Annotated in this window: 51 protein-coding genes and 1 other RNA gene; 28 read left to right on the top strand and 24 right to left on the bottom strand. The window is 47.7% G+C overall.

Annotation, left to right across the window (positions count from 1 at the left end):
* Nucleotides 1-272: 272 nt before the first annotated feature.
* From deoC to deoD, 4 genes are all read left to right on the top strand, one after another.
* Nucleotides 273-1046, top strand: a complete 774-nt coding sequence (gene deoC / locus C9I98_RS13855; RefSeq protein ID WP_036831297.1) for a deoxyribose-phosphate aldolase — start codon at nucleotides 273-275, stop codon at nucleotides 1044-1046.
* Nucleotides 1047-1258: 212 nt separating this feature from the next.
* Nucleotides 1259-2590, top strand: coding sequence for a thymidine phosphorylase (deoA, locus tag C9I98_RS13850; protein ID WP_036831293.1), 1332 nt, complete (start codon nucleotides 1259-1261; stop codon nucleotides 2588-2590).
* Nucleotides 2591-2600: 10 nt separating this feature from the next.
* Nucleotides 2601-3821, top strand: a complete 1221-nt coding sequence (locus C9I98_RS13845) for a phosphopentomutase (protein ID WP_036831290.1) — start codon at nucleotides 2601-2603, stop codon at nucleotides 3819-3821.
* A 168-nt stretch (nucleotides 3822-3989) separates the two neighbouring features.
* The gene (deoD, locus tag C9I98_RS13840; protein WP_036831281.1) at nucleotides 3990-4715 is read left to right on the top strand and encodes a purine-nucleoside phosphorylase; all 726 of its coding nucleotides are present in this window, start codon (nucleotides 3990-3992) and stop codon (nucleotides 4713-4715) included.
* A gap of 156 nt (nucleotides 4716-4871) precedes the next feature.
* Here deoD and C9I98_RS13835 read toward each other — a convergent pair whose 3' ends face one another.
* Entirely contained in the window at nucleotides 4872-5483 is a 612-nt protein-coding gene (locus tag C9I98_RS13835; RefSeq protein WP_245907162.1) for a YtjB family periplasmic protein, read from the bottom strand.
* A gap of 88 nt (nucleotides 5484-5571) precedes the next feature.
* Here C9I98_RS13835 and serB point away from each other — a divergent pair, with 88 nt between their 5' ends.
* Nucleotides 5572-6537 carry a phosphoserine phosphatase gene (gene serB / locus C9I98_RS13830; protein WP_107272103.1) on the top strand — a complete coding sequence of 322 codons (966 nt, stop codon included), beginning with the start codon at nucleotides 5572-5574 and terminating at the stop codon, nucleotides 6535-6537.
* Between the two features lie 91 nt (nucleotides 6538-6628).
* Here serB and C9I98_RS13825 read toward each other — a convergent pair whose 3' ends face one another.
* Entirely contained in the window at nucleotides 6629-8983 is a 2355-nt protein-coding gene (locus tag C9I98_RS13825) for a PilZ domain-containing protein (protein ID WP_036820920.1), read from the bottom strand.
* Between the two features lie 146 nt (nucleotides 8984-9129).
* Here C9I98_RS13825 and radA point away from each other — a divergent pair, with 146 nt between their 5' ends.
* The gene (gene radA / locus C9I98_RS13820) at nucleotides 9130-10518 is read left to right on the top strand and encodes a DNA repair protein RadA (RefSeq protein WP_036820917.1); all 1389 of its coding nucleotides are present in this window, start codon (nucleotides 9130-9132) and stop codon (nucleotides 10516-10518) included.
* Nucleotides 10519-10650: 132 nt separating this feature from the next.
* Here radA and ettA read toward each other — a convergent pair whose 3' ends face one another.
* Complete coding sequence (gene ettA / locus C9I98_RS13815) at nucleotides 10651-12318, bottom strand: energy-dependent translational throttle protein EttA (protein WP_036820914.1); 1668 nt, start codon at nucleotides 12316-12318, stop codon at nucleotides 10651-10653.
* A gap of 302 nt (nucleotides 12319-12620) precedes the next feature.
* Here ettA and sltY point away from each other — a divergent pair, with 302 nt between their 5' ends.
* The gene (gene sltY / locus C9I98_RS13810; protein WP_036820912.1) at nucleotides 12621-14555 is read left to right on the top strand and encodes a murein transglycosylase; all 1935 of its coding nucleotides are present in this window, start codon (nucleotides 12621-12623) and stop codon (nucleotides 14553-14555) included.
* An 84-nt stretch (nucleotides 14556-14639) separates the two neighbouring features.
* A complete protein-coding gene (trpR, locus tag C9I98_RS13805) occupies nucleotides 14640-14957 on the top strand; it encodes a trp operon repressor (RefSeq protein ID WP_036820909.1) in 318 nt (105 codons plus the stop codon).
* A gap of 362 nt (nucleotides 14958-15319) precedes the next feature.
* Here trpR and yjjX read toward each other — a convergent pair whose 3' ends face one another.
* From yjjX to C9I98_RS13780, 6 genes are all read right to left on the bottom strand, one after another.
* Entirely contained in the window at nucleotides 15320-15853 is a 534-nt protein-coding gene (yjjX, locus tag C9I98_RS13800) for an inosine/xanthosine triphosphatase (protein ID WP_107272102.1), read from the bottom strand.
* Between the two features lie 118 nt (nucleotides 15854-15971).
* Nucleotides 15972-16610 (bottom strand): helix-turn-helix domain-containing protein, encoded by a 639-nt coding sequence (locus C9I98_RS13795; RefSeq protein ID WP_036827632.1) that lies wholly within the window; start codon nucleotides 16608-16610, stop codon nucleotides 15972-15974.
* A 528-nt stretch (nucleotides 16611-17138) separates the two neighbouring features.
* Nucleotides 17139-18245, bottom strand: a complete 1107-nt coding sequence (locus C9I98_RS13790; protein WP_036822212.1) for a M20/M25/M40 family metallo-hydrolase — start codon at nucleotides 18243-18245, stop codon at nucleotides 17139-17141.
* A gap of 345 nt (nucleotides 18246-18590) precedes the next feature.
* A complete protein-coding gene (locus C9I98_RS26855) occupies nucleotides 18591-19835 on the bottom strand; it encodes a DUF2075 domain-containing protein (RefSeq protein ID WP_275451432.1) in 1245 nt (414 codons plus the stop codon).
* Nucleotides 19836-19847: 12 nt separating this feature from the next.
* Nucleotides 19848-20549, bottom strand: coding sequence for a hypothetical protein (locus C9I98_RS26850; protein WP_245907160.1), 702 nt, complete (start codon nucleotides 20547-20549; stop codon nucleotides 19848-19850).
* Nucleotides 20542-20793, bottom strand: a complete 252-nt coding sequence (locus C9I98_RS13780) for a helix-turn-helix domain-containing protein (protein WP_245907159.1) — start codon at nucleotides 20791-20793, stop codon at nucleotides 20542-20544. The genes C9I98_RS26850 and C9I98_RS13780 overlap by 8 nt, the downstream gene beginning before the upstream one ends.
* Nucleotides 20794-21173: 380 nt before the next feature.
* Between C9I98_RS13780 and C9I98_RS13775 the strand changes: the two genes are divergently transcribed.
* The 3 genes from C9I98_RS13775 to C9I98_RS13765 all read left to right on the top strand — a co-directional run bounded on the left by C9I98_RS13775 (nucleotide 21174) and on the right by C9I98_RS13765 (nucleotide 24285).
* Nucleotides 21174-22337 (top strand): threonine/serine exporter family protein, encoded by a 1164-nt coding sequence (locus tag C9I98_RS13775; protein ID WP_036822209.1) that lies wholly within the window; start codon nucleotides 21174-21176, stop codon nucleotides 22335-22337.
* 356 nt (nucleotides 22338-22693) lie between these two features.
* Nucleotides 22694-23023 (top strand): helix-turn-helix domain-containing protein, encoded by a 330-nt coding sequence (locus C9I98_RS13770; RefSeq protein WP_036822206.1) that lies wholly within the window; start codon nucleotides 22694-22696, stop codon nucleotides 23021-23023.
* The gene (locus C9I98_RS13765) at nucleotides 23020-24285 is read left to right on the top strand and encodes a type II toxin-antitoxin system HipA family toxin (RefSeq protein ID WP_036822203.1); all 1266 of its coding nucleotides are present in this window, start codon (nucleotides 23020-23022) and stop codon (nucleotides 24283-24285) included. Before C9I98_RS13770 ends, C9I98_RS13765 begins: the two co-directional genes overlap by 4 nt.
* A 359-nt stretch (nucleotides 24286-24644) precedes the next feature.
* Here the strand turns inward: C9I98_RS13765 and C9I98_RS13760 are convergent, their stop codons facing one another.
* Entirely contained in the window at nucleotides 24645-24887 is a 243-nt protein-coding gene (locus C9I98_RS13760) for a hypothetical protein (protein ID WP_036818211.1), read from the bottom strand.
* 181 nt (nucleotides 24888-25068) lie between these two features.
* On the opposite strand from C9I98_RS13760, the gene C9I98_RS26540 reads away from it, so the two are divergent.
* Both C9I98_RS26540 and C9I98_RS13755 read left to right on the top strand, forming a co-directional pair.
* Complete coding sequence (locus tag C9I98_RS26540) at nucleotides 25069-25236, top strand: hypothetical protein (RefSeq protein ID WP_158262687.1); 168 nt, start codon at nucleotides 25069-25071, stop codon at nucleotides 25234-25236.
* A gap of 734 nt (nucleotides 25237-25970) precedes the next feature.
* Nucleotides 25971-26471 (top strand): very short patch repair endonuclease, encoded by a 501-nt coding sequence (locus C9I98_RS13755; RefSeq protein WP_081878859.1) that lies wholly within the window; start codon nucleotides 25971-25973, stop codon nucleotides 26469-26471.
* Nucleotides 26472-26784: 313 nt separating this feature from the next.
* On the opposite strand, the gene C9I98_RS13750 is transcribed toward C9I98_RS13755, so the two are convergent.
* Nucleotides 26785-27156, bottom strand: coding sequence for a hypothetical protein (locus tag C9I98_RS13750; RefSeq protein WP_036818213.1), 372 nt, complete (start codon nucleotides 27154-27156; stop codon nucleotides 26785-26787).
* Nucleotides 27157-27349: 193 nt separating this feature from the next.
* On the opposite strand from C9I98_RS13750, the gene C9I98_RS13745 reads away from it, so the two are divergent.
* The 5 genes from C9I98_RS13745 to C9I98_RS13725 all read left to right on the top strand — a co-directional run bounded on the left by C9I98_RS13745 (nucleotide 27350) and on the right by C9I98_RS13725 (nucleotide 34800).
* The gene (locus C9I98_RS13745) at nucleotides 27350-28522 is read left to right on the top strand and encodes a DNA cytosine methyltransferase (protein WP_036818215.1); all 1173 of its coding nucleotides are present in this window, start codon (nucleotides 27350-27352) and stop codon (nucleotides 28520-28522) included.
* A complete protein-coding gene (locus C9I98_RS13740; RefSeq protein WP_107272101.1) occupies nucleotides 28519-31038 on the top strand; it encodes an ATP-binding protein in 2520 nt (839 codons plus the stop codon). Before C9I98_RS13745 ends, C9I98_RS13740 begins: the two co-directional genes overlap by 4 nt.
* A complete protein-coding gene (locus tag C9I98_RS13735) occupies nucleotides 31039-32784 on the top strand; it encodes a DEAD/DEAH box helicase family protein (protein ID WP_036823161.1) in 1746 nt (581 codons plus the stop codon).
* 8 nt (nucleotides 32785-32792) lie between these two features.
* Nucleotides 32793-33527, top strand: a complete 735-nt coding sequence (locus tag C9I98_RS13730) for a hypothetical protein (RefSeq protein ID WP_036823159.1) — start codon at nucleotides 32793-32795, stop codon at nucleotides 33525-33527.
* 142 nt (nucleotides 33528-33669) lie between these two features.
* Nucleotides 33670-34800, top strand: coding sequence for a DNA cytosine methyltransferase (locus C9I98_RS13725; RefSeq protein WP_107272100.1), 1131 nt, complete (start codon nucleotides 33670-33672; stop codon nucleotides 34798-34800).
* Nucleotides 34801-34860: 60 nt separating this feature from the next.
* Here the strand turns inward: C9I98_RS13725 and C9I98_RS13720 are convergent, their stop codons facing one another.
* Together C9I98_RS13720 and C9I98_RS13715 are read right to left on the bottom strand one after the other, a co-directional pair.
* A complete protein-coding gene (locus tag C9I98_RS13720) occupies nucleotides 34861-37155 on the bottom strand; it encodes a DUF2357 domain-containing protein (protein WP_107272099.1) in 2295 nt (764 codons plus the stop codon).
* A gap of 26 nt (nucleotides 37156-37181) precedes the next feature.
* Nucleotides 37182-38897: an McrB family protein gene (locus C9I98_RS13715; RefSeq protein WP_245907158.1), complete on the bottom strand. Its 1716-nt coding sequence runs from the start codon at nucleotides 38895-38897 to the stop codon at nucleotides 37182-37184.
* Between the two features lie 272 nt (nucleotides 38898-39169).
* On the opposite strand from C9I98_RS13715, the gene C9I98_RS27130 reads away from it, so the two are divergent.
* Entirely contained in the window at nucleotides 39170-39595 is a 426-nt protein-coding gene (locus C9I98_RS27130; protein ID WP_425440728.1) for a helix-turn-helix domain-containing protein, read from the top strand.
* Here C9I98_RS27130 and C9I98_RS13705 read toward each other — a convergent pair.
* From C9I98_RS13705 to smpB, 7 genes are all read right to left on the bottom strand, one after another.
* Entirely contained in the window at nucleotides 39579-39845 is a 267-nt protein-coding gene (locus tag C9I98_RS13705) for a hypothetical protein (RefSeq protein ID WP_211318326.1), read from the bottom strand. The two genes, C9I98_RS27130 and C9I98_RS13705, sit on opposite strands and share 17 nt — an antisense overlap.
* Before the next feature lie 319 nt (nucleotides 39846-40164).
* Nucleotides 40165-41187, bottom strand: coding sequence for an integrase domain-containing protein (locus tag C9I98_RS13700; protein WP_051902444.1), 1023 nt, complete (start codon nucleotides 41185-41187; stop codon nucleotides 40165-40167).
* 240 nt (nucleotides 41188-41427) lie between these two features.
* Nucleotides 41428-41697, bottom strand: coding sequence for a helix-turn-helix transcriptional regulator (locus C9I98_RS13695; protein ID WP_107272098.1), 270 nt, complete (start codon nucleotides 41695-41697; stop codon nucleotides 41428-41430).
* Between the two features lie 15 nt (nucleotides 41698-41712).
* Nucleotides 41713-42966, bottom strand: a complete 1254-nt coding sequence (locus C9I98_RS13690; protein ID WP_036819420.1) for a tyrosine-type recombinase/integrase — start codon at nucleotides 42964-42966, stop codon at nucleotides 41713-41715.
* Between the two features lie 114 nt (nucleotides 42967-43080).
* Nucleotides 43081-44325 carry a tyrosine-type recombinase/integrase gene (locus C9I98_RS13685; protein WP_036819419.1) on the bottom strand — a complete coding sequence of 415 codons (1245 nt, stop codon included), beginning with the start codon at nucleotides 44323-44325 and terminating at the stop codon, nucleotides 43081-43083.
* A 163-nt stretch (nucleotides 44326-44488) separates the two neighbouring features.
* Nucleotides 44489-44858: a transfer-messenger RNA gene (gene ssrA / locus C9I98_RS13680) on the bottom strand.
* Nucleotides 44859-44965: 107 nt separating this feature from the next.
* Entirely contained in the window at nucleotides 44966-45445 is a 480-nt protein-coding gene (gene smpB, locus C9I98_RS13675) for an SsrA-binding protein SmpB (RefSeq protein ID WP_036819413.1), read from the bottom strand.
* A gap of 211 nt (nucleotides 45446-45656) precedes the next feature.
* On the opposite strand from smpB, the gene C9I98_RS13670 reads away from it, so the two are divergent.
* Both C9I98_RS13670 and C9I98_RS13665 read left to right on the top strand, forming a co-directional pair.
* Nucleotides 45657-46091 (top strand): SRPBCC family protein, encoded by a 435-nt coding sequence (locus C9I98_RS13670; protein ID WP_036819411.1) that lies wholly within the window; start codon nucleotides 45657-45659, stop codon nucleotides 46089-46091.
* Nucleotides 46081-46404, top strand: coding sequence for an RnfH family protein (locus tag C9I98_RS13665; RefSeq protein ID WP_036819409.1), 324 nt, complete (start codon nucleotides 46081-46083; stop codon nucleotides 46402-46404). Before C9I98_RS13670 ends, C9I98_RS13665 begins: the two co-directional genes overlap by 11 nt.
* Before the next feature lie 42 nt (nucleotides 46405-46446).
* Here the strand turns inward: C9I98_RS13665 and bamE are convergent, their stop codons facing one another.
* The 3 genes from bamE to nadK form a co-directional block, all read right to left on the bottom strand.
* Entirely contained in the window at nucleotides 46447-46803 is a 357-nt protein-coding gene (gene bamE / locus C9I98_RS13660) for an outer membrane protein assembly factor BamE (RefSeq protein WP_036819407.1), read from the bottom strand.
* Nucleotides 46804-46942: 139 nt separating this feature from the next.
* Nucleotides 46943-48610 (bottom strand): DNA repair protein RecN, encoded by a 1668-nt coding sequence (recN, locus tag C9I98_RS13655; RefSeq protein ID WP_036819405.1) that lies wholly within the window; start codon nucleotides 48608-48610, stop codon nucleotides 46943-46945.
* A gap of 177 nt (nucleotides 48611-48787) precedes the next feature.
* The gene (gene nadK / locus C9I98_RS13650; protein ID WP_036831246.1) at nucleotides 48788-49669 is read right to left on the bottom strand and encodes an NAD(+) kinase; all 882 of its coding nucleotides are present in this window, start codon (nucleotides 49667-49669) and stop codon (nucleotides 48788-48790) included.
* 186 nt (nucleotides 49670-49855) lie between these two features.
* On the opposite strand from nadK, the gene grpE reads away from it, so the two are divergent.
* The 3 genes from grpE to dnaJ all read left to right on the top strand — a co-directional run bounded on the left by grpE (nucleotide 49856) and on the right by dnaJ (nucleotide 53844).
* Nucleotides 49856-50479: a nucleotide exchange factor GrpE gene (grpE, locus tag C9I98_RS13645; RefSeq protein ID WP_036831249.1), complete on the top strand. Its 624-nt coding sequence runs from the start codon at nucleotides 49856-49858 to the stop codon at nucleotides 50477-50479.
* 208 nt (nucleotides 50480-50687) lie between these two features.
* Entirely contained in the window at nucleotides 50688-52610 is a 1923-nt protein-coding gene (gene dnaK, locus C9I98_RS13640) for a molecular chaperone DnaK (protein WP_036831252.1), read from the top strand.
* A gap of 88 nt (nucleotides 52611-52698) precedes the next feature.
* The gene (gene dnaJ, locus C9I98_RS13635; protein ID WP_036831254.1) at nucleotides 52699-53844 is read left to right on the top strand and encodes a molecular chaperone DnaJ; all 1146 of its coding nucleotides are present in this window, start codon (nucleotides 52699-52701) and stop codon (nucleotides 53842-53844) included.
* Nucleotides 53845-53947: 103 nt separating this feature from the next.
* On the opposite strand, the gene C9I98_RS13630 is transcribed toward dnaJ, so the two are convergent.
* Complete coding sequence (locus C9I98_RS13630; protein ID WP_036831260.1) at nucleotides 53948-54337, bottom strand: type IV pilin protein; 390 nt, start codon at nucleotides 54335-54337, stop codon at nucleotides 53948-53950.
* Nucleotides 54338-54467: 130 nt separating this feature from the next.
* Between C9I98_RS13630 and C9I98_RS13625 the strand changes: the two genes are divergently transcribed.
* The 4 genes from C9I98_RS13625 to C9I98_RS13610 are packed head-to-tail and all read left to right on the top strand — an operon-like array spanning nucleotide 54468 to nucleotide 57279.
* A complete protein-coding gene (locus C9I98_RS13625) occupies nucleotides 54468-55013 on the top strand; it encodes a GspH/FimT family pseudopilin (protein WP_036831262.1) in 546 nt (181 codons plus the stop codon).
* Entirely contained in the window at nucleotides 54994-55596 is a 603-nt protein-coding gene (locus C9I98_RS13620) for a PilW family protein (protein WP_051902664.1), read from the top strand. Before C9I98_RS13625 ends, C9I98_RS13620 begins: the two co-directional genes overlap by 20 nt.
* A complete protein-coding gene (locus tag C9I98_RS13615; RefSeq protein WP_036831264.1) occupies nucleotides 55596-56876 on the top strand; it encodes a hypothetical protein in 1281 nt (426 codons plus the stop codon). The genes C9I98_RS13620 and C9I98_RS13615 overlap by 1 nt, the downstream gene beginning before the upstream one ends.
* Nucleotides 56866-57279 carry a type IV pilus modification PilV family protein gene (locus C9I98_RS13610; RefSeq protein WP_036831267.1) on the top strand — a complete coding sequence of 138 codons (414 nt, stop codon included), beginning with the start codon at nucleotides 56866-56868 and terminating at the stop codon, nucleotides 57277-57279. Before C9I98_RS13615 ends, C9I98_RS13610 begins: the two co-directional genes overlap by 11 nt.
* Nucleotides 57280-57671: the final 392 nt, after the last annotated feature.

The raw sequence follows: 57671 nt of genomic DNA, 5'->3' as shown, positions 1-57671 counted from the left end.
CCATCATGGTGTTACCTATCGCTAGGCAGGTTGGAAAAGCATAACGGCTGGGAAAGTTATGATGGCTTTCCCAAGCGGTGAAAAGGAAATCAATCAGGTTAATGATCTCGCATTGTTTACCTGAGTCTTCAAGGAATCAAGTCCGTTATACCCATTGGGTATTACAACTGTTCGCGTAGGCGGGCCGTTTGGCGGTGGCGCACAAGATTGCCGTCAAGCGTATGGAACAGTTCTATAAAGCTTGGTAGAAACTAACTGGACTGGAGATAGTCATGAGCGATTTAAAAGCTGCTGCACTTCGTGCACTTCAACTAATGGATCTTACAACTCTTAACGAAGACGACACTGATGCAAAAGTGATCGAGCTATGTAAGAACGCAAAAACAGCTGTAGGTAACACAGCAGCAGTATGTATCTACCCACGTTTTATCCCTGTTGCTAAGAAGCAACTGCGTGAGCAGGGTACACCAGAAGTTCGCATTGCAACCGTTACTAACTTCCCGCACGGTAACGACGACATCGAAATCGCAGTCGCTGAAACAAAAGCAGCGGTTGCCTACGGTGCAGACGAAGTAGACGTAGTATTCCCATACCGCGCACTAATGGCTGGCAACGAAGAAGTTGGCTTCGAGCTAGTTAAGCAGTGTAAAGAAGCGTGTGGCGATATCCTGCTTAAAGTGATCATTGAAACAGGTGAGCTAAAAACTGAAGCGCTAATTAAGAAAGCCTCTGAGCTATCAATCAAAGCGGGTGCTGACTTCATCAAGACCTCAACGGGTAAAGTGCCAGTTAACGCTACACCTGAGTACGCTGAGATCATGCTGAACGTGATCAAAGACATGGACGTAGCTAAGACTGTTGGCTTCAAGCCAGCTGGCGGCGTTCGTACTGCTGAAGACGCGCAGCAATACCTAGATATGGCTGACCGCATCCTAGGTGCTGAGTGGGCTGACAACATGCACTACCGCTTCGGTGCTTCAAGCCTACTGGCTAACCTTCTTCACACGCTTGGCGAAGGCGAAAAAGCAGCTGAAGGCGGCTACTAATTCTTTCCATTAAGGTGGCCTTTTGGCCGCCTTATTTTTAATTACCTGTGACTCTTTACTGTTTGGTTCTTGCCTGACTGCAATACGCAGCTTACCGGGCGGTTGCCCCGCACCCGAGAATCAGATTTTGCGCGACAAAACAGCTTGCGACAACGTCGCTCACCGCTAAGTAAACAGTCATGACCCTACACTAGAATTTACTGGGGAATACCATGTATTTACCACAAGAAATCATCCGTAAAAAACGTGACAACATTGAGCTAACTGCTGACGAAATTAACTTCTTCATTCAGGGCATCGCCAAAGACACCGTTTCTGAAGGCCAGATCGCCGCATTTGCGATGGCGATCTACTTCAACGACATGACCATGGACGAGCGTGTGGCACTGACTTGTGCAATGCGTGACTCGGGTATGGTTATCGATTGGAGCCACATGAACTTCGACGGCCCGATTGTCGACAAGCACTCAACTGGCGGTGTGGGTGACGTGACATCACTGATGCTTGGCCCAATGGTGGCGGCATGTGGCGGTTATGTCCCTATGATTTCTGGTCGTGGCCTTGGCCACACCGGTGGTACGCTGGATAAGTTGGAGTCTATCCCGGGCTACAACATTACCCCAAGCAACGACGTATTCGGTCAAGTGACCAAAGACGCAGGTGTGGCAATCATCGGCCAGACTGGCGATCTTGCACCGGCTGACAAGCGTGTTTACGCGACTCGCGACGTGACCGCGACGGTTGATAACATCTCGCTAATTACCGCGTCAATCCTATCGAAGAAACTGGCTGCTGGCCTTGGCTCGCTAGTGATGGACGTGAAGGTAGGCTCGGGCGCATTCATGCCGACTTACGAGGCATCGGAAGAGCTGGCGAAATCTATCGTGGCGGTGGCAAACGGTGCTGGCACCAAGACCACGGCATTACTGACCGACATGAACCAAGTGTTGGCGTCAACTGCGGGTAATGCACTCGAAGTTCGCGAAGCCGTGCAATTCCTAACCGGTGAATACCGCAATCCTCGCTTATTCGAAGTGACCATGGCATTGTGTGCAGAAATGTTGGTAAACAGTGGTTTAGCAACAGATATCGAGCAAGCACGCGATAAGCTGCAGGCGGCACTGGACAACGGCAAGGCGGCTGAGTGTTTCGGTAAGATGGTGGCAGGCCTAGGTGGCCCAGCTGACTTCATGACCAACTACGACAACTACCTAGAAAAGGCCGAATTGGTGAAACCTGTTTACGCTGAAGCAACGGGTTACGCATCGGCAATGGATACCCGCGCACTGGGTATGGCTGTTGTGGGCATGGGCGGTGGTCGCCGTGTGGCATCTGACACCATCGACTACGCTGTCGGCCTGAGCGATATGATCCGCCTAGGCGAAGAAGCCAATGCGGACAAGCCGCTGGCTGTGATCCACGCGCGCAACGAAGCGCAGTGGGAAGAAGCCGCGAAGGCAGTACGTGCTGCAATTACAGTTTCAAACGAAAAGCCAGAGCCGACGCCTGAAGTTTACCGTCGTGTTCGCCCTGAAGATGTTTAATGGAGTTACAATGAAACGTTCTATTATTCTAGTTCTTGATTCATTTGGTATTGGCGCGACAGCCGATGCTGACAAGTTCGGTGATGTAGGTTCAAACACCCTTGGCCATATCGCCAAAGCTTGTGCCCGTGGTGAAGCGGATAACGGCGAGCGTAGCGGTAAGCTACACCTTCCAAACCTCAACAAGCTGGGTTTGGGCAAGGCGTGCGAAGAGTCTTCTGGCTACTTCCCTGAAGGCCTTGATGCCAATGCTGACATTACCGGTGCCTACGCCCACGCAGCCGAGCTTTCTTCAGGTAAAGACACACCGTCTGGCCACTGGGAAATTGCCGGTGTACCGGTACTGTTCGACTGGGGTTACTTTACTGACCACACCAACAGCTTCCCGAAAGAACTGACGGACCGCATTCTTGAGCGCGCCAACCTACCTGGTTTCCTGGGTAACTGCCACGCTTCTGGTACGCAGGTGCTGGACGATCTTGGCGAAGAGCACATGAAGACCGGCATGCCGATTTTCTATACCTCTGCCGACTCGGTATTCCAGATCGCTTGCCACGAAGAAACATTCGGCCTAGACCGCTTGCTTGAGCTATGCCAAATCGCGCGTGAAGAGCTGGAAGACTACAACATCGGCCGTGTTATCGCGCGTCCGTTCACCGGCCCTGGTAAGGGCGAGTTTGTCCGTACCGGTAACCGTCGCGACCTATCGGTTGAGCCGCCAGCAGCAACGGTTCTGCAAAAGCTGGTGGATGAGAAAAACGGTGAAGTGATCTCTATCGGTAAGATTTCAGACATCTACGCGGGCTGCGGTATTACCCAAAAGGTAAAAGCAACAGGGATTCCTGCCCTGTTCGAAGCAACGCTAGAGCAGATCAAAGCAGCAGGCGATAACAGCATTGTTTTCACTAACTTCGTTGATTTTGATTCAGCATACGGCCACCGCCGTGATGTAGCAGGCTACGCCGCGGCACTGGAGTACTTCGATAAGCGTTTGCCAGAAGTTATTGAGTTGCTTGAAGAAGACGATGTATTGATCCTAACTGCCGACCACGGTTGTGATCCAACGTGGGAAGGTACCGACCATACGCGTGAGCACATCCCAGTGTTGGTAACAGGCCCTAAGATCAAAGCCGGCTCACTAGGCCGTCGCGACACGTTCGCTGACATTGGTCAGAGCTTGGCAGAGTACTTCGGTACGTCTGATATGGAATACGGTAAGTCATTCCTATAACCAAAAAATAGATAACTCCAAATGGCAGGTTCGCATTGCGCCTGCCGTTTTTAAATATTCATGCGGTTTCGGTCTATATTTGTCCTAGATCGAAACAGTATTTGAAAGACTCGTTTACATTGAGTTGGTATTGCAAGACAACCAACGGATGACAGAAAGGAAATAACGATGGCGACTCCTCACATTAATGCTGAAATGGGTGACTTTGCAGACGTAGTACTGATGCCAGGTGATCCACTACGTGCTAAATACATTGCTGAAACTTTCCTAGATGACGCAAAAGAAGTGTGCAACGTACGTAACATGTTCGGTTACACCGGTACTTACAAAGGTCGTAAGATCTCTGTAATGGGCCACGGTATGGGTATTCCTTCGTGTTCAATCTACGCAACAGAGCTGATCAAAGACTACGGTGTGAAGAAAATTATCCGTGTTGGTAGCTGTGGTGCGGTACGTGACGATGTAAACCTACGCGATGTGGTTATCGGTATGGGTGCATCGACCGACTCTAAAGTAAACCGTATTCGTTTCAACGATCACGACTTTGCAGCCCTTGCTGACTTCGGCATGGTGCAGAACGCGGTTGACGCGGCAAAAGCGAAAGGCGTTGACGTTAAAGTCGGCAACATCTTCTCTGCTGATCTGTTCTACAGCCCAGATTTCGAATTCTTCAAGACCATGAAGAAGTACGGCATCGTGGGTGTTGAAATGGAAGCGGCAGGTATCTACGGCCTAGCGGCTGAGTTTGGTGCTAAGGCACTGACTATCTGTACGGTTTCAGACCACATCCTACGTGGCGAAGCGACAACATCTGAAGAGCGTCAGCTAACGTTCAACGACATGATGGAAATCGCACTGGAATCTGTACTGCTAGGCGATGCAGAAGAAGCGTAAGATTGCGTCACTCGGTTTGAGATAAAACCGATAGCTTCCGAAAGCTAAAGCTAAAGCTAAAAGGGCTTGCCATGCGGCAAGCCCTTTTTTAATGCGGCCGTTATACGGCCGCTTCTCGATACTGACTATTGATTACCAGTTGCCAACCTATGGCGGTTAATCTTTCGAGTTTGCGGTTAGCAAAAACGGAAAGTGCCAAATGTCTTTGCGGCGGCCGAAGGTGAAGGCCAGCAGGAAGCCAACGCCCAAGGCGGCAATGACCAGCCCGCGAATGACATTCGTCATGTAATCGACGTCGTTGGTGATGTCTCTGACGACTTTGCCGTGCTCAAGGGTAATACGCAGGAAGCCGACCACTTGTCCTTCGGACTGGATAGGCTCGATAAGCTGCTGGCGACCGATGCTGGCAACCGATAGCGGGGTAGACAGCCCGGTGACTTGCTCGAGCGGCATCGCTTCTTCGGTTTTGGCAAGGGTGACCCCCTCGACATCGTAGATGCTGGCATCCAAGATCAATGGCTCGGCAGAGAGGCGCTGAACCAGTAGTTGTAGGTTGTCTTGCTTCTTGTCCACCAAATCCATCGCGGCGGTATCGGCGGCTTGGCGTACCACTAGGCGTGAAAGCTGCTGGGTTTGCTCGCTGAGGGCGCGGTAGTTGCGCTGGGTAATGTCTGAACCGTACTCAAGCATGGCAATGATCGCAGCAAAACAACTTACGAGTACCGTAAATTGCCACAGTCGTTGAAAGCGTGTTTTCTTTAGTTTCATGATTTCAGGCTAGCTTTAAGGTCCAAAATGCATATTGAGGCTTGCCCTATGATTTTGCAATAGGGTAGTTTTAAGGCATTACTCTAACATGGAAGTAAAGATTGTGCTTAAAATCAGGAAACACACTTCACTATTAAACCGTTATCCCGAGGTTGTCAGTGCCACCAACCACCAGCGGAGCCAGTCCACCACGCTGATCTACGGTCGCTCGATCACCGTTGCAACGGTGGCCGGTATCGAATATGCCCTTGAAGATAATTTGGTGATCACTGCCGTCTGGAAGGTGGGGAACTACGATTGCCTATTGGTTGCTAACCCGTATTCGTTGTTGCTAGAGCAGTGTGTCACCCACTACCAGCTGGATATTGCCGATATCCGCGAACTGCCGGATCTCTCTGAACCCGGCTTGGTGGTGATGGACATGGACTCGACGGCGATCCAGATCGAGTGCATCGATGAAATCGCCAAGTTGGCCGGTGTCGGCGAGCAGGTGGCGGAAGTGACCGAGCGGGCGATGCAAGGCGAGCTGGATTTCGAGCAGAGCTTGCGCCAGCGTGTTGGCACCCTGGCTGGCGCGGATGAAGCCATTCTTGAATCGGTACGCAAAACCTTGCCGATGATGCCGGAGCTACGCGAGTTGGTTGCCACCTTGCATCATTATGGCTGGAAGGCAGCGATAGCTTCTGGCGGGTTTACCTACTTCTCCGACTACCTAAAGCAAGAGCTTGAACTGGTTGATGCCCGCTCGAACACCCTTGAAATCATTGACGGCAAGCTAACCGGAAAAGTGCTGGGAGATGTGGTTGATGCCAATGCCAAGGCAGAGATTTTGCGTGAACTTGCCCAGCAATATGACATCGCCCCGCACAACACCATTGCCGTGGGTGACGGTGCCAATGATCTGGTGATGATCAATGCGGCGGGTTTGGGGGTTGCCTACCATGCCAAGCCTAAGGTCGAGGAGCAGGCGCCGGTCGCGGTGCGCTACGCCGATCTTGGCGCGGTGGTTTGCTTGCTGTCGGCCTCGCTATTGCCGCAACGTCTGGGTTGGTAACGCAATCCTAATTCAAGCACTGCTACCCCGCGGGGTAGCAGTGGCTAAGCCAAAGCCGTACCAAGGCCAGTCAGCCCATAGCCTAGCGGGACTATTTGATTTCCAGCCTCACCAAGACCTCGTCGGTAATATCATGCAGCTCACCGCAGCCGATAAGCGAGCTAAGCTCTTCTTCTAGCGCCCTTGCCCGGTGCAGCGTCATGCGGGCGAGTTCACCGAGCTCTTTGCCAATCAAGGCGGTCATCGGGCTGAGTACAGGCACGGCCGTAACGCGAATGGCCATAAACTCACCGTGCTTCTTTGCCCCCTTGATGAAATTGATGCGCTCATCGATGCTATTGAAGTCGTTGATCAGCTTACTTTCGATATGGCTGATGCTATCGCCTTTTCTTTGCACCCAGAGGTACAGTTCATGGATATAGGGCTGGCGGACTTCTACCGGTCGCATGGTTTCAGCCAGCATTTGCTTCACGCGGTTTTTAAACAGCGGCTCCACCGAGAAGCGATCTTCCCCGCCGACTTGGTTTAGCAATCTGGCAATCGGGGGGAGCGGGAAGTTGCAGCCAATCGCTTTCACCCTAACTTTATGATCCACCTTTTCCCCAAAGTACGGCACGCTGTTCAGTCGGCTCAGCAGCATTTGGTGCATGGCCATCAGCAGTTCGCCGGTTGGCAGTTTTTCTTCGGTCATGACCAGCTTGTTTTCATTGTGCTGGATCAGCTTGCGCAGGAAGTGCTCCCCTTGCGCGGCTTGGGCACCGCTGCCGGTGGTAAGCTGGATATTGAGGTGATCCGGGCTAACGCGGATCACCTTATAAGGGATGCTACCCAAGACGGTCTTTTTATCGAGCCTTTCCAATTGCGGGAACGACACGGTGACCTCATCGTCTCGGCAAGCGGGCAGCGGGGTATCAAGCTGGAGGTTCAATCCCCGCGCCGAGAAGTCGACTGTTTTGCCTTTAACTGCCGCATGGCTTGGGTGGTGGAAGATCACCTCGGTATCTAGCAGGAAGCGGGCTTCGCAGCGTTGTGGTTTCGGATCGAAGTAGACCGCTTTGGCTTTGGCAATGGGGTTGCGCTGGTGGCGGAATGCTTGCAGTGCCTTGCCCGTGAGCTGTGGTTTAACGGCCAAGCGGTAATCTTGATTGGCCTTGCTATTGGTTAAGTCTTGCAGCAAGCCGATATGGGTCAGGGATCCCATTTGCTCGACCATTTCCGGTGCGATCTCTTTTAATCGCTCGATATCTTCTTGCTCGATAGGCTGGACTGTCAGTCGGCTCACCCGCCAGCTGCTGCGCGGGGCACCGATATGCCAGAATAAATGACGCTGCTCGATGGTCATTTCCGGCAGGGCCGCCGAGTAGAAATACGATTTGCCGTCGTGGTCGTGGCGGAAGCTGTAAAGCAGCGTGCTGCACTGTTTAAGCCCGGCTTTGCCAAGGCTTGCCATGCGGTCTTCTGACAGCAAGTGGTTGATGACCGGTTGGTTGCGCTCGTCGTGCCAGTCATCCCACAAGTGCTTGTTGTGCTGGGTGAGCAAGCAGTACTTCAGGGTTGAGCCGGCAAAGAACAGCGGCATGGATGCGCTGTGCTTGAGGAAGCAGTGCTCATAGCCCTTGGTTCGGGTTTTGATGACCTTGTCTTCGTGGTTCTTGCGGGTCCGATGGCGCGTGGCCCAGAGGCTTTGCTCAATGGCCCATTTGATCAGGGTATTGTCGCTGGTGATTTTCAGGCGTAGCCACTTGAAGCTGTCGTTCTCTTTGCTTTCGTCAATGCCAAGGATACGGTAGTCGATCCCTTGGTTTAGCCTTGGCTCGTTGAGCACTTCGGCGAGTTTGGGAAAGCGGGCGGTGATAGACATCCCGAGGTTGTATTTGAACGCGGCCGGTACCTTGAACTTGGCGCCGGAATAGGAAATATCCGATGTGATGCCGTTGACCGTTTGGTTGAATGGCAGCTCCAGGTTGACCGACGTGGCCAGCTGCAGTCGGTTTTCCCCCCGGGTGAGGTAATGACCAAAGCGGATCACAGGGGCATCGAACTGGGTATCGCGTTGCTCGATGGGTGCTTCTTGCTGCGGGCTCAACTTCTGTTGCTGGTGCAGGACGCGAAAGTTATTGCGGGTATTCATCAAGGCTTCGTATAGCCCGAGTCGGAACTTGCCCCCGAATACCTTGATCCGCTTGTGGTAAGTGTTGATGGCCACATCGTCTAGCCAGTGGGTCAGGCCGTCAAGCTCGTAGGGGCGGCATTCCCCCTTTACCTTGCCGCGCAGATCGACGATTTGGCGACAGGGCGCCATGATCCGGTGCAACTCCATTTTTATCTTCAGCTTGGTCGGGCCATCTTCACCGTCTGTCATCATCTGGAAGACGTCTTCAAAGTCTTCGCTATCGTAGACAGGGATCAGCTTTTCGAGTAATCCTTTATGGGCGTCGAGCAACATAGTTCTTTTTATATAGTGAGTCCGTAGTTTATTATCTGCATTTTGCAGTAAAAACTTGAGCATGTAACCTGAAGAGGTGGCAATTTTTACCCAAAATGCTATCCCTGCTGGGAAACAGACAATTTTGCTTATAATCAAGGTGACAAATGGCCAAAACCAAGCGGGCATACGTATGTAGCGATTGCGGTGCCGACTTTCCTCGCTGGCAAGGACAATGTAGCGCCTGTGCGGCGTGGAATACCATAACTGAGTTTACCGTACCGAAAACCCGTGCGGCGGTAGGAGCGGCAAGTGCGGCGGGGGCCAGCAGCTATGCCGGTGCTGCCACCAAGGTGCAGAAGCTATCAGAGGTCGAGAGCAAAGATCTCCCTCGTTTTGGCTCGGGCATTTCTGAGTTGGATAGGGTACTGGGCGGCGGTATTGTGCCGGGCTCGGTATTGCTGTTATGTGGCGATCCGGGGGCGGGTAAGTCCACCTTGTTGCTGCAAAGCATCGGTTCGGTCGCGGGCACCAAGGCGTCGTTGTATGTGTCGGGTGAGGAATCGATCCACCAGATCTCGCAGCGCGCCAAGCGCTTGGGTACCCAGAACCTTGATAACATCAATGTGGTTGCCGAAACCTCGGTCGAGCAAATCATTGAGCACATTCGGTCGCAAAAGGCCGAGTTCGTGATCATCGACTCCATCCAAACCATGACGGTTGCCCATAACGATTCGGCTGCGGGGAGCCCGAGCCAGGTAAAAGAGTCGGCAGCCGCGCTGACCCGATTCGCCAAGACCGAAGGCGTCACCTTCATGATTGTTGGCCACATCAATAAAGACTCGAACGTGGCGGGTCCGATGCAGCTGATCCATATCGTCGATGGCTTGTTTGCCCTATCGTCGACGGCCGACGAGAAGTTCAGGGTATTGCGTACCTCAAAGAACCGTTTTGGTGCCGATTCCGAGTCGTGCTTCTTTGCCATGACCGAAGCGGGTATGAAGCAGGTCAAGAACCCATCAGCTATCTTTCTAAGCCGCTCAGACAAAAACCATGCTGGCTCGGTGTGTACCACGCTATGGGAAGGAACACGCCCGTTGCTGGTGGAAGTACAGGCCCTTTGTAATAACTCGGTGACCGAGAACCCGCGCCGCTTGACCGTCGGCTACGACGGTAACCGCTTGGCAATGTCTATTGCGGTATTGGCTCGCCATGGCGGGGTGATGCTGTCTGACATGGATATTTTCGTTAACTGTGTTGGCGGTATCAAGGTGGAAGAGACCTCGGCTGACTTGGCGGTGTTGCTGGCCATTTTCTCCAGCTTCAAGAATGCGCCGATCCCGCAGGATGTGTTGGTATTTGGTGAAATTGGCTTGAATGCCGATATCCGCCCGGCGGCCAATGGTGTCGAGCGTATCCGCGAGGCTGCCAAGCAAGGCTTCACCCGGGCAATAGTGCCTAAGGCGAATGCGAGCCGCCAGGTCAATGGCATCGAAATAATTGCGGTGGAAGATCTGCAAGAGGCGCTAACGGCCTTTGAGCGGGTGGCGATGTAACGCGTCCACTTGATGGCGGGCGGGTCAAAGCAATGAAAAGATAAAGCCATGACAAGACAAGCTATGAAAAAGGGCTGCATGATGCAGCCCTTTGTGTCTATCGCGTTTAAGTCATTGGGGTGATAACCCAAATTACTTAGCGATGCGCTTGTACTTGATGCGGTGTGGCTCAGCCGCCTGTGCACCCAGCGTTTTCTTCAACCAGTCGGTGTACTCGGTGTAGTTACCTTCGAAGAAGTTAACCTGGCCTTCGTCACGGTAGTCGATGATGTGAGTGGCGATACGGTCTAGGAACCAACGGTCGTGCGAGATAACCATGGCACAGCCAGGGAACTCAAGCAGTGCTTCTTCAAGGGCACGTAGCGTTTCAACGTCAAGGTCGTTGGTCGGTTCATCGAGTAGCAATACGTTGCCGCCCGCTTTCAGTAGCTTCGCTAGGTGAACACGGTTGCGTTCACCACCCGATAGTTCGCCGATGCGCTTCTGCTGATCGCTGCCTTTGAAGTTGAAGCGTGAGCAGTAAGCACGCGCTTGGATTTCAAAGTTGTTGATCTTGATGATGTCGGCACCTTCGGAGATCTCTTGGTAAACCGTGTTGTCGTCGTTCATGCTGTCGCGGAACTGGTCAACAGAAGCCAGGCTGACTGTTTCGCCAAGTTCAACCGTACCTGAGTCAGGCTGCTCTGTGCCGCTTAGCATCTTGAATAGGGTTGACTTACCCGCACCGTTGGCACCGATGATACCCACGATTGCACCCTTAGGCATGCTGAACGATAGGTCATCGATAAGTACGCGATCACCAAACGACTTGGTTAGGTTCTTCACTTCGATAACCTTGTCACCCAAGCGCTCACCCGGCGGGATGAACAGTTCGTTGGTTTCGTTACGCTTCTGGTGGTCGCTGGTGTTTAGCTCTTCAAAGCGCGCCATACGGGCTTTAGATTTAGCCTGACGACCCTTAGGATTCTGGCGAACCCACTCAAGTTCTTTCTCGATGGTCTTCTGGCGAGCTTTCTCTTGGGATGCTTCTTGCTTCAGACGTGCGTCTTTCTGCTCAAGCCAAGAGGTGTAGTTACCTTCCCATGGAATACCTTCACCACGGTCAAGTTCTAGGATCCAACCTGCAGCGTTGTCTAGGAAGTAACGGTCGTGGGTAATCGCCACAACAGTACCGCTGTAGTCAACCAGGAAGTGCTCAAGCCAAGCAACAGATTCTGCGTCAAGGTGGTTAGTCGGTTCGTCAAGCAGCAGCATGTCTGGCTTGTCGAGTAGTAGACGACAGATAGCAACACGGCGACGCTCACCACCCGATAGGTGTTTGATTTTCGCATCCCACTCAGGTAGGCGAAGTGCGTCAGCGGCACGCTCTAGCTGCATGTCTAGGTTGTGGCCGTCTTTGGTTTCGATCAGGGCTTCAAGTTCACCCTGCTCTTTGGCTAGCGCATCGAAATCTGCATCTGGTTCTGCGTAAGCGGCGTAAACAGCGTCAAGGCGAGTCAGCGCATTTTTAACGTCAGCCACTGATTCTTCAACCACTTCACGGACTGATTTCTCTTCGTCCAGTACCGGCTCCTGTGGTAGGTAACCGACTTTAAGGCCTGGTTGTGGGCGAGCTTCACCTTCGATGTCGGTGTCGATGCCTGCCATGATGCGTAGCAGGGTCGATTTACCTGCACCGTTCAAACCTAGGACACCGATTTTGGCACCAGGGAAGAAGCTTAATGAAATATCTTTAAGAATTTGACGCTTAGGTGGGACGATTTTACCCACGCGCGACATGGTATAGACGTATTCAGCCATATCCGTTTGCGATCTCTAGACTAATGGAAAGGGGTATTTTACCTGTTCTGGACATAAGTTTAACAGCAATGTTCATAATTAGTGCGTAAGCTGAATAAATACCCGTCTGGATTTAGGCCTTGGTCACTTTGTCATCAGTATCGGTGACAAGATATCGCCAGCGTGATGGTTTGACCTGTTTCCAATCTTATTGTTAGACGCTTGTTAGGTACTAGGTAGTATGCAATAACTGACATAGCAAGGATAAGCAAAGAAACGTATGGCCTAATTCGACATGGATGAACAAAGAATAGGATGGTGATGTGAGCGTCAGTCTAAGCCGTAAATTACTATCAGGCCTGTTGTTGGTTGTTGCCGGGGGGCTGGTATCTTCAGTGGGTGCCGCCACGCTTGAGCAGCAACGTGAATGGTACGAGCAAGCCCAAGTATCGCTGGAAGAGGGCGATTTGGATGCCTACCAACAACTGCGCGGTAAACTGGATGATTACCCGCTAGTGCCTTACCTCGACTATCGTCGTTTTTCTCGCGACCTATCGACCAAAACTCCGGCAGAGGTGGAAGCCTTTGTTGAGGAACATAAGCGCCTGCCTTTTAGCAATACCATCAACGACCGATACCTGATCCACCTTGCGGACTCCAACCGCTGGCAGAATTTCGTTGATGTCCAACCGATGCCGCCGCGCAGCGAGCTGTTGCGTTGCCATTACTACTATGCCCAAAGCCAGCTCGGCAATAAGGACGTGGCTTGGCAGGGGGCGCAATCCCTTTGGCTAACGGGAAAATCGATCAGTGATGCTTGCGATCCTTTGTTGGCAAGCTGGCAGAAGGCAGGCAAGCGCACCAATGTGCTGGTGCTCGAACGCATGTTGCTGGTGTATGCCGAGGGGAACCGTAGTCGCCTGAACTACCTTAACAAGCAAATTAGCAAAGGCGGGGGCCGGGATCGCGGCAAAGCCATATTATCGCTTTTTGATAAGCCAGAGGGCGTGGCCAGTTATGCCAAGCGCAGCAAGGTGACCCCCTTCAACCAAAACCTAACCGAACTGGCCTATAAGAAGCAGGCCCGCAGTGATGTGCGAGAAGCGGTGAAGCAATATCAGCGCACCATGGATGGCCAGCACTTTAGCAAAGAAAAGCGCCAATCATTGGCTGACTATGTGGCTGGTCGATTATTTTCTACCGATGATGAAAAATTGCAGCAATGGCGCGATAAGCACATTGCGACCAGCACCAGTAACCGCTTGATTGAGCGCAGGATCCGAATGGCGATCAGGGAGGCTGACTGGGATGACGTCGGTAAGTGGATCGCTGCGTTGCCGGATGATGCCAAGCAAAGTAATCGTTGGGTATTTTGGCAAGCAAGGCTAGCGGAATACGCGGGCAACGATGAGCAGGCAGAGCAAGGCTATCGCTCTATTCTTGGCCAGCGTGATTTTTATAGCGTGGCAGCGGCCACGGTATTGGACGAGCCCATCGAGTACCCGGTCAAAACCGTGCAGTTTGATGTCGCCAAGGTGAAGGAATACGACACCACATTGGCACGGATCAAAGAGCTGATCGCCCAGGACAAGCTGCTGGATGCCAACCGTGAGTGGCATTACTTGTTGCGTGGACTGGATGGCGAGCAAATCGCCTTGCTGGCTGCCTATGCCGCTGCCAATAAGTGGCACCACTTGGCTGTGCAGGCAACCATCGCCGGCAAGTTGTGGGATCATCTGGAGCTTCGCTTCCCGATCGCCCATAAATGGTGGTTTGATTTCTTTAGCAAAAAGCGTGAGCTGTCGACCATCACCATGATGTCTTTGGCAAGGCAAGAGAGTGCCATGAACGTTGAAGCCGTCTCTCCGGTCGGGGCAAGGGGATTGATGCAGCTAATGCCGGCAACGGCCAAGGAAACCGCGCAAAAGCTCGGGCGCAACTATGCCGGCAAGAACAGCTTGTTTGATCCGGGGGTGAATATCCGCTTGGGTAGCGGCTATTTGAAAATGATGCTGGAGCGCTATGACAACAACCGGATTTTTGCCTTTGCCGCCTATAATGCCGGCCCGTCGCGGGTGGTACGTTGGCGCAAGGAAACCGATGGTAAGTTGGACGTGTATGCTTTCATTGAAGCGATTCCGTTTACCGAAACTCGGGGCTATGTGCAGAATATTTTGATGTTCGAGGTCTACTACGGTGGCCTGACGGATACGGATATTCCGCTATTGCAGCCTAACGAGTTGGCAACCAAGTATTAGAAATTATGAAATCGGTACTAGGTTAGCCGTTCGGAAACAGATAGAATCAGTACTCGAGAACGAGTACATCATGATGAGGATGACATGTCGAATATCCAAGAAACGCCGGAATTTTCTGAGTGGCAACAGGTTGTTGATATTTTGCGCCAGGCGGCCAGTGAAGAGAAAGACGACACCATGCTAAGGTTGTTGCTAACGCCTGACGAGCGCACTGTATTGCTTTCCCGCGTCAATATTCTGCATGAATTGCTAAATGGTGAGCGCAGCCAGCGTAAGATCAGCGAACTATTGGGCGTGGGTGTGGCGACCATTACCCGCGGCTCGAATGAGCTAAAGCATCATGATGATGAAACCAAGGCGTGGTTGGCCAACTTGCTGGAGCAACAGCGCCCGAAAGGCTAGCAACTATCCCTCTTAGTAGTGTGCGGTAATAACAGCAAGCTCAGAACAAGTTCTTCCCCTTGGGCGCCATGAGTCATGAGATCGAGGTTGTTGAAACAAGGGGAAGTTAGATGGGGTTGGATCCCTATTGTTGGGTGCTTGCGGTGGGGATTGGTGGTTGAGTATCAGCTAGCTCCGAACAAGTCCTTCCCCTTGGACGCCATGAGTCATGAGATCGAGGTTGTTGAAATAAGGGGAAGTTAGATGGGGTTGGATCCTTATTGCTGAACGTTTGCGGTGAGGATTGGTGGTTTAACCCCTCCCAGCATTATATCTACATGAGTAGGCTCCCCTTGAAAAGGGGAGGTGCTTTTAATAATCGATTACTTTGCCGCCGAATCTTGGAATAGTCCCGGGTTGATAAATGGGATCAGCGCCAGGATCAGTGCCTGCTGGTAAACCGAGCTGCGGCTAAGCAGGTGGTTGGTGAGCATCGCAATTGCCCCGCCTTTCTGCTTTATATTGGTTTGGTTGAACATCTCGTCCATCACGTCGCCCAGCTCCTCACCCTGATGCAGCTTGTTCAGCGCCTGTGGCGGAAGCGGCAAGGATGCCGAGCGGGCTTCTCCGCGCTGTTCGCCGCTTTCGATAACCATCCACGCAAAAGTAAAATTACCGTCGATACCTGCCTCTAACCCGACATAGAAATCAGCATCAGTCACCACTTGGCGGGCGTTCTTCACCCGGTTGCGGGCACCTCGCAAGGTTTCATCTGCACACATTGGCTGGTCGCGCACTTCGCTGGCAACGCTGATCCCTTCAATAGAAAAAGCTTGCTCAGGAAAAGCTTGTTGAAAAGCGGACTCTACCGCTGAAATTTTGGCTGGATTGGTTGAAGCAACAATAATCGTTGGCATGGCAGACATCCGTTGTTTGAATGCCGATTATTGTACTGAATGGCGACGTATTGTCACGCCGCCATTGGGCTTGGTGCTCCCTCGTAGGGAGAGGGAGGTAGACAGGCTGTCGCAGAAATTAACGGTCGAATGCCCAATCTGATTGGATAATGTAACCGTGGATCTGAAACTCCCCGTTACTGACGAACAAGTTAGGGAAGTCAGGCTGCGAGGTCGAAAATACCACGCCATCGGCCAGTTGGGTCATATGGTAGAAATCAGGCTCACTGCCGCGTACCGAGGCAAATACCGGCTGTTTTGGGCGGTAGGTTGCTTCACGGGTGGCCAAGGCATAGCTTCCAACAGGCGCGCACTGGGCAATATTTTCATTATCAATCAACAACCCAAGGCACTCTTCGCGAGCTAGGTTGCTCGGGATTGCACGCTTGCTTACCACATCGACCGTGGCACCGCTGCTGTATGACAAAAAGTCTTTGCGATGGATGATTGGGATATAGGTGCTGGTGGTACCTTGCGCTGACTCATTGTTGATGGTTGTCGTTGCTTGTGTACCGGTATCAACTTGCCCTGTTAGCAAGTAGCTGATTGAGGTACTTAGTGCTTCGGCAATTTTTTCAAGCTCACGAACTTCGATACCGTATTTGCCCGATAACTTCCGGCTCATTGTACCTTGCTGTAAATCGAGGGCTTCGCCGAGCTGCTTCTGGCTGATCCCCTGAATTTTAGCTAATCGCTTAATTCTATCTAAATATTCCATAGTCACTAGCTTCCTGCTTTAAATCGTGTTGAACGCAAAACGCATTCTTAAAAGTCATAAATGATTTTACTGATAACAGTATTAAAGGCAGCGGGTAGGTATAGAAAATGCGATTGGTTTCGTTAAAGGAATATCCCTAATTAACAAGATGGGTAAAAAAAGGGACAAAATTTACCTGGTGAAAAAAGATTTTGCGCATATTTGATGGTTGGAGCAAGATCACTTTTTGTTGGGTAAGGAAGAGCGGGCGCTTCAGTAAGACGGGTATAAAAAACAATCAAAATAATTTTAAATAATTGAATTTTATTGGTTTTGTTTGTTTCTGTCTGTTTTGTCGAATAATGACGGCAGGGTGACGTTTTTTTGACAGGGTTGCGGCGGTTTTGAGCATTAAAATAGGTGGGGATGGATAAGGTGAAGCCGAGGGAAAGACGGGTTTATCGTCTTGGTTTATCAACAATTAAGGTGGTATTCCTTGGCGGGATAAGAGAGGAATACGGCGGATAAGGTATATCCGCCGTGATGATCTTAGCGAGTTAGGTAGGTGTACAGGAATTCTGTAATCTCTGCCATGTCCTCGATTTTGATGAACTCTTCAGTGGTGTGTACTTTCGCCATACCAGTAGATAGGTTCACTGTTTTCAGACCTTTGCTGTTGAAGATGTTAGCGTCGCTACCACCGCCAGTTGGCTTGGTCATCGGCTCGATGCCGTTAACTTCGAATGCAGCCTTGATTTTCGCTACGTGCGAGTCTTCGTCAGCAATGCGGTAAGCGTTGTAAGCACGTTTAGATGCAATGTTGATTTCTGCGCCGTGCTTCTCAGCCGCTGCTTCAAACGTGCTGATCATGTGATCAACTTGTGCTTGTAGCTTGTCGTCATCCAGAGAGCGCGCTTCCGCTTCGATGTATAGCTCAGGCATAACGATGTTTGTTGCCTGACCACCTTTAACCACACCGATGTTCGCTGTCGTTTCTTCGTCGATGCGAGACAGCTTCATGTTAGTGATTGCATCAGCAGCTACCGTTAGGGCGTTGATGCCTTCTTCCGGAGCAAGGCCAGCGTGCGCAGGCTTACCTGTGATGTTTACTTTCAGGTTCTGCTGACCTGGTGCCGTTGTGATGATGGTGCCGATTGGGCCACCAGAATCGAATACGATACCCGTTAGCGATTCAACCTTGCTCATGTCGAAGTTCTGAGAGCCGTGAAGGCCGCCTTCTTCGTACACGGTGAATGCTAGTTCGATAGTTTGGTGATCACGACCGTCAGCCTTGATGCAACGTACCGCTTCCATGATAGCTGCGATACCAGACTTGTCGTCACCACCTAGAATTGTGTCGCCTTTAGAGCGGATGATGCCATCTTCAATAATTGGCTCGATACCGTTACCCGGAGTAACTGTATCCATGTGGCAGCTAAGTAGGATTGTACCTTCAAGCTTGCCTTCTAGTTTGGCATAGATATTGAAGCCATTTGAGATCTCAGCAGGAACCGGTAGTTTCTGTACCGCGAAACCAATCTCGCTTAGCTGCTCTGCTAGCGTTTCAGCAATTGCTTTCTCGTTACGTGATTCGCTGTCGATCTTCACAAGATCAATAAAGTGTTGGACCAGACGGTCCTGATTGATATTTGCCATTAAAGCACCTCCAATTATTGGGGACATCTTATGTCAAATTATGATTTCGTCTTTGATCTTCGACCAGTTTCGTGGTGTTAATCACTGTAATAATTCAAATGTTAAGTGTTTAATTCTGACTTGTTGGTAAATTGTTCGAGACGGGTTGGCGACGTGTTTGAAAGAGTTTAATCGCCCGATAAGAAATTCGCCTGATCTTGCAGTGCTTGTTTTAAGTGATTGATATTTAATGGCTTAACTCAACGGTGTAAGGTTTTGTTTATGAGAAACAATGAGTTATATCCATCAACTTTTGGCGGGCTAAAATTTTAAGAGGCTATTGGCTAGCCTCTTTTGAGTATTGCTTTAGTCTAGAACTTTAAAGCCACACGCTTGTAGATATTGGTAAGTATGGCTGTAGAAGTCTTTCGGTCTTGTTATGTCGTTGTCATCGCCTTCAGGAATAAAAATAATCATACCTTGGCGAGCTCTAGTGAGTAGCACGCGGTATGCATTTTCAAGGAATTTGCGATCATCTTCTTTTTTTCTTTGCTCCCAGCGGGTGCCTTTAAATCGCCAGTGTTCGAAGTGTTTACCGTTATGGCGATAATCCGCATCCCAACCGACTAGGCACCAATCTAGTTCGAGGCCTTGAACATCAAACTCCGTTGCTACATCCTCAAGAAAGTGGCAAGAGCGGATGTCATTGTGTGGGCTTAAAAACCAAGATGTTGGGTCAAACTTGTTTTTTACAAAGATCCCTTCAGCTTTTAAGCGAATACCGTTAGAAGAAGCTAGCAACCCTGCGCTTTCTGTTGCTCTTGCTTGGTTTTTAACCCATTGCTTCGCTTTGGCTAAGTCCCGAGTAATAAGCAACGGGTATTGCTGATGTAAATCAACGGATAGTTGCGATGCTTTCGCTGGATCACCTGCTATCACATAATGGACAAAACTAGATAGCTTTTCTGCCCTAAAAGATCGCATTGAGGTGGCGAGGTGTAAGCTCGGTAATTTATGTACATGACTCAAGCTTTCCGTGGTCATGTTATCTGAAATATACTCGCCTTGAAGTAACTGCTCTGAGCAATAGACTTGCCAGTGAGGAAAGTGCTCATTGAGTGCAGATAGCCAGCCAGTAAGACCTGCTTCACCCGTGTTGATTTCTTGGCCTCCACCAATCAAGGCTATAATGACAGCCCAGTCTTCATGATGATCCATTACTTCAATAAGAAACTCAGGCTCTGACTTATTAAAATCCGGTTGATTCCGTTTTTTCTGCATGAATCGAGAAGCTTGTTCTGAATCCCATGCTCGCTGTGCTTCATCAAAAATGGCTACCTTCTCTGGAGGGAGATCGCCGCCTAAAGCATCATCCCTAAAACGATGAATGTTTTGAATGAATTGTGAGGTTTCGCGTCGGGCTGCTGCTTTCGTTATACCCGTGCGATTTGCCTTATCGATGGCGAGAGCTTCTTGCAATACTGTCACCAGTGGACCATTGCCACTTAAAAATACTGAGTACTCATTATCATCTGGATTAGAGTGCGTATTGGCAATGTTAAGGCCAACAAGCGTCTTACCAGCTCCTGGCACCCCTGTGACAAAACAAATCAGCTTTTGCTTTTACGTTCTTGCGTTATGGATGAGTTCAAGCAGTACATTGCTAGTTACCCCTAGGTTCAGGGTATCGGCCTCGTTACGGGCAATATCTTCAACGTCATGGTTAGCATATAGCGCTTGTGCCGCTTCTACGATAGTGGGAGTAGGAAGGTAACCACTGTGCGCCCAATCTTTACCATCAAAGCGAGTTGCTTGAATTTGTTTGGCACAATATTCAACGATAGTAGCTAGATCGCCACCATTGCTCAAAATAGGCTTTGCGACTTGATCGTGAGCTAATTCGAGATTGCATACTTCGGCTTTTGCTTGAGTTGCAATGAGTATCGGGATGATCGGTGTGTGGTGGCTGCCGCGATGAAAGTTTTTTAAATCTAAAGCGTAACCATGCGCTTGCCTAACATCAGCTTGATGGTAATGAGTGGCACCGACTTTAAACTCAATAACGAAGACGATACCGGCATAAGTAACAACAACATCAGCTCTTCTTCTCATACGAGGGATCATAAACTCAAAGAAGATGTGTCCATTATCGGTTGGTAAGTCTGCAAGCGAGCGCTGAATGATTTGAACTTGGCTAGCCCAAGCTTGGGTTTGTTGGTTTTCTAGCTGTTGAGTGTGTCTTTGAGTCAATATTCCAATAATATCGCTGGCGGTTGTGTAAAAAAAGTCAGCCAGCGATGAAGAGTAGAATGAACGGTTACTCATGTTCACTCTCACATTCAAACTCTAGTAACTTGGCTGGTGGAAGTGATAATGCATCCGCGATACGGAAAATATTGACGATACTGACATTGCGTAGGCCTCGTTCAATGCCGCTAATATAAGTGCGATCAAGTCCACATTTAGCTGCCAGCTCTTCCTGACTAAGCCCTGCTTTTAGCCTCAATTGTTTAATATGCAGGCCAAAGGGGCCCAGTATTGACTCGTTCACAATAATCCAGATATTCATTTATTTATGAACGATATAGTCTTAGCCTGTAGCTTTTAGGTCCACGGACTATAAGTCACATTTTGCAAGTGGGCGCGATAAGTGAGAGATGGGAGGAAGTAAGTAAAAATGACAATCTCTCGATGTTGCTAATAAAAGTGGGTGAGTTGTTTAAGTTTTTGATTTTTAAGATGTGGTTATCAATGCGAGTGGCTGAGGTTAATCGTGCTGTTGAGCAATGATTAGCATATTAACTTCAATGACTTAACAGCACTAAACGGCAGAAATTGATTGTAGGCGAAACGACTTAGATATAATGCCAATTATGAGACTATACTCACTCGTATCTGTGGCACTTATTTGTTACCTTACGGGCGTTTTTGACTCACTCTGATCTGGCTATGGCTTCACAATATATCATCAATAAAGTTGTAGAAATTGGGGATACGCTGCATCGCTGTGGATGCCCATCCTATAAGGTGGAAAGGTATACTCAGCACTATGCCAAAAAATATGGCGCGGAAGTCATGGTGCAGGCCATGCCAACTTCGATTAACTACCAGTTTCTTGGCAAGCGAGATACCGTGGTACTAAAACGCCACAAACCTGCTTCAATTGACCTAGCCCTTCTGGCCAACACCATTGATCGCATTAATCAGCCTCGCAAAGAAAAGCCAGCGCAGAACTTTCATTACCCGGGTTGGGTGGTGGCACTGGCCAATATGGGGATCCCGCCAGCTTATCTGATGTTGGTTGGCAGTACCCTTGAAGCGGTGGGCTACGCGACTTTTCTAGGGTTTGTGGTTTGGTTAGTGCAGCTGGTTTGCCATGGCCGTCGTGCTATTGCCGTCGAGTTTATTGCGGCATTACTGACTGGCTTGTTTGTCGCCTTCATAGTGAGCCTTGGCATTAATGTGCCTGTCTGGGCGCTCTGTATCGCCTCCATCGTTTTGTTTGTGCCCGGCTTGTCGATAGCCAACTCGTTGGAATGTTTGGCATTTAATGATTTAGTCTCGGGTACTGCCTTGCTGGGGCAAAGTATGCTGACGTTACTCAAGCTGTTTATTGGGGTGATGATTGGCTTAAGTGTTGGTGAGGCTTGGTGGGGCGCTGTGGATACCATCCCTTACACCAATGAAATACCGTTATGGTTACATGTATTTGGCTTGGTATTGATCTCAACGTCGATTGGGGTGATTTTCAACGCGCGTCCAAAAGACATCTTGCTTGGGCTGCCGGTTGCGGTACTGGGCATGTGGGGGCCAATGTACTTGGGCTTTGGTGGTGACTGGGTGGTAGGGACTTGGGTCACGACTGTGTTGATCACCCTGTACGGCACAAAAATCGCGAAGCTGCTTAATCTGACGGGCTCAATCTACATCGTGCAGGGGATCATCATTCTGGTACCCGGAAGTCGAGTGTTGATCAGCGCTAGCCAGTCAGTATTTGAGCAATCTATCTTGCCGATCCCGAATATCGGCTTATCTGCCATCTTCATGTTCTCGGCGATTGTGGCCGGCCAGATCACGGCTTATTCCATTTACTCACCGAAGATCGATCGTTAAACAGCTCACCAAGCAGGCTTAAAGCAAAAGGGCAGCCACTGACTGAGTGGCTGCCCTTTTTAAAAGTTTGGTGGGCTGGCGTACGTTGATCTTTCATCTTAACCATATGCTTTAATTTAAATTATATTGATTTTCATTGATGTACCTTCCGGTGGATCTATTCTTTACGGTTACCCCCATTTTCACCTAAATAGGGCGCATTCCCTCAGAATCTAACTCTCTCATCTATCTTAATGGAACAACTCCTGAGTTGTTTATAATGAGATATACAATCTTAAAGTTGTTAGGTGGGCATTTTACAACTAATATGTTGTTTAAAGTGGCTGGTACAACGGTAGAGTTGTTTGAGGTGTGTGATGAAGAATATTGATGAAATTGCAGCGCTGCTCATTGAGCAACGTAAAAAGCTGGGTATCGAGCAAAAAGATATGTACATGCGAATTGGCATGAAGCAGCAACAATATCAACGTATTGAAGCAGGTAGTGACGTAAAACTATCGACTTTGATTAGAGTACTGGAAGGGTTGGATTTAGAGCTTTCTATTGTTCCTAAGGGAGGTAAAGCGGCATCTTCTCTAGTTGAGAGGGTACCAGACAGCCAAAGTGAACTTGGCAAAAGTAAAGGTGAGCTAGAAGATGACTCTGATGACCTTGGGTTTTGGTTCAACTCAGAGGATAACTCATGAGCAAGCAGCTCGAGAAAGTTGAAGGCTTAAACATCCAACTACACGGTATCGATGTCGCTGTTATAGCGCATTATGCTGGTGGAAAAAATATACTGACCTTCAATCCCGAATTTGTTGCGATGCCAGTTGAGAAGCGGCCTGTTTTTACTTTGAGGCAACTGCGTGACCCTGGCTATTTAGATAAGCCCCAGATTCGGACCGATAAAATCCCGCCTGTATTATCCAACCTGTTGCCAGAGGGAGCATTGAGAGAGCTGACAGCCAAAGCGCTCCAATGCCACGTAAACAATGAGTTTTCGATCCTTGCCTACTTAGGCGCTAACTTGCCAGGAGCACTAATCGCTAAGCCGATAAAAGCGGGTGATGTGCCCGATTGGGCGCTGGAGCAGCGATTATCGACAGAGCCTCAGCAAATCAATGTTAAACATGCTGATACTAAATTCTCATTGGCTGGTGTACAGATGAAGTTTTCCTCATCACATCTGGATGGTCGATATCATATCGATCAGGAAATCTCGGAGGATATGTGGATTATTAAAACCCCATCCACTGTTCATAAAGGTGTGCCTGTTAATGAGTACACTTGCATGAAATTGGCTGAAGCAGCGGGGGCAGAGATCCCGGAAGTGCGGCTAATCGAACTCGATGAGCTGGAAGGCTTGCCAAGCATTAGATTGCCAGATGAGCAGTATGCTTATGGGATAAAGCGTTTTGACCGCAGTGATAATGGCCGTATTCATACGGAAGATTTTGCTCAAGTGTTTGGCCTCTACCCCTCGGACAAGTATCAACGGGTTAATTACGCGCAGCTTGGCAGTGTCATCTACCAGTCAAGTTCAGAGCGCTTGAAAGACATTCAGCAGATGGCAAGAAGGCTACTGATTAACATTTTGCTTGGCAACGGCGATGCACACCTTAAAAACTGGACGTTGATTTATAGCGATGCATTCTCCCCGCGCTTGTCCCCCCTTTACGATGTGGTATTCACCTCTCCGTATATAGAAAATGACAGCCTTGCGCTGAACATGGTGGGAACCAAGCAATGGTTTGAAATCACCATGAAGCACTTTGAAGTGTGGGCTGAGAAGGCCGGAGCACCGTGGGTAGCGATTAAGCCACATTTGCTTGATGTAATAGATAAGGCCCGAAATCATTGGCCAGAGTTACTGCAAAAGTTGCCAATGATTGATGAGCACAAGAGAGCAATGGTGCAACATTGGCAGAGCTTGGATGAAGATTTTAGAATCCCCAGAGCCTCATAAAGTCGCTAGGCCATTTAACCATTTAGCCATTTAAAGGTCTTGTGAAATGCATAAATACAAAAAGGGCAGTAACTCAGGGAGTTACTGCCCTTTCCAAACGTTTGGTGGAGCTGGCGCCAGCTGGCTTTGAGGATTTTTATTCAATAAAATCAATAATTTGATTTCTTTTGTTGTTGCTCGATACCACATCAGCAACCGCATAAATCAATTGCTTACGAAGAAGCTGAAAAAAACTTACTCATATGAGAAAAGAGTCTAAAATAAAGTTCCTTTATTATGACTTTTCGGCCATTCAAATATGGTAAATAACCAGATGAGACTATCTCCCATCTGGTTATGAATTTACCACATTGAGAGTTCTAATGTGTCGGCCCAATCACGATGATACCAAGCTCTTCTTGTAAGCGTTCGACTTCATCCTTGCCGAGGATGAATTCTGCATCTCCAATCGCTTGATGAGAGAAGACCTCTGTGCTTTCTCGCTCAAGTATGAACAGGGTAATGATGAGCTGCTTTTTGATTTCGAGTTCTTCTTCCACGGTCATGAAAGCCCCATGATGTGCAAAAGCAACGAAGTCTATTAGCTCGATTAAACTTTTCATAAATGACACCTCTTTCAAGAAATTAGATTTCATCATCAACGAAGATCTAAGTGCTGGAAATACACTTACGCCGGGGAAAATCGTGCTTTGGAAAAGGCAGTTGGCCATCGGTGTTTGGCAGGTTTCTTGACATCCTGTTCATTACTGTAATCTGGAGGCCCATTAGCTAATAGGAGGTCATATGAAGAAGGTCTACCAATTTCAGGGAGTTCGTTATTACACTGAAGTCGGCTATAACTGTGTGTTGATATTTAATGCGGATACCCATCAGTTCGTTTACCAGCTTTATGGCAGCACTCTTGATGAAGAGGGCACTTTTCATCACTTTGTGAGTAAGTACTTGAGATAGTCAGCCATAATCGTTGAACTTCAAGCACAAGGCCGCAGAGTTCCACTGTGGTTTTCTTTTTTACCCGTCAACGTAATCAGCAGGTTGCAATAACAGTACTAGAATGGCCGTATATTCGTCATAGACGATGATGCCGAAGAGCTGATCGGCTGAAAAGCTCAGAGTTTTGATTCAAAGGGGACGTATTTACAAGGTTTAGACCTTTTCATCTTTCTAACCAAGAGTCATAGGTATCGATACAGTACCTGGCAGACAAGCCGTCAAATCAATAAAATCAGCAGACCCATAAACGTGGTCACTGCCTCACCCTCGTCTCTTTTTGAAAAAAGAGACGAGGGAGTACGAAGATGCCGAAGTCCAGCAATGGCAGGGCTTAGAGGCGTAAGATAAAGTAAAATCGACGAACGATTTTGGACGACAGCGTCAAATCAGCCGGATCTAGTCACCAATTTTTGAGTGATATGAGCGGGAAGCAGCCCCATAGCAATTTGTCACCACACTGTCTCTAGCAACAAGCTTGTAGGCGTTGGGAACGCCATTATCTCCCTTTCACAACAGAGACGCGCCCTTTCCAAATGCGCACCTAACACTTTACTGATTATTTGCGGTTGTGAAGCAAAAAACTGAATCAATATTGTTGTCTTGTTAAGAGATATGCATCGTGAAAAGTCGGCCTGCTGTTAGTTAATCCTTTGATTATACTTATTGGGTAATGGAAAAGAGTATTTTTTCTTATGCCTGACATGTCGTTATTCTCATCGAAAAATACCAAGTTGGAGGTTGGCTTACGTAAGCTCATTTTCTCCAAGGGATTTCGTTACCGGTTACACGTCCGAGACCTTAAAGGCTCTCCTGATCTGGTCTTTCCCAAATACAAGGCAGTTATCTTTGTACATGGCTGCTTTTGGCACGCTCATGATGAATGCAGAGTTTCACATATTCCAAAATCAAACCAAGCATTTTGGCTTGAGAAATTCCGACGTAACCGTGAGCGTGATAGTAAGGCCAAGGAGTGGCTTGAAAAGAACGGGTGGAGAGTATTGGTTATCTGGGAATGTGCTTTGAAGAAGTCTGCTAGCTTTTCTGTAGATGAGCTAATTGATTTTGTATGCTGCTGGTTATGTGGAGAGGCGCAGTCTTGTGAGGTGAGAGGGGAAAGCCCTTTGCCAATGCTTGAGTTAGATATTAATTTGTTTGAGGCTCGACCGTGTGTAACTAGTAAACAAAATATTTAGATATTTTTCATTTTTACATAAATATTTTATTTTGAAGTAAATTAATCCCATTGCCTATGAGGGGGATTCATTCTGATGTTGTATTGACTAAAATAAATGAGTTTATCCATTATGATTGTTCCTCCTGAATCTTATGAAAATGTGAAGCAAAAATAAGAAAATTATGTCTCAGGTACTAAAGGTTGTAGGTACATCACGGAAGGTATCTTTGAGGCGATAATTAATTCAGTAGGGAATGTTCGCATATCTTTTTAAAGGCGCCCACTATTGTGGGCATTTAGTCAGTCTATTCCTGTGCCGACAAAGTGTATAGTTATTCCATTCTTTGCTTTAATGTTCCTAATTCATGTGTATCTTCTTCCTGAAGGAAGAGGTGTTGCCTATTGTTAACTTTTCCAAATTCAATGAAGGGTAAGTTAGCAAGAAGGGTTTCAGGAATATTTCTTCGGCTACCGCTGTTTTCTAATGCTGCATCGACGTGAACCACTTCCTCTTCAAGGAGTTTTTCGAATACGATTTTTGCTCGTCGATGTGATTCGGTGAACGGTTTCCCATCGGCACAGGTGAGAGATAAACCACTTATATCAACATTGTTTACAAATATATTAGACCTCCCGGATAGGCTCTCTAATTCCATTCCGATGTAATTTTTTAAAAGTGGAAGAATATCCGTGTTGTAATTCATATATTTATCCTCTGCCTAATCATATGTGTAATATATTGAATTGCGCCTTCTCGTTAAGTGATCTGTGTCATATAAGTGTTTTGTTGTTATGCGTTATATGTCTACAGGCTTATTGCGCAGTAGGTGCTGCTCTCTACATAGTCGGAATTCAGTGCTACCATACTGTTTTATCGATGTTTAGTTGTGAAAGGCCATGAAGTTAGACGGCATACCTCTACTGTCATTTTTCACCGGTGCAGGCTTCCTAGATATAGGCTTCTTGCAGAATGGGTTTCATACCCTCTGGCATAACGAAAACTATTTGCCTTTTGTGAAGGGGTTTGAAGCTGGAGTGTCCTCACTGGGGTACAGCGGCCCTTCGGCGAAGGTCCAGAATACACGGTCTGTATTGGAGATTGGTCCGAATGAAATCCTGAGTGAAGCTTTTGGTGGCAATAAACCGCCAGGCTTGTTTGGGATTATTGGTGGCCCACCTTGCCCGGACTTTTCTGTAGGCGGCAAAAACAAAGGGGAAACGGGGAGCAACGGAAAGCTATCGGAAGTGTACGTAAACCGTATTCTTGAAATTAACCCTGCCTTCTTCTTGTTTGAGAATGTCCCTGGCCTTTTGCGCACAAGCAAGCACCGTGAATTTCTGGCAAACCTTCTGGATAAATTAACCAGCCGTTATGTGGTTGATATAAAAATACTGAATGCGCTTGATTTTGGGGTCCCTCAGGACCGCGAGCGTGTTTTTATTGTTGGTTTCCGGAAGACTTATTTGCGCCCCCTTCTGCCATCGCCACGTTTAAAGAAACTTGTCTCGATATCGGATTCGGTTCCCAGGCTGCGCAGTTACGCGACAAATGCCTTTTTTGAAATGTATGAAAATTGGTTTCCATGGCCTGAAGTCCCTGAATTCCATGGTGCCAAGTCCCGTTTTAGCTGGCCCAATGAACCTGTTGAAAAAGGAGGGGTACCCGATCGTCCTCCCTGTCCCGAGTCATTGATGGTCGGAACATATATTTGCGACGAAGCCCGTTTTTCGCTGCCCAACAGTGATGAATGGCTTTCCCCAAAAAGCAGTAAAATCGGTGAAGTCCTTGAAGGTGATGTATCCCGCAAGAGCTTCAAGCGCCTCCACCGCTACAGATATAGCCCGACTGCGGCTTACGGCAATAATGAGGTGCATTTGCATCCGACGCTTCCGCGGCGCCTGTCTGTGCGCGAGGCTATGCTGATCCAGTCTGTGCCTAATGAATATAAGCTCCCTGAAGACATGACACTAACCAATAAGTTCAAGACGATAGGTAACGGTGTCCCTGTGAAGTTATCTGCTGCTATATCAGGGGCTATTTTGAGTTTTCTCGAGGAATTAAATAAATGAAGCCTTTTGACCTGACGCCGGATCCCAAAGTTCTTATTGCCTTAACCCATACACCGCTTAAGCCAATGGATGCGCTATCTGAGCTAATAGATAACGCTATTGACTCCTTTACGCTATCGAGAAACTCGGGTTTTGAGGTATCGAACCCGATGGCAATTGTGGACCTTCCTTCCCGCAAGGAGCTGGAGGATAACCTGGGGACTATCCGTGTCCGTGATAACGGTATCGGTATGTCCCCTGAAATGGCAGAAAAAGCGCTAAAAGCAGGGTTTTCCGGCAACAACCCATACGATAGCCTGGGCCTGTTCGGGATGGGACTCAACATTGCCACGGGCAAGCTGGGTAGCCGGACAACGGTTATAACCGCCCGTAAGGGGGATTCACAGGCACTGAAAGTTGTTGTCGATCTTATTGCCATCCAGGAGCAAGCCAGCTTTGAGGTTATCCCTGAGCTTGTCGATAAGCCTGATGGTTTTGAAAACGGTACCATTGTTGAAATATCGAATTGGTGGCCAAAAGGTAATGCGAACTCAGACTTTATTCAAAAGTTGATTGCTTACGGCCGCCCGAAGGTACGGTCTGAAATTGGCCGCCGTTACTCCACTTTACTGAAGCAGAAATTAGTCAATATTGTTGTCAATGGCGAGCCTTGCAAGCCTTTCCATCATTGTGTCTGGGGAAGTAAGCGCTTCGTCGAACACAAAGGTATTGGGAGGGTTTATGCCAAGCGAGAGTTTTCTGAAGTTATCGGCACCCAGAAACGTTGTACTGAGTGCTTTGCCCTAGTGCCAGAAGATCGTGAATCATGTCCGGCCTGTCCCTCCTTGTCATTAAGGACGATAGATGAAACCGTCAAGGGCTGGGTTGGGATCCAGCGCTATGATGATGAATCTCATTTTGGCATTGATTTGATCCGAAACGGGCGAGCAATTAGGTTACTGGAAAAAGCGGCCTTTTTTGAATTTGTTGACGAATTTGGCATATCATTCAAGGATTACCCTGCTGATAGTACTTACGGCCGTATTATCGGTGAGGTTGAAATTGACCACGTCCCAGTTGATTTCATGAAGCAAGATTTCCAGCGTAGTAGCCCGGAATGGCAGCATGCGATTCATTTTCTTCGAGGCAGTACTTCTCTCTGGCCCGGCCGCACTAACGGGGTTCCAAATGACTCTCCAATATATACCCTTTTTCAGGGGTTCCGCCGTGTTCGCCAGTTTGGCAAGAAAGATCTCTATATGGGGTACTGGGATGAAGAAAAAAATAAAGCAAGTCGCATCCCCCGACCGACAGAAAAAGAATACCTCCGGAAATTTCATGAGGGATTGCCGGGCTATTTCGATGATGATGAATGGTGGAAGCTTGTTGAGGAGGCCGATACGAAACCTGTCGAGTCGCTTGTTGAGTGTCCGGAATGTTCGGCCGAAAACCTCCAGTCAGCCGAACTATGCATGGCCTGCGGCGCAACTTTGATCGGTAAGCCATGCCTTGAATGTGAGGCGGAAATTCCGTTGTCTGCGCTGTCATGCCATTTATGCGGTGCATCACAGGTCCCTGAAGTAGTCGAGCCGTGGTTATGTTTGGTTTGCAATACTAGAAATACCGCCGAGGCTGAAAATTGCTCTAAATGCGATTCCCCCCGTGGTACACCCAACAAGCTCTCGCCGGAATACCTACAGATAAATTCGGACTATGATGAGTCACTTTCTATTTCGGGGTGCTCGGTCAAGCTGGCTGATGGCACCAACAGTCAGCCAATTGATGTTGAGTGTTATTCGGTACATCGCCCAATGGTCCTTAATCATAAAGGCACGGTATTACCTGTGGTTGTGAATAAAGGCGAAGCCGTAGAAATCTTTGTCGATAAAACGCACCCACTATTTAAGTCATTAGCGATTAAGCCGGAAGAAATTATTGCCAGCGAGGTTGCATATTACAAACATGTCTCTAATGGCCGTCTGACGGGTACTGTGTTTCAGCCAGCTCATTCCCTGAGCAATATTGAGTGGGAGATCCTTAATAAATATTGGTCCGATTCGCTATCAGATAGTTCGGTTAGTGTCAGGGAAGATGTTGAGTCACTTTTTGCCGAACTGGCTAGCCGTCTTCCTGATATTTTAGTTAGTGCTTCTGAGGAGATCTTTGAGGAGTTAGTTGAAAAAGATAAGAAGGAACTAGTCGGAAATCTTATCGATAAAGGCGAAGACATATCGAAAATGGAGCAGTTCAAATCTGATGGTTCATTTATGCGCTTTGTTGGTGTCAGCGCAATAGTCTCTATTTTTGATAAGCATACGGCGTACTTTTTTGACGGGGCTATTTGGAGCGAACCGTTTTCATCCATCGTTGGCATTCAGGACTCTATAATGGATGATCTCCGCTTACAGACGCGAAACCGATACTTAAATTGCTTAGAAGATTGTGCCAGCTTCCTGGGCTATCAAAATGTTGATCCGGTATTGGTGAAAAGAACCCGTGCTAGTTTGGAGTTTCTTAAAAAAGGACTTGAGAGCTAGATGTTTTTTAACGAAGTAAGTATATATGGCTCATGGCAGGCGTTTGAGCGTTTGGTCTGCCGTTATCTAGCCCATAAAGGATTTTCCGGTGTTCGCCTGGTTGGCCAAACTCGCGACAAGGGCGCAGATGTAATTGCCCACAAAGGCGGTAAACGCTGGCTTATTCAGGTTAAACACTGGAAAGCCAAGATTGGTGTAGAGGTGGTCGACACAACCCTTGAATCTTTGCGTTATTACCGTGCTGATGTACCGGTTATTGTGGCGCTGAATGGTTTTCAGGATAAAGCTTTAAGGCAGCAACAGGTTTTGTTGGCGCAAGGGATCCCACTTCAATTATGGAGTGCTAGTAAACTTGTCAAAAACACCTCTCGTCTTTCTGATGACTATCCCTACGGCTGTCCCAGCGAAGTATTTGAGCGTCGTGATTACCAGGAAAATGCCATTCAGCAACTGGTCCATGAATACCACCGCCCTGAAGCAAATCGTACATTGGTCGTCATGGCAACGGGCCTTGGCAAGTCGCATGTCACATTTGAATTTCTTCGGCGAATATTGTCAGGGGGGGAGATCAGGGTCCTTTTCCTGGCCCACACCAATGATCTAGTTTACCAGCTGGAGCGCTCATTTTGGCCATACCTGAAAACATCTCAGGAAACGCTTGTATGGAATGGCTATGAGCGCCCTATCGCGGATGAGCTCGAGAGGGTTCCGTTTGTATTCGCCTGCCTCAATACCGTGTCGTCATATGTACAAAATGGCCATCAGCTACCGCCGTTCGATGTTGTATTTGTTGATGAGTGCCATCATGTTGGGGACGACGGGATGTATGCCGATATATTGGATGCGGCAGATGCAGGCCGCCCTGGAGGCCCTTTTCTTGTTGGTGCAACAGCGACACCGTGGAGGCCCGATGAAACCGATTTGAAGGGTATATTCGGCAACCCGATTGTTAGCATTGACCTGGTCAAAGGGTTGAAAAGCGGTTTCTTGTCGAATGTCGACTACCGGATGTTTACTGACAATATTGACTGGAATGCCTTGCGGGACTTGAAGGGCGATAACTTTTCACCCAGGAAAATTAACCGGACCCTGTTTATTTCTGAATGGGATGATGCCGTTGTCCTTGAGCTGAAAAAAGCATGGTCAGAGCAGCAGGTTCCCCGTGCGATAGTCTTTTGCGGAACGGTCGATCACGCCATAACGATGCGCGACCGGATCAATGCGCTAGGGTTCTGCCGTGCCGAAGCGATCTACTCCAGAACAATGGGGGGGATGGTGCTTGAAGGCTATGAGCGTAACCGAATATTGTGCGACTTCCATGACGGGGCAATACAGGTGGTGTGTGCCGTTGATATTTTCAATGAGGGCATTGATGTTCCTGATGTTAATATTGTTGTATTTCAAAGGGTAACACACAGTAGGCGGATATTTATCCAGCAGTTGGGGAGGGGGCTCCGCTTAAGTCCGGGTAAAGACAAGGTCATTGTCTTGGATTTTGTCTCGGATATCCGGCGCTTTGCCGCCGGCATAAGCCTGAAGGACTCGCTGAGAGAAGCTGATGGCCCGTTGCCTGGCCGTCCTGTCCGTTTGCGCCTACCTTATAAAGTTTCATTCTGTAAGGTTGGCGGGGAAGATCCCAAGACTGAGTCTTTTTTACGCCAGTGGCTCGATGATGTTGCCGCTATAGAAGAAGCCAATGAAGATGCTTCGGTACTCAAGTTTCCACCGTCATTTAACAAGGGGTAATTTTCGAAATGACGTTTGATGATGTTATAGGCCAAGTTGAATCAATGGTCGGTTTGGAGCTGAAAAGTATCCGGCCAGGCGCTGACATAACCATTACCAAAGTTGATACTGAATCCAAACGTATATGCCTGAAAACTTCAAAAGGAAAAGATAGGTCTCGTCCGTTTAGTGAGCTACAGCGCATATGGGAGGCCCTGTGTGAGAGTGGTTATGCCCATGTAGATAGTGTACTTAATGGTTCGGGATCAAGTCGGAACCAGCCAGAAACCATCATTGCTTGTTTGCCACAGATAGAGTGGTTTTATCTCGATGGGAAAAAGCACTTGGTTATTATGCCCGATAATACACACTCGCTTGGTCAGCTGCGAAAAATGGACGTGGTTGCTGCTGAGGAGTTGAAAAAAAAGTTAGAGCAAGCAGAGAGAAACGTAGAAAACCAAGAACAGGTAAGAATACAGACAGTTGTTGTTAGCCAGGATATCGCAACACATTCGGGAATATTGGAACGACAGTCCGGTGTCTCTCCGTGCCTTCTTGAGCAGGGTGTTTATGAGTTTGTTCTTGCTGGTTCAAAAGCTCTTTTGGTTTCAGATGGTGTGGCCCCTGAAAACCTTGCTGTTGGTACCTATGTTGTTTTGTCGGGGAGTCCAGTAATCAACGCACCTTATAAAGTTGTTCGCATTATGGAACAGAGATACTTTCTACAGTCGTTGAATGGGCTGAATGCCTTGTACGAGAGGTAGTTGCCTCATCGTTTTGTTGTAACTGGAGTATCGTTTAATTCTTATGGTTATATATCTTTGTTAGGTCTATTTTGTATTGTATGTTCATACAGGGTAGAATCCAGCTCTTTCTGATTTTGCAGTTTATGTGTAGGCAGTGGCTATGGCGAGTATTTTCTCCTTCTTTACGGGTTCGGGGTTTCTGGATCTAGGCTTTGAAAAAGCAGGTTTTCATACTGCAGCAGTAAATGAGTTTCATGGCCCGTTCCTTGACGCATACAAACACTCGCGGAAGGTTATGTCTTTGGATGAGCCTAAGTTTGGCCATTACCATTGCAGTATCGAGGAGTTTATTGACCAAGGCGAACATGTCGAGGAGCTGAAGACGCAGGTCGCTCAGCTGCAGTCTGAACGTGAGATGGTCGGTTTCATAGGTGGCCCGCCGTGCCCGGATTTCTCCGTCGGCGGCAAGAACAAGGGGCACGAGGGTGAAAATGGGCGTCTTTCGCGTACCTATGTGGACGCTATTATCCAGCATAAGCCTGACTTTTTCCTGTTCGAAAACGTTAAGGGCCTCTGGCGTACCAAGCGCCACCGCGAGTTCTACGAGCAGCTTAAATCCGATCTGCGTGATGCGGGCTATGTGCTGACGGATCATCTGGTGAACTGTATCCAGTATGGCGCTCCACAGGACCGTGACCGCATCTTGATGTTCGGGATCAAAAATGAGCATGTAGCCTCCCAGCTAGATGCACAGTCGCTTGAAGCGAAGTGTATCCCGGTCGAGTTGTTTAACTGGGAAAAACCTCACATGAAATTTGATCGCGACGAAGCATTGAAGGCGCCAGCATGGCCAACCACTGCACCGTTCAATGAAAGCGTTGAATCTCCTATGCCCGAAGGGGTCATCCGTTCGTTGACGATAGAACATTGGTTTGAGGAGAACGATGTTCTCAACCACCCCAATGCGGATGCTTTCTTTAAGCCTAAGTCAGATAAGTTCAAACTGGTTGAAGAAGGCGATACTAGCAAGAAGTCGTTCAAGCGTCTGCACCGCTGGCGCTACTCGCCGACGGCAGCCTATGGTAATAACGAGGTTCACCTTCACCCTTACGAAGCCCGCCGATTGAGTGCAGCTGAAGCTCTGGCGATCCAGTCTCTACCTAAAGAGTTTGAACTGCCGGCAACCATGACGTTGAGTGACAAGTTCAAAACAATTGGGAACGGTGTTCCGTATGTTGCTGCCCTTGGGGTTGCTAATACGATTCAGGACTTTTTGCACCGTATCCGCTGATCAATAGATTAGTATCTACTTTTTCATATACCCACAGGTTTCCCTGTGGGTATATTTGTTTTAGAGATACCTATATCGCTTGGGTAGTAAATCCCAGTTTTTTTCGCTCCAGATCGCGTCGGAACTTGTGAATACGGGCTTGGAGTCACAGCCTAAGCCTAGCTCACCAGTTATTGGCGAGGTGAGTTTGAGCCCGGGACCAAGGGTGAATAGCCAGTTTGGCGCGTTGTTTTCCACTCCTATCACGGGGTAGAGGTAATCTATTTTCTGCCTTCCAGGGGCTTCGGGTGTCGGTATGGCGAGGTATCGTATCTCTGTTACTACAGCCTGTTGTGTTAATAGGCTGGCTTTTAATGAATAAAAACCGGCCATACCAGTCCTGAAGCGGTCATCGGTTACTCTTTCTTCATCTCTCCGTGGCATGATAGCAACAAGGTCGTTATAGCGGATGTTCTTCGTACCTATGTATGGTATTCGGGCACACTCTTCAATACGGCTATCGTCAATTGATGCTTTGAGGCTGCCGATTTTTGAATTGAGGAAGTCGTTTAACCACGCATTGCCTGCCGCTCCTCCGGCAGCATTCTTTTGGCTTGGCAATAAGGGGAAGGCGCCTATGCCGATATGGTTTATTGCTTCATAGTATGGGTTTTCATGAGCATTCTCTTTTCTTTGTTCTATGTATCCTGGATATAAAATATAAGCGCCGAAGACTGGTCGTGTTTGGTAGGTTAGCCCATTTTCGCCGTTATGGTTTTGGATCAGGGCATCACGGTAACGGTGCATCTGGTTGATCGCATCGTCAGGTGCCATGTCTTGAGCTGTAATATTTCTATCGTTATTTTCTATCCTATATTTGGCATCAAATAGCCAGACAATCTTTTCGCCGGTCGTAAACTGGACTTCTAGCAAAATGTCTGGTTGCTGCGGTGTTATCCATGACTTTATGTACTTGGTGATTTTGGTAAAACGGGGCTCATGGGCTAACCGGATGGTAACGCCGTCGCTACGTTTAAAATTGAAGGCCCCGCGAAAGCCGTTTTCGGTTACATACTCCAGGCCTTTTGTCTTCAGCGAGGCCTTTTGGCTTTTGGTTTCAGCAAAGCCAAGGTCTAGTATCTGCTGCCGGATTTCGAGGAAGCACCAAACCTCATAAAGCTCAGCAATCGACTTCATTGAGATTGATGACTGTTTACCAAGTACATCGAGGTACAGTTTTAATTGTTGCCAAACTCTGTAAACATTGGCGTACCCTGTTTTCTGGTGAAGGACCAATGACTCCTTGAGTAGCCCATCGTAATGTCCTACCTCTTTCAAAACCGGGGTGCGGGTGTATGTTTCTATGTTTTTTTGCCATTTTGACAACCGTTCAAAAAACACACCAGATAACCTTTTCTGGTCTTTATTGGTTTCATATCGCCATGCTGCCTGTGATAGCTTCCCTAGGTTACGGTGTGCGTGTTCAAGCGTCATCTTTATAAATCGGTTTTCAGGGGTATCGATACTGAGTATCTTTTGTTTTACGGTAAACCGTCGGTCATAGCTACCGCTGTGAAGCGTTTCACTGACTTTCTCAGCAAGGCGTGGCGATACCTTCCCTTTTAGCTTGTCGGCTTTTATACGTTTGGTATATGGCTGCAGCCGATTATGCGGGGAGTTGATTATTAGCTTTATCCCTTTTTCGTACTCGCTCCAAAGTGCTTCAAATTGTGCTAGCCAAAGTAGAGGAAACGTTTGCTGCTGGGTCTTTGTGCTCCCTGCATCTTGTTGTGTTTTTTCTGCAAGGGCAAACCGCCACAGTGGATACTCTTCATCGATTTTTCGGTACATTGCAGCAAGGTCGCTGGCCATATCCATCTTTAAAGGGAGTACTTCAATAGTGACTAAGGCTTCGCATTTTCTCTCGTTCTTAAAGTAACGGAAGGGAAGCTTGAACCGTCCGATATCATTCGCAAAATTAATGCTCCCCCTCAGAACCGGCCCTTTCCGGTTACTGAAATGGAAGGATGAATTTACGCTGTTGAGGTTATGCACCAGTCTTGGGGCAAATTCCTCCTCAGTGTCAACCTCCTCACTGAACGAAAACTCAAATTCGTATTGTGTATTTTCAAAGAATAGGGGTTGGGACACTTTGAGGTGGTTGCTAGCTGTATGGGGTGGGGGAATGCACACCGTTGCCCCTTCACAAGTAACATCATGGATGCACAATGGTGGTGTAAAGGATATTTCTGTGGGCTTCGTCTCTTTATTTCTGGCCTTGAGGGTTGTAGCAAGCCGCTTCTGCGGCTTGCTTACGTCCTTAGTCCAAACAGCCAACTCCCAGTCTGGCGTTTTAATCCAAAGGATATCTGGCATCGGTTATTGCTCTCTTTTGTTATTGGTTATGGCCAGAAGCTGGCAAAGCCGTTTGATTGAAGCCTTCCTTGCATCCATTCCAGTTTTCCTTTGCTACGGCAAGGTACGAGTAGTGGTTCGCTACTGTCAGGCGAAGACTCCCTCAAAAGGTCTTGGCGTTGTGTGTCCCATATGCCATTCAGTTGCTGGCGTATGACTTTTTCCAGGTCGCTCAACAGTGTCTGTTCGTTATAGATTTCATGTTCGTCAACGTCCTTGCTTGCAAGTTTGTCTGCATCACCCTCGATCCTTGGTAGGATTTTGCACATCAGGAAATCATCCCAGGTCGCCTGTAGTTGTGTGTCATTCTCAGGAGCCGTGCATATTACGCTCAATAAGAGCTCGTTGAGTGCCCGGTAGGCTAACTCGAAAGGTGTGCCTTTAAGGATACTGTTTATTTCGCTGAGGAAGTTTATGGATTTCTCCCCATCGGGGTCGGATGGCGTATTCTTGAGTGCATCAAGGCTTGCCCTGCTTAAGGTCGGGTAACCAAGGGCCAGCGGCTTTGTCTGCGGTTCAAAGTATTGGAGGAAATCGTTAGGGTAGAACATACCAAAATCAATGGTTAGGGCTCGGTCGATAACTTTCCTTGAGAAGCCGTGGGTCGTTTCGTCCATGTTGACGGTACCTGCGACAATAAGGTTGAACGGTAGCGATATACCATTAGTTTGGAAGTAACGCCAAATGTTGTCGTATTTACTGCCTTCTAGCCCAAGGTCTCTGCGTAGCTTATCCTTTCCTGCTTCTTCAAGCTGCTCAAATAAAGTCGGCTTTAATAGCGGGTCACAGTCATAATAGTAATCAAAGCTCGTGCTGTTTGTGTCGTTGAATTCTTCCAGCTCTTCCGGGGTGTACCAAGTTCGAGTTTCCATCACCGAAAGGTAGTCAGCAAAGTATTGCTCAACCGGGGCTAGATTCATTTCATCAAGGCAAAGCCAGAATGGCCTGATGCTTTCCAGCACTCCTCCTTCCCAGTAAAGGTCGCCATCTGAATCAACGATATCATCAATGATCTCAAGCCAGGCCTGCACTATGAATTTCAGGACATCGGTTGCGATATACTCTGCGCCACTCTTCCCTAGGCGTGAAATGTAACCAAGCAAATCAGAGGGCTCATGCCAGTCTGGTCTTACTGAAACTAGGCAGTATGTTTGCTCAAGGTCGCCGCTTGATTTGGCCTGTTCACGGATGAAGCGGGTTTTACCTGTACCGGAAATACCGGCAAGTAAAATAAAGGGTTTTGGTAGTGGCGTTAGTTCGATTTGTGGCTGCTGTTCTTCATGCTCTGAATAACTTTCGTCACTTACGTCCAATGTTTCACCAAGGGGGTGAATGTCTTCTGGAAACCATTGTACTACTTTGTTTTTAGTCTGGTTCCTACCCTGTCGTCCTTTCATGAAACCAACTTTTGGAAGGTGGCATACGATAGTTTCAATAATCGTGCGGTCGTTCCCCCCAGAGTTATAGACTGTATCAGTATGAATTGGCCTTCCTTTCGAGAGTGCCGTTGCGTAAGTATTGAGCCTATCAAAAGTAATCTTTTGTGGGTTATTAGTGCCTCGTCTTACCATAATTCCGTTGGTGGCTTCTTCGACACTCTCGATAACAACGGTTGATGACGAGTTCGATATATATTGAAGTTCGCTACCTATTAGGTTTTTTATACCTTGGATAATTTCTTGAAAGATCTGGTCTTTGTCCATTACGGTAATGTTCCTCGGATTCGTTGTTGGTATTTTAGTTACGTGACCACAAATCGATGACGCTTGTATTGCTCAATTCTGATGACATGAAGGCAAGCACTTTATAGTTATGAATATAATATCATTATTATCAGGTAATTACATTTTTAGACATTTCTCGCTACTTGCTAGATCTATGTATTATTAGCGTCTTGAAGGATCATGTTTTTACCCTCTTTAGTTTTTCCTAAAATTAGCACCATTATATTCCGGTAAATCTTGGCCGTCAGGTAATGTCAGTGCAGGAACGATCAAAAGTAGGGGGGAGGGGGATGACTTTTTTACACCTAGGGCGGCGAAAAATTAGATTCTATTCTTCTTGGTATGCGATTACCCCTCCCATACCAAATGTGACTTATAGTCCGTGGTTCGCTAGAACTTACCCAGCTAACCTATCTGATTTTGCTGAGAGGTTAATAATGGCGCTGAGGGAAAATACGGCTTTGCTGCTGAGGGAGATGCGGCTGGAAAGGGGGCTGAGCCAAGAGAGGTTGGCCAAGGCTTCGGGAATCGACCGCACATTCATTTCCGGCGTAGAGCGCAACAGGCGCAATATTACCCTGGATACCCTAGACCGCCTTCTTGCCGCTCTCGGGGTCGACAGCCACCAGTTCCTTTGCCTTTTGGCCGACAAGGAAAATGCTAAAGGGAGTCGATGAATGCCTTGGCTTCGCTGATGCCGTCCTCGACCGTGAACACGAGGCCACTATCGAGCTCGTCGCTGCCGTCGGATACCGTGTATTCATAGCCGCCGCGGTACCGGTCGGCGTTGTTCTCTATGTATATTGTGTATCCCTTGTATGACTCTTCATGGGTAATTTCTGGGTAAGTGTCTTCGGTCATCAGCTTCTCCTCTTTATTTCTATTATCAGGGAGATAGGCTGGCCATGTCCACGGACTATAAGTCACATAGTAATCGGTCTTCATGTTACTTGGTGCTTATGGCTTCGGCGGCATAGAAGAACGCCTTAGCAACACTTGCCATACTTTTTCAATCGCGTAGTAATGATCACGTAAAGTTGCTGGGCTTAGATGTGAATTCCTGTTCCAGTAGCGGTGCACGTGTGCCCTTCCAAGCTGTCTGATGTCCGAGATGTTTTCGTGCTTTGCAATATTAAGCATGATGGCAATCATCCTATTTCTGACCCGTTTGCGAGCAGGATGATTGCCGGTTTTCATTATCCCGCCGCTTAATTGGCGGATTTGGTACTCGATTCGATGCAATTGATTACCCTATGTACGAGTTGGTGACGGAAATTCGCTTGTGGCCCAATTCTTTACTAACCACTCTCCTTGCTGCTTTATCTATTAACTTGGCTTCTTTAATTGAGACATTCAGCTTTTCTGCTAGGTACTGATGGTGCTCTTTCCCATGTGAAACTTGAGCCAATACAGGACATTGAACTCCAGTCACATTGGTTAAGTTTTGGATGGTCTCTGAGTAGAGTCTCTGAGCAAAGAACCTTCTTTCGCTGTGGGCCAGATAGCCAGTTATTGAGAGGAACTGCCGATAGCAATGAGCAGAGTACTCAGCGTAAGTTTTATCGTGAGGTATTAAAGAGTAATGAGTACCTTGAAACGGCAAAGCTTCTTCAAGCGCCCTGATTTGCTCAGGGTTACGGATGGTAACTGTTCGTGGTGTTTGATTTTTTTCGCAATCTATACGGATATAGCCATATTGTAATGCTGATGACAGGGCCTTTTGCACGTTGAGCTTACAACTTCCTTCGAACCTTGCTCCAAAATGCCGCATTAACCCCATCTGAGCTGCAAGTCTTGGCTCGACCATAGAGCGTGCATTCTCATGATGCTTATCAGTGATTGTCTTGCTCTCCCTTAAAATATCATCCCTTTCTGGGTAGCCTGCTTGGCTTGCTGTAAATCGTACATTTTGATCTCCACGAGCTTGAGCCAACACTGTGTTTACTGCAGATAGGTAGTTAGCTGCTGATGTATATGATTTGAGCCTGTCAGAAGCATATTCAACTCGGTGGCGCAAGTGATCTGCATATTCCATGAGATGAGACTTAGTTATTTTTCGCAGATCACCGATACCATGCTTAGCCTTTACCCAATGAGCAAATTGCTTAAAGCGTGATATTTGATTGTGGGTAGTTGATATGCCCGTAACCTTATTCCCTTGCTTCTCTTGTAAGGCCTTTTGGGCTGCTGAGATCATATCCCTACTGCCTAAACCAAAATTACGGGCATTTGGGTTTTGTCGCTCCCAACGGCATCTTGTTATCTTCATGAACACCTCTTTGAATAGTTAAGTGTGATTGACTATTTGTGTGGAGTATCATGAGGATGGAGAATGTTCCTTTAACTACAAAGGAGGTAGTGGCGGGGAATTTTGTATCTATATCTTTAGTTGAGGGTGTGGGTGAAAATTTACTTGTATTTGTTTTTTAAGCTTTTAAAGAGAGTGCAGGTATGATCTATAATAACCATACCTGATATTGAACTAACTTGTGTGTTTATGATTTTTTAATTAAATATGTAAGGTGTCTCTTTTTTTAATTAAACCCTTAACAATATTTCGTAATTTATCTTTACATTTTACCCCTAGTATTCTAGCTTTTAATATGGCTTCAACTTCATGTTTTAACCAACCTGAAGATTGCTCCCCAAGGGTAATTGAAGGTGGAAACACACCTTCACCAATATGCCGGTAAATAGTTTTATCTTTAAGTGTGGTTATTTCCTCAATATCGCTCATCCTGATAAAGGCTATGGCGATTTTACTACTTTCTTCAGACATTATTAGCTTCCATTTCTAAACGATATCTTTTAACGATTGCTGCTTGGCACTTTCGATCTTATCACTCCACCAATTCATCATATCTCGACGTAGCTCAATATATTTAGCATGATTGTATGAACGTGAAACTTCATTTCCAACACGATGAGATAGAGCCTTATCTATCCATTGTTCAGGGTAGCCGGCATCATGCAAAGCAGTGCTAGCTGTGTCTCTCAAACCATGTGCAACTAGCTTTCCTTCATATCCCATCTCTTTTATTGCCTTGTTACCTGATTGATAATTAATATGCCCTGCCGCTGCTCTGAGTGAGTTAAACAAAAACTCCGAATTCCCTGTTATAGCTCTAAGTTTTTGCAAAATATTAATAACAACATCTGATAACGGAATCACATGTGTGTACTTTTCATCGATTTGTTTTTGTGTAAGAAACTCCTTATTCCCCTTCATTTGATTACCAGGTATAGTTAAAATTCTTTTCTCCCAGTTAACTGCGCTCCACCTTGAACTTGCAAGATCTTGAGAACGAGTCATCAAGTGAAGTTTCAATTCTATAAAGTACTTAGTTACATCATCTGAAGAGGCATCATTAAGTAAACTAAAGAACTCAGGAAGCTCACTTTCATCAATGTAAGGGTGGTTTTGGGGTATAGGCTTCCTAAACTGTTTATGGAGGTAAGCTAATGGGTTTCTTTCTAAGGCATCATGGTTCATCGCAAAGAACATTACATTATTCATATCTCGGCAAAGTCGCTTTACCAATTCGAGTTTGTTTTTCTTTTCTAAAGGTTTTAGCACTAGCTTTACTGCTTTTGCTGTAATTTTTTTTACTGGAGTCTTACCAAGCTTAGGCAGAAGGTGATTCTCTAGCCTTCTTATTGTATCGTGATGATGCCCTTCAGAGCCTTTGTGTGGCTTTTCTTCAAGCCACAGGTATGCCATTTTATCGAAAGTATTTTCATACTCATCAAGATACTTTTGACGTGTATCCTCGATATGATCTTTGGGATCTACTCCTTCTGCGACTAATGAACGGTAGGCTCTTTGCCACTCTCTTGCTGTAGATAATGATAATGCTGGGTATACGCCTAGGCGCATATCGATACGTTTTTTTGTTATAGGGTGAAGGTAGTTGAAGTACCATGTTTTACAACCAAGCGGGCTAACACGCAGATATAGCCCACCGCCATCAAATAATTTTTGTACCTTACCTGTAGCTTTGAGCTTTTTGACCGTTAGGTCTGTAAGTGGTAGTACTCGCTTTGGCATTTTGGATATCCATATTTGTTTAGATAACCACATTTTTTTCTTTCCCGATGAAAAAAAACACTCGGCGCTACTGAAATTATTTTTTTATTAGCTGATTGCTTGAATTTTGAACGGCTAGTTATTGGAGAAAGCCTTTGCTCTTTGTATGTAATCGCTCCACCACTGCATCATCTCTGCTCGTCTTGGTATGAGATCAGCTCGGTTATAGGCCGCTCTCACTTCGTTCTCTCCCTTATGTGCAAGCGCTTTCTCTATAAGGTCAGGATCAAACCCTTGTTCGTTCAGTACTGTGCTTGCTATTGCCCTGAGGCCATGGGAAACCAGTTCTCCTTTAAACCCCATATTTTTAATTGCTGCATTAGCCGTTTGACTGTTGATGTGCATGCTTTTGGCTCTGCGGGAGAAAAATACAAAAGGGGTATGCCCTGTAATAGGGCGAAGAAGGTTTAAGGTTTGTATTACTTGGGAGGAGAGGGGGATACTATGTGTTAACCGATGTTCGATTTCATCATCAGTGTAACGGCCTTTAGGCCCTTTCATTCTCGCTCCAGGTATACGCCAGATGCGGTGGACAAAATCAATTTCCTCCCACTTAGCACCAGCGATTTCGTTTGGACGAAGCATAGTGTGCAGTTGAAGCTCTATCAGACACCTTGTCAGCATACTTACTGGTGATATTGATAGAACATGAAGGAACTCGGGTAGGCGCTTTTGATCAATAGCTGGTTGGTGCTTTTTCTTTGGTTTGCGGAATGTATTACTAATGCCAGCAAGAGGGTTATTATCCAGCAAGCCACAATTGATAGCATAGGTCATGATTTCATTGATACGCTGGCATAAGCGTTTGAGCATGTCGAGCTTGTTTGCAGCTTCCAATGGTTTAAGTGTCGAGATCACCATTGGAGCATTTAACTGGGTGATAGGTTGATTTCCGATTCGGGGAAAGAGGTGGTTCTCAAGTGAGCGGCGAATGTCTATGAGATGATCTGCTGTAACGCTGCTACCTTTAACATTGAGCCAGTTGCGTGCGATTTTCTTGAACGTATTCTCATAGATTTTCTGTTTAGCTAACTGTTCGGCTTGTTGTTGTTCTCTTGGGTCAATGCCTTCAGCCAGCACGCTTTTGTGCTCTTTCCGAAGTTTTCTAGCATTGGCGAGAGTGAGGTCTGGGTACCTTCCAAGGAGCCAGTCTATGCGAACATTAGTGATTGGATGGTGGTAGTTTAAATACCAGGTTGTTACGCCTTTTGGGGTCACTCTTAAGTAAAGCCCCTCTCCATCGGTGAGTTTCTGGACTTTGCCTGTAGGCTTTATGTTCTTGAGTTGTGTATCGGTCAGTGGGATAGCTACTTTGGGCATGTTGTGGTACCTCTGGGCATCATTTGACGGATACCACTTAAAATACCACATACTTCGTGCGACGTGATGGGAGCGTATGGGAGCTCTTGAGACAAGAAAGCCCGCTAAACTATTGGTTTAGCGGGCTTTCTGGGACACCGTAAGGTGTCTTCGTATACGAATTTGGTGGAGCTGGCGGGAGTTGAACCCGCGTCCAAAACCAGTCTAACCAGAGGCGCTACATGCTTAGTCAATCTTTATTCTCGTACCAACACTGCGAATTGACACGCTATGCTAATACATACCAGAATTCTATTTCGCGGTTCACCTCTCTAGTCAAAGGTTCCCTCGCTATCTTGTTTGGGTTTGAACCCCTGTAATTCCCCGTCTTACAAGCGGAAGCTAGGGCAGGAGTGCTCTCAGCAGGGTATTAAGCTGCTAGTGCGTAGTTTTCGTCGTTTGCGACTATTTTTTTGCGGCTTTTTAACGAGGCCAACCGCACCTCGGCATGCTCCCAAAGCCTTCGTGATCCTGTCGAATCCTAAATCAGCCCCAGAGTTCGATCGATGTTAACAGAAAATCGGTTAGCGTCAACACAAAAGCCCGCCTGCAGGGTGCTTATGGAGAAAAATCCACCACTTAGCAAGCAAGGCCATTGAATTTAGCGCAGGCTGCTCTTCATGATACGCGCTTTATCGCGTTGCCAATCCTTCTGTTTGGAGTCGGCGCGCTTATCGTGAAGCTTCTTACCTTTCGCTGTACCTACTTTCAGTTTAACCCATGAGCCCTTCCAGTACATAGAAAGTGCCACGATGGTTTCACCGTCGCGGTTTACCGCGCCCATTAGGCGGTCGATTTCACGGCGGTTAAGCAGCAGTTTGCGGGTGCGGGTCGGATCGGCGACGACGTGGGTAGACGCTGCGTTTAGCGGTGTAATTTGTACCCCTGAAATGAAGGCTTCGCCATTGCGCAGGAATACGTAGCTTTCCGAGATGTTCACTTTGCCAGAACGGATAGCTTTCACTTCCCAGCCCTGGAGCTCCATGCCGGCTTCGTATTCGTCGCTGATCGCGAACTCAAAACGGGCGCTTTTGTTCTTAGCAATCGTATTGCTACTTTGCTTTGGTTTTTTCTTGGCCATAAATACTCTTATTTGTTGCTGTCCCGAGTGCCAAATTTGTACTCGGTCGATATGTGCCTATTGGTAAAACAATGGTTTGCTTTACCATTCACACGCTTATTTTGGCTGTTAGCCGACTAATGGTATCATTGGGCAACCACTTCTCATAGGGTTTGCTGGCGGCGTCTGCAAATGCTGTGAGTTGGGGAGATAGATGGGTAAAGGAGAAACTATGCCTCAGATTAGCCGCTCTGCATTGGTGCCGTTCAGTGCGAAGCAAATGTTTGAACTTGTGAATGATGTAGAGTCGTACCCAGCCTTTTTACCGGGCTGCTCTGGTACGAGAATTTTGGAAAGCTCTGAGCAGCATATGATGGCATCGGTTGATGTGTCCAAAGCAGGGATCAAAAAAACGTTTGTAACGCGTAATGCATTAACAGATGCGAAGAAGATTGACATGCAGTTGGTTGATGGCCCGTTCCAGCGCTTGGTTGGCGGTTGGCACTTCACCGAATTGGATGCCGAGGCATGTAAGGTTGAGCTCAAGCTCGACTTTGAATTTACCAATGCACTGGTCGAAGCTGCGTTTGGTAAGGTGTTCCGCGAATTGACCAACAACATGGTGAGTGCCTTTACTCAGCGCGCAAGGGAAATCTATGACTTCTGATGAAACCCTGATCCATGTTGAGGTGGTGTATGCGCTGCCGGATGTCCAGCGTGTTATCAGGCTGGGGATCACCTCTGATACCCAAGTGAAAGAGATCATCGAGCAATCGGGTGTCCTTGAGATGTACCCGGAAATCGACCTGAAGAAAAACAAAGTGGGTGTTTACAGCCGAAACGTAAAACTTGATGCGACCGTGCATGATGGCGACCGTATCGAGATTTATCGCCCATTGCTGGCCGATCCGAAAGAGATTCGCCGTAAGCGGGCAGAGCAAGCCAAGCAAGAAGCGCTGGCGGCTAAAAAAGCGGAATAACAGACACAAAAAAGCTCGCCAAGGCGAGCTTTTTTAATGGTATCAGTTTAGCTGTTCCATAAAGGCAGGGCCTGCCGGATAGTCGCCTTCTAGGCTGATTAACTGGTTTTGCCCGTTGAATTTCAGGATCAGGTTTTTCTGTTGCGGCTCTTCATGGCCTGGTTTGTGGTAGTAGACGTAGTACCAGGTATCTGGGTATTCCGGCTCAACCAGCATTGGCGAACCTAGCACAAACTGCACCTGCTCTTTACTCATCTGATATCGAAGGTTGTCGATATCTTTTTGTTCCAAGTAGTTCCCTTGGTTGATATCAATTCGATATACCAGTCGTTCAACTACTGAACAGCCACCTAACAGGCTAGCTGCCAATGTAATAGCAGCAAGGTTTTTCCAACTCATAGCATCCCGGCAAATTTGCTTTGTTCTGCAGCGATAATAAACAACCACTCGGCAGAAGTAAAAAAGCAGTTAAGAAAAAAACTCTAAATGAGACTACGGCACAACGAAATAGTTGCACCGTAGATCAAGTTTAATCGAATTATGCCGCAAACAGCAGTTCTTTGGCGTTGGCGAGGGTGCGATCGGTGATCTCGCTACCGCCAAGCAGGCGAGCCAGCTCGTTGACGCGGGCGTCTTCGGTAAGCGGGTACATGTTGGTTTCGGTTTGTCCTTTGGTGGACTTCTTGGCAACAAACATTTGCTGGTGGCCACAACCCGCCACCTGCGGCAAGTGGGTAACACACATGACCTGGGTTGATTCGCCAAGGGTACGCAGCATTTTGCCGACGATAGCCGCTGTCGGGCCACTGATACCAACATCAACTTCATCGAAGATCAGGCTTGGGGTTTCGACCTTCTGTGCCGTGATCACCTGAATCGCCAATGAAATACGTGAGAGCTCACCGCCCGATGCAACCTTGCCAAGAGGCTGGAGCGGTTGACCCGGGTTGGTTGAGACCAAGAAGGTAATACTGTCGAAGCCTAGCGGGCTAAGCATTCCCTCAGGATCGCTCTGGACATCAATTTTGAAGATCCCGTTTTCCATGCTGAGCTGGTGCATGCTGTCGGAGATCTTTTTGTCGAGCTCTTTGGCGTAGCGCCGGCGACTCTTGCTTAGCTTCTCGGCACAGGCAAGGAACTTCTGGCGTAAGCACTCGACATTTTCTGCCATTTCTTCCAAACGTTCATCGCTGCAATCAAGCTGCTCAAGCTCTTTCAACAGCTCTTGGTGCTTGCCGTAAAGCTCTTCGGGCATCACATAGTGCTTGCGTGAGAGTGACATGATCTTGGCTAGGCGCTCTTCTAAGTACACCAAACGCTGAGGATCCATATCCAGATTATCAAGATAACCGCGCAGTTCTTGGCTGGCTTCTTGTACCTGGATAATGGCTTCTTCCAGCATTTGCGGAATCGTACTAAGGCTGGCGTCGATTTCACCCAGGTTGCACACTTGCTGGCTGGCCATTTGCAGCATACGAAGGGCATTGCAGTCCTCGTCGTCATACAGCATAGAGAGGGCGGTTTGGCTTGAAACCGCCAGCTCACCGCAATTTGACAGGCGCTTGTGCTCTTCTTCAATGTCGGCAAATTCATCTTGACCCAGTGCGAGTTCGTCCAGTTCTTTGACTTGGTACTGGATCAGCTGCTTCTGGGCTTCGTTCTCTTCGCGGCTTTGGCTTAAGCGTTTGAGTTCATTGTTGGCTTGGCGCCAGCGCTGGTAGCTATTTCGCGTCTTGTCCATTAGTAGGTGGTGGCCTGCGTAATGATCAAGCATTTGCTGTTGGTGATCAGCACGCATCAGCTGCTGGTGGGCGTGTTGGCCATGGATGTTGATCAGCAGTTGTCCCAATGATTTTTGCTGCGATGCCGGTACCGGGCTGCCGTTAATGAAACCACGGGAGCGGCCTTCCTTGGTGATCACGCGGCGCAAAATACACTCGTCGCCGTCAATGAGTTCGTTGTCTTCCAACCAGCGGCGGGCGGCCTGATTGTTCTGTAATGAAAACGCCGCAGAAATCTCTGCTTTGTCTTCATTCGGACGGACCATGCTGGCTTCGGCGCGATCGCCAAGGCAGAGGCCGAGGGCATCTATAGCAATGGACTTACCGGCACCGGTTTCACCCGTAATGGTGGTCATTCCCGGTTTCAGTTCAAATTCAAGGTTTTTGACAATAGCAAAGTTTGAGATCGTCATATGAGCCAGCATGTGTTCACCTGTTTAAATCAACACCTGTTTTTTCATACAGTATATACTGTATTTATACACAGTAAAGAGTCGTAAATAAAAAATTCTATAAAAGGGCTAACTTTATAAGTGAATGAAATATGGTAATAAAAAAGCCAGCGCGATGGCTGGCTTTCAAAATGATGCGACTACGTGGCCTTAGAATAATTTGCTCGACCATCCGAGTTTGCTGCGCAGCACGCTATAGTAGCTGTAGTTTTTCGGGTGGATCAGCTTGAGCCTTTCTGGGCTTTGGTAGATGTGGATTTCATCACCCGGGCTGACTGGCAGCGATACTTGCCCGTCGCAACTTACTTCCAGCGTGCTGCCGTTGGTTGGTGAGACAAGTAGCTTGATCCGGCTGTTGCCATCGACCACCAAAGGGCGGCAAGACAGGGTATGCGGGAACATCGGCACCAGCGTGATCGCATTGAGCTCCGATGACAAAATTGGACCGCCGCCAGATAACGAATACGCGGTTGAGCCAGTAGGGGTGGCAATGATTAAGCCGTCTGAACGTTGGGAGAAGGCAAAGGTATCGTCGATATACACTTCGAACTCAATCATATGGGCGATTTTGTCGGGGTGCAGTACAGCTTCGTTGAAGGCCGCGTTACGGCTTTTAATCAACCCGTGGCGGTGGACTTCGGCTTCGAGTAGGAAGCGGTTTTCAACCACGAACTCGCCTTGGAGTACTTCTTCGAGTTCCTTGTCGAAGGCTTCCGGGTCGAGGTCGGTCAGGAAACCCAAGCTGCCCCGGTTAACCCCGATAACGGCGATATCGAATCGCGACAATACACGGGCTGCGCCAAGCATGTTGCCATCACCACCGACAACAATGGCTAGGTTGGCTTTATCGCCAATGGTCAGTAAGTCACAGAATGCAGAATGCGGCACATCGAGATCATTCGCCAGCCGATGGTCAACCAGTACCTCGTACCCTCTCTCGATTAGCCAATTGTATAAGCTGGTATGAGTTTGGAGTGCGTCAGGGTTGCGGGGCTTGCCAATAATTGCAATGGTCTGAAAAACGCGCGTCATGTCCTTGATCCGACAAATGATGAGAAGGCCAGTATAGCGCTAGGATTAGACACTTGTCGCGCTTTGTGAGTGATCTTGGCTTGAATCATTGAAGTTCATCCCCATAATATGCCCATAAGTAAATTTTAGGGCAGGCAGATTCTTGCCCTCCATTGAATATCATCATCTTGGCGGAGAAGCGTAAGCATGAGCAACGAAGAGAAAAAAGTACAGGACGAACAGCTACAGCAAGAGCAAAATGTTGAAGCGGTTGAAACTGAATCTGCTGAGGAAGAAGTTGTTGAAATGACTTTGGAAGAGCAGCAAGCGGCTCGCATTGCAGAATTAGAAGCAGCGCTACTGACTAGCGAAGCAAAAGTAAAAGATCAGCAAGACAGCGTGCTTCGTGCTCGTGCCGAAGTAGACAACATGCGTCGTCGTACCGAGCAGGAAATCGACAAGGCACGTAAGTTTGCCCTAAACAAGTTTGCTGAAGAGCTACTGCCGGTTATCGATAACATGGAACGTGCTATCGAAATGGCTGACAAGAACGACGAAGCTATTAAGCCAATGGTTGAAGGTGTTGATCTAACACTGAAGACCATGATGGGCACGGTTGAGAAGTTCGGCCTGAAGCAGCTTAACCCACTGGGTGAAGCCTTCAACCCTGAATTCCACCAGGCGATGTCTATCCAGGAAAGTGCTGAGCACGAACCAAACACCGTGATGCTGGTGATGCAAAAAGGCTACGAGCTTAACGGCCGTGTTGTTCGCCCTGCGATGGTTATGGTGTCAAAAGCTGCTGCGGGTAACGTGGATACCCAAGCATAAGCGGGTTGCTGCATTGACGGAGCCCGCTGACTTGGCGGGCTTTTTTAATTTTTTTTGATTTTTTTTCAATGTTGCCCTTGAAAACAATTTGGCTGCCCTTATCTAGTAGTCATACAACATTGTAAATTAATTTCTGCGGTTGATTCCGCATTGTCAGCCGGCAACGGCGGGCTGGCAAATAAGCTTAATGAATTTCGGAGAAAGCCTGATGGGTAAAATCATTGGTATTGACTTGGGTACAACTAACTCTTGCGTAGCAGTACTTGATGGTGAACAACCACGTGTAATTGAAAATGCTGAAGGTGAGCGTACTACAGCATCTGTTATCGCTTACACCCAAGATGGTGAAACACTAGTTGGTCAACCAGCTAAGCGTCAGGCGGTAACAAACCCTGAAAACACACTATTCGCTATCAAGCGTCTAATCGGTCGTCGTTTTGAAGACGAAGAAGTACAGCGCGATATCGAAATCATGCCTTTCAAAATTGTTAAGGCAGACAACGGCGATGCATGGGTAGAAGCGAAAGGCCAGAAAATGGCTGCTCCTCAGGTATCTGCTGAAGTGCTTAAGAAGATGAAGAAAACAGCTGAAGACTTCCTAGGCGAAGAAGTAACTGGCGCAGTTGTTACTGTTCCTGCTTACTTCAACGATGCACAGCGTCAGGCAACAAAAGATGCTGGCCGTATCGCGGGTCTAGAAGTTAAGCGTATCATCAACGAACCAACTGCTGCTGCTCTGGCTTACGGCCTAGACAAGCAAGGCGGTGACCGCACTATCGCTGTTTACGACCTTGGTGGTGGTACTTTCGATATCTCTATCATCGAAATCGATGAAGTTGAAGGCGAGAAAACATTTGAAGTTCTAGCAACTAACGGTGACACGCACCTTGGTGGTGAAGACTTCGATAACCGCATGATCAACTACCTAGTTGAAGAGTTCAAGAAAGAGCAGGGTATCGATCTTAAGAACGATCCTCTAGCGATGCAGCGTGTTAAAGAAGCAGCTGAAAAAGCGAAAATCGAACTATCTTCTGCACAGCAGACTGACGTAAACCTACCTTACGTAACTGCTGATGCGACTGGTCCTAAGCACATGAACATCAAAGTGACTCGTGCGAAGCTAGAATCTCTAGTTGAAGACCTAGTTCAGCGTTCTCTTGAGCCACTAAAAGTTGCACTGGCTGACGCAGACCTATCTGTAGGCGACATCACTGACGTTATCCTTGTTGGTGGCCAGACGCGTATGCCAATGGTTCAGGCTAAAGTAACTGAATTCTTTGGCAAAGAGCCACGTAAAGACGTGAACCCAGACGAAGCTGTAGCTGTAGGTGCGGCTGTTCAGGGCGGTGTACTTGCGGGCGACGTGAAAGACGTTCTTCTACTAGACGTTACTCCACTATCTCTTGGTATCGAAACCATGGGTGGCGTAATGACTAAGCTAATCGAGAAAAACACCACTATCCCTACTAAGGCGAACCAGGTGTTCTCAACAGCTGAAGACAACCAGAATGCGGTAACTATCCACGTTCTACAGGGTGAGCGTAAGCAAGCGGGCTACAACAAGTCTCTTGGTCAGTTCAACCTAGAAGGTATCCAGGCTGCACCTCGCGGTATGCCTCAAATCGAAGTAACTTTCGACCTTGATGCTGACGGTATCCTTCACGTATCTGCGAAAGATAAGAGCACAGGTAAAGAGCAGAAGATCACTATCCAAGCTTCTGGCGGCCTGAGCGACGAAGATATCGAGAAAATGGTACAAGAAGCAGAAGCTAACAAAGAAGCGGACAAGAAGTTCGAAGAGCTAGTAACTGCACGTAACCAAGCTGACCAGCTAGTTCACGGTACTCGCAAGCAAATCGAAGAAGCTGGCGAAGCTCTTCCAGCTGACGAGAAAGAGAAAATCGAAACAGCGGTTTCTGAGCTAGAAGAAGCACGTAAAGGCGAAGACAAAGAAGCTATCGACGCTAAAGTTCAAGCCCTAATTGCAGCATCTCAGAAGCTAATGGAAATCGCTCAGCAGCAAGCTCAAGCACAGCAGGCGCAAGCTGGCGGTGAAGGCGAGCAGCAAGCACAGCAAGACGATAACGTTGTTGACGCTGAGTTCGAAGAAGTTAAAGACGAAAAAAAATAAGATAGTTAACACTTAATCTTATTTGAGCGCGGGCGTTGGAGGAATACTCTTGCGCCCGTAGCCGTATTCAGGCAGGTGACAAACAACTATGTCAAAACGTGATTTTTATGAAGTTCTGGGTGTCGGCCGCGATGCATCAGAGCGAGATATTAAAAAGGCCTATAAACGCCTTGCAATGAAATTCCACCCTGACCGTAACCAGGGTGACGAGCAAGCGGCTGAAAAGTTCAAAGAAGTTAAAACCGCGTATGAAATCCTAACCGACCCTCAGAAGAAGGCAGCATATGATCAATACGGTCATGCAGCATTCGAACAAGGCGGCATGGGCGGTGGAGGCGGCTTTGGCGGCGGTGCTGACTTTGGCGATATCTTCGGTGACGTATTCGGTGATATCTTTGGTGGCGGCGGTGGCCGTCGTGGTGGCCAGCAACGTGCTCAGCGTGGCGCCGATCTTCGCTACAACATGGAACTGACTTTGGAAGAAGCTGTTCGAGGTTGTAGTAAAGAAATCCGTGTCCCAACCCTTGTCGGTTGTGATACTTGTGACGGCTCTGGTGCTAAGAAAGGCACCTCGGCAACGACTTGTGGTACTTGTCACGGCCAAGGCCAGGTGCAGATGCGCCAAGGCTTCTTTGCGGTACAGCAAACATGTCCACACTGTCATGGTCGCGGTAAGATCATCAAAGAGCCATGTGGCACTTGTCACGGCCAAGGCCGTAAAGAAGAAACCAAGACGCTGTCTGTTAAGATCCCTGCTGGTGTTGATACTGGTGATCGCATTCGCCTATCTGGCGAAGGTGAAGCGGGAGAGTTCGGCGCGCCAGCTGGCGACCTTTACGTACAAGTTCACGTAACAGAGCACAGCATTTTCGAACGTGACGGCAACAACCTGTACTGTGAAGTACCAGTGAGCTTCACCATGGCGGCATTGGGTGGTGAAGTTGAAGTGCCAACCCTTGATGGTCGCGTGAACCTGAAAGTGCCTTCAGAAACCCAAACTGGCCGCATGTTCCGCATGCGCGGTAAGGGCGTGAAGTCGGTTCGTGGCGGCGCTGTGGGTGATCTGATCTGTAAGCTAGTTGTAGAAACGCCGGTAAGCCTAAGTGCTCGCCAGAAAGAGTTGCTACAAGAGCTAGAAGAAAGCCTAGGCGGTAAAGGTGCAAGCAAGCACAAGCCTAAGTCTGAAGGTTTCTTCAACGGTGTGAAGAAATTCTTCGATGATCTAACAGGCTAATCCTATTGCCTGAACGACTAGCTAAAAGCCGACGTTTGTCGGCTTTTTTGTGCCTGCTTGTTAGGTATGTATGTTGGTTGGTTGGTTGGTTGGTATAAGTCCGCTACCAGCACTCGGTTGGGCTGCCGATGCCTCGAGCAGATAAGGCGAGATCCCCGCAACTGTCTTGGTCTTGACCTAGGGTACTGAGTGCCGTCGCCTCAATACTATAGGGTGTCGTTGCGGTATTAATCGATAGGGTATAGCGGTCAGTATCAACTTCGCAAAATGAGCAAGTGCCTGCGCTTACGATACTGGTGTCGTACGCGTTGTTGGCACTATACCCTTCTTCCATCGTCAGCTGTATGTTGAGCATATCCCCCATCGCCTGGGCCCGGTGGCTTTTGACTATATGTGCTTGATAGCTTGGATACGCGATCGCTGTGAGTACGCCAATGATGGCGACAGCAATCATTAACTCGATCAGTGTCACGCCTTTTTGTCTTTTTATCATTCCGCTTCTCTAAAAAATCCGTTTTGCCTCGATAAGTTTTTCTATTAAATCAATCACATTTTGTGTGGGTGATAACATATGAATCAAGTTGATATCGTTGGCAGCAGAGCTTTGCCGAAGGAATTGGGGAATGGTTCTCGAAAATCAGCAACAGTTACATTGCCGCACAATTAATTACATGACGCTCCGGGGCTTTACCTTGTTGGAGCTGCTTATTGCAGTTGCTGTGGCCGTCGTGTTAGTGGGGGCGGCGGCGCCATCTTTTTCGTCGATCATAGAGGCTGGGAAGCTAAAGCGATTGGCAACCGAAATAGAGTGGTTAATGGTACAGGCTAAGTCGGAAGCGGTTATGCGCGGAGCAACTGTCACGTTAACCAGCAACAATATTCCGCCAAGCGGTGGAACGCCGTCCCAAACTTGGTCAATTAAAGCACTAGCCGCAGACAATACTTTGCTGGCACAAGTCTCTGCGGATGCATTCAACCAGGTAGATATCTTTCGCACCTTTACTTCTGAAACGGTAGATTTTGATCCGTTGACGGGGCGGCCGAATGCAAATGGCAGTTATGAGTTCCTGGTCGATGGTCGGGATACGGTAAAAGTAACAACCAATATTATGACGGGGCGTGTCTATATATGCAGTGAGGGGGGCGCTTATGGCTATGCCTCATGCTAAAGGGCAGTCTGGGTTTAGTTTGATCGAGTTGGTTGTGGCGTCAGCCATAGGTTTGGTGGCTTTGTCCGTAGTTGGCAGTGTGTATGTTAAGGGTCAGCAGTTTGCCTCTTCCCGAAGCCAGCAATTGATGTTGGTTCAGGACATGAATGACACGTTGCGAATGCTTAAGCATGATATCCAACGTGCAGGGTATCAAGTGGGGGCAAATAGTAGTTTTGTCATTAGTGGGGCGACCAAAACGATTCATTTGAGTCAGCTTTCGGGCGGTGTTGCGACCTGTCTTAGTTATGGCTATGCCGATGGTACCGAGCAACATTATCGCTCTTATTATCTATCTGGCGATATGCTGAGGGTTTTCTCTACCAAGTCGTCGGTGATGGATACGTCTGGTGCGTGTACTCACGGCCATGCCGCACTGGATGACCGCCAACTGAAGGTAACGCATTTTTCAGTAGAAGAAAGCCAGCTATCCGGCCCTTCAGTAGCAAGCCAATTTCTCACTATCAATTTAGCTGTGGCAACCCGTGACGATACCTTGTCTGCGGCAAGGTCAACCCAAGTCAAAATAAGGAATTGGAATTGATGAATAAGCAGGGAGGGTTCGCAACTTTGCTGGTAACAGCCATGTTATTGACTGCTGCGTTGCTCTTTTCATTAGCCTCATACAAGAGTGTTTTTTATCAGATCAAACGGGCCCAAAATGAAGTTATGGCTAGAAAGGCGCACTGGCTTGCGGAAGGGGCGGTTGAATGCGCATTTACGGAAGTGAAACAGTCTGGACTCCTGCCTAGCGATCCGGCTTACCTGAATGTTTGTGAAGATGCGATTGCTGATACAAGCATTGGGTTCAGTTTTCCTACTGCCGATATATTCAATATAGAAGCAAGCTCATCGCCTGACTCTATTGCCCAAGCAAGGGTGACTAAGTCTGCTGAAATGGCATCGAGAGCAAAGAGCGGTGCAATTCAATCAGGCTCCAACATGTACTCGCATTCTTCTCTGAACTTTTATTATCCTGACCCCGGCACTTGGACGAGTGAAGGTTGGCAGTGTATCGCTTTAAGGTACCGAAATGAGTACCTACCTAATGCAGCAGTGATTAACAGCGGATTGCCTGATTCTCCCAAGGGGAAAAACTGCCTGCCAACATATAGAACAAACGGAATGGGTATTGATGCCTTGCTCAATGATTTTGTTCATGACCCTAATTTAAGCCCTTTTGAAAACTTCTTTGGTGTATCTGATGAAAATCACAATGAAGTTAAAATGAATCAATTTGAGGCGGTCATTACTGAAGTTTCATCTCCTTCGGGAGCATTTGAATACTCAGGGATCAAAAACTGCAGTAAGGCAGTGAAGGATGCATTTGTAGAAGGGCATGAGAGCATCTGGGTCGAAGGAAACTGTGAAATTTCTGGCGATGACTACATTGAGATTGTCAATGTTTCAAATAATACCGATGGAATTATGCTCCTCATTCATGATGGTATGTTTTCCATATTCCCGAAAGCCGTGCCCGATGATTTGAAGTTTCAAGGTATGATTTTCCACTACAACTACGAATACGCTTTTAATTTTGATGATTGGAAAACCAGCCAAGCCTATGGACACCTTACACATATCCCGTCCGTATTTGGGGAGAGTGTACATCTAGCCAGTTTTTATCTTCACGGTGCGCTGAATTTGGATGGTGGCTTGATACTCGATGCGAAGCATTACGACAGTACGGGGAAAGTTTATATTTCTCAAAATGCGTTACTTAATGACTCTTTTGGCATGACCTATAACGATAGCTATTTTGCCAAGTTCAGCACTAGCAGTAACGATGTTCGGTGGATCAAAGGCTCTTGGCATGATTTCTAGGTATCAGCATGGCTTTGGCTTGATCGAGGTACTGGTATCCTTGCTTATATTGGCGGTCGGGGTGACGGGTATTATTAAGACGCAAGCTTATTTGGAGGTAAAGTCATCCAATGCCCTTAATTCTATTGAAGCGCTATATTTAGCCGAAGAAAAAATAGAGTACTTCCGCACTCGAGGGCCAGCCTCGGTGGTGGGAACCATTTTATTTACTGAGATCACTAATTCTTCTGAGCCTGTTTATTGGGGAAATATCTCTGCGACAAGGGATGTCACTATGGTTGATGATCACCCGGTGGTGGGGGCTAAATCCGTGACGGTCACCGTGAGTTGGGTGGATCGTTGGCAGCAACAGCAGGGTGTATCGCTTGAAACTGTGATATCCCAATATAGTGAGTTTGATTAATACTGATGTTTTAGTGCTTAATTCCATCAAAATAACCGATTGTGGTCAAAAAGGCTGCAGTCGGTTTTTTTTATGAAAAAAAGAGTTGTCTCCTTCAGAACTCTCCCTATAATGCCACCTCACCGACACGGAGCACGGCAACTTAGCCAGCAGCGTATCGGATTGTTCTTTAACAATTTGACCATGCAATCTGTGTGGGCACTCGTGAAATGATAGTCAAAAGATTTATCAATGAAACTGAGTGACCAATGATACTTTAAGTATCCACAGTCAATTCATTCATTACTTCGGTAATGGATTAACAGTATTCATTGAGCCGGTCGAGAGACCAACAAAACTTTAATTGAAGAGTTTGATCATGGCTCAGATTGAACGCTGGCGGCAGGCCTAAC

This window comes from Photobacterium sanctipauli (assembly GCF_003026495.1).
Classification (GTDB): domain Bacteria; phylum Pseudomonadota; class Gammaproteobacteria; order Enterobacterales; family Vibrionaceae; genus Photobacterium; species Photobacterium sanctipauli.
The sequence above is the reverse complement of the archived record's forward strand: the minus strand, read 5'-3'. Positions and strand labels throughout refer to the sequence as shown.

Excerpts from the sequence above, each read along its gene's own strand:
- C9I98_RS13625 (WP_036831262.1), top strand. The coding sequence starts at position 54,468 with ATGGTTCTCGAAAATCAGCAACAGTTACATTGCCGCACAATTAATTAC.
- C9I98_RS13835 (WP_245907162.1), bottom strand. The coding sequence starts at position 5,483 with ATGAAACTAAAGAAAACACGCTTTCAACGACTGTGGCAATTTACGGTA.
- deoC (WP_036831297.1), top strand. The coding sequence starts at position 273 with ATGAGCGATTTAAAAGCTGCTGCACTTCGTGCACTTCAACTAATGGAT.
- C9I98_RS26850 (WP_245907160.1), bottom strand. The coding sequence starts at position 20,549 with ATGAGTAACCGTTCATTCTACTCTTCATCGCTGGCTGACTTTTTTTAC.
- C9I98_RS13730 (WP_036823159.1), top strand. The coding sequence starts at position 32,793 with ATGACGTTTGATGATGTTATAGGCCAAGTTGAATCAATGGTCGGTTTG.
- grpE (WP_036831249.1), top strand. The coding sequence starts at position 49,856 with ATGAGCAACGAAGAGAAAAAAGTACAGGACGAACAGCTACAGCAAGAG.
- smpB (WP_036819413.1), bottom strand. The coding sequence starts at position 45,445 with ATGGCCAAGAAAAAACCAAAGCAAAGTAGCAATACGATTGCTAAGAAC.
- C9I98_RS13670 (WP_036819411.1), top strand. The coding sequence starts at position 45,657 with ATGCCTCAGATTAGCCGCTCTGCATTGGTGCCGTTCAGTGCGAAGCAA.
- C9I98_RS13770 (WP_036822206.1), top strand. The coding sequence starts at position 22,694 with ATGAAGAATATTGATGAAATTGCAGCGCTGCTCATTGAGCAACGTAAA.
- C9I98_RS13780 (WP_245907159.1), bottom strand. The coding sequence starts at position 20,793 with ATGAATATCTGGATTATTGTGAACGAGTCAATACTGGGCCCCTTTGGC.
- radA (WP_036820917.1), top strand. The coding sequence starts at position 9,130 with ATGGCCAAAACCAAGCGGGCATACGTATGTAGCGATTGCGGTGCCGAC.
- C9I98_RS13685 (WP_036819419.1), bottom strand. The coding sequence starts at position 44,325 with ATGCCCAAAGTAGCTATCCCACTGACCGATACACAACTCAAGAACATA.
- C9I98_RS13825 (WP_036820920.1), bottom strand. The coding sequence starts at position 8,983 with ATGTTGCTCGACGCCCATAAAGGATTACTCGAAAAGCTGATCCCTGTC.
- deoD (WP_036831281.1), top strand. The coding sequence starts at position 3,990 with ATGGCGACTCCTCACATTAATGCTGAAATGGGTGACTTTGCAGACGTA.
- C9I98_RS13735 (WP_036823161.1), top strand. The coding sequence starts at position 31,039 with ATGTTTTTTAACGAAGTAAGTATATATGGCTCATGGCAGGCGTTTGAG.
- serB (WP_107272103.1), top strand. The coding sequence starts at position 5,572 with ATGGAAGTAAAGATTGTGCTTAAAATCAGGAAACACACTTCACTATTA.
- trpR (WP_036820909.1), top strand. The coding sequence starts at position 14,640 with ATGTCGAATATCCAAGAAACGCCGGAATTTTCTGAGTGGCAACAGGTT.
- C9I98_RS13690 (WP_036819420.1), bottom strand. The coding sequence starts at position 42,966 with ATGCCAAAGCGAGTACTACCACTTACAGACCTAACGGTCAAAAAGCTC.
- C9I98_RS13620 (WP_051902664.1), top strand. The coding sequence starts at position 54,994 with ATGGCTATGCCTCATGCTAAAGGGCAGTCTGGGTTTAGTTTGATCGAG.
- C9I98_RS13610 (WP_036831267.1), top strand. The coding sequence starts at position 56,866 with ATGATTTCTAGGTATCAGCATGGCTTTGGCTTGATCGAGGTACTGGTA.
- recN (WP_036819405.1), bottom strand. The coding sequence starts at position 48,610 with ATGCTGGCTCATATGACGATCTCAAACTTTGCTATTGTCAAAAACCTT.
- C9I98_RS13700 (WP_051902444.1), bottom strand. The coding sequence starts at position 41,187 with ATGAAGATAACAAGATGCCGTTGGGAGCGACAAAACCCAAATGCCCGT.
- C9I98_RS13720 (WP_107272099.1), bottom strand. The coding sequence starts at position 37,155 with ATGCCAGATATCCTTTGGATTAAAACGCCAGACTGGGAGTTGGCTGTT.
- C9I98_RS13725 (WP_107272100.1), top strand. The coding sequence starts at position 33,670 with ATGGCGAGTATTTTCTCCTTCTTTACGGGTTCGGGGTTTCTGGATCTA.
- ettA (WP_036820914.1), bottom strand. The coding sequence starts at position 12,318 with ATGGCTGAATACGTCTATACCATGTCGCGCGTGGGTAAAATCGTCCCA.
- C9I98_RS13755 (WP_081878859.1), top strand. The coding sequence starts at position 25,971 with ATGCCTGACATGTCGTTATTCTCATCGAAAAATACCAAGTTGGAGGTT.
- C9I98_RS13615 (WP_036831264.1), top strand. The coding sequence starts at position 55,596 with ATGAATAAGCAGGGAGGGTTCGCAACTTTGCTGGTAACAGCCATGTTA.
- nadK (WP_036831246.1), bottom strand. The coding sequence starts at position 49,669 with ATGACGCGCGTTTTTCAGACCATTGCAATTATTGGCAAGCCCCGCAAC.
- C9I98_RS27130 (WP_425440728.1), top strand. The coding sequence starts at position 39,170 with ATGTCAGTGCAGGAACGATCAAAAGTAGGGGGGAGGGGGATGACTTTT.
- C9I98_RS13750 (WP_036818213.1), bottom strand. The coding sequence starts at position 27,156 with ATGAATTACAACACGGATATTCTTCCACTTTTAAAAAATTACATCGGA.
- C9I98_RS13695 (WP_107272098.1), bottom strand. The coding sequence starts at position 41,697 with ATGTCTGAAGAAAGTAGTAAAATCGCCATAGCCTTTATCAGGATGAGC.
- C9I98_RS13715 (WP_245907158.1), bottom strand. The coding sequence starts at position 38,897 with ATGGACAAAGACCAGATCTTTCAAGAAATTATCCAAGGTATAAAAAAC.
- C9I98_RS26540 (WP_158262687.1), top strand. The coding sequence starts at position 25,069 with ATGAAGAAGGTCTACCAATTTCAGGGAGTTCGTTATTACACTGAAGTC.
- C9I98_RS13765 (WP_036822203.1), top strand. The coding sequence starts at position 23,020 with ATGAGCAAGCAGCTCGAGAAAGTTGAAGGCTTAAACATCCAACTACAC.
- deoA (WP_036831293.1), top strand. The coding sequence starts at position 1,259 with ATGTATTTACCACAAGAAATCATCCGTAAAAAACGTGACAACATTGAG.
- C9I98_RS13740 (WP_107272101.1), top strand. The coding sequence starts at position 28,519 with ATGAAGCCTTTTGACCTGACGCCGGATCCCAAAGTTCTTATTGCCTTA.
- C9I98_RS13760 (WP_036818211.1), bottom strand. The coding sequence starts at position 24,887 with ATGAAAAGTTTAATCGAGCTAATAGACTTCGTTGCTTTTGCACATCAT.
- C9I98_RS13795 (WP_036827632.1), bottom strand. The coding sequence starts at position 16,610 with ATGGAATATTTAGATAGAATTAAGCGATTAGCTAAAATTCAGGGGATC.
- dnaK (WP_036831252.1), top strand. The coding sequence starts at position 50,688 with ATGGGTAAAATCATTGGTATTGACTTGGGTACAACTAACTCTTGCGTA.
- C9I98_RS13790 (WP_036822212.1), bottom strand. The coding sequence starts at position 18,245 with ATGGCAAATATCAATCAGGACCGTCTGGTCCAACACTTTATTGATCTT.
- C9I98_RS13775 (WP_036822209.1), top strand. The coding sequence starts at position 21,174 with ATGGCTTCACAATATATCATCAATAAAGTTGTAGAAATTGGGGATACG.
- C9I98_RS13630 (WP_036831260.1), bottom strand. The coding sequence starts at position 54,337 with ATGATAAAAAGACAAAAAGGCGTGACACTGATCGAGTTAATGATTGCT.
- C9I98_RS13845 (WP_036831290.1), top strand. The coding sequence starts at position 2,601 with ATGAAACGTTCTATTATTCTAGTTCTTGATTCATTTGGTATTGGCGCG.
- C9I98_RS13745 (WP_036818215.1), top strand. The coding sequence starts at position 27,350 with ATGAAGTTAGACGGCATACCTCTACTGTCATTTTTCACCGGTGCAGGC.
- dnaJ (WP_036831254.1), top strand. The coding sequence starts at position 52,699 with ATGTCAAAACGTGATTTTTATGAAGTTCTGGGTGTCGGCCGCGATGCA.
- yjjX (WP_107272102.1), bottom strand. The coding sequence starts at position 15,853 with ATGCCAACGATTATTGTTGCTTCAACCAATCCAGCCAAAATTTCAGCG.
- bamE (WP_036819407.1), bottom strand. The coding sequence starts at position 46,803 with ATGAGTTGGAAAAACCTTGCTGCTATTACATTGGCAGCTAGCCTGTTA.
- C9I98_RS13665 (WP_036819409.1), top strand. The coding sequence starts at position 46,081 with ATGACTTCTGATGAAACCCTGATCCATGTTGAGGTGGTGTATGCGCTG.